Origin of the sequence: Cyclobacterium sp. SYSU L10401, assembly GCF_010993705.1 — a bacterium.
Taxonomy (GTDB): domain Bacteria; phylum Bacteroidota; class Bacteroidia; order Cytophagales; family Cyclobacteriaceae; genus Cyclobacterium.
The window spans coordinates 1-57,671 of the sequence record NZ_WOFO01000015.1; the positions used below are offsets into that span (position 1 = coordinate 1).

46 protein-coding genes, 1 tRNA gene, 1 rRNA gene and 1 pseudogene (1 of these 49 running past the window's edge) are annotated in these 57,671 nt (G+C 44.6%); 31 read left to right on the forward strand and 18 right to left on the reverse strand.

All coding sequences use genetic code 11. From position 1 onward, the window contains the following. A 16S ribosomal RNA gene (locus GL182_RS22700) occupies positions 1–85 on the reverse strand; the annotation flags it as partial. 409 nt (positions 86–494) lie between these two features. Beyond that, a tRNA-Arg gene (locus tag GL182_RS22705) sits at positions 495–571 on the reverse strand. Positions 572–858: 287 nt separating this feature from the next. On the opposite strand from GL182_RS22705, the gene GL182_RS22710 reads away from it, so the two are divergent. Continuing rightward, positions 859–1,593 carry a porin family protein gene (locus GL182_RS22710; protein WP_163382107.1) on the forward strand — a complete coding sequence of 245 codons (735 nt, stop codon included), beginning with the start codon at positions 859–861 and terminating at the stop codon, positions 1,591–1,593. Between the two features lie 65 nt (positions 1,594–1,658). Here the strand turns inward: GL182_RS22710 and GL182_RS22715 are convergent, their stop codons facing one another. Continuing rightward, positions 1,659–2,219: a PA-phosphatase gene (locus GL182_RS22715; protein ID WP_163382109.1), complete on the reverse strand. Its 561-nt coding sequence runs from the start codon at positions 2,217–2,219 to the stop codon at positions 1,659–1,661. 62 nt (positions 2,220–2,281) lie between these two features. After that, complete coding sequence (gene rpoN, locus GL182_RS22720; RefSeq protein WP_163382111.1) at positions 2,282–3,736, reverse strand: RNA polymerase factor sigma-54; 1,455 nt, start codon at positions 3,734–3,736, stop codon at positions 2,282–2,284. A gap of 178 nt (positions 3,737–3,914) precedes the next feature. Between rpoN and asnS the strand changes: the two genes are divergently transcribed. The 3 genes from asnS (at position 3,915) to GL182_RS22735 (ending at position 6,498) form a co-directional block, all read left to right on the forward strand. Beyond that, entirely contained in the window at positions 3,915–5,366 is a 1,452-nt protein-coding gene (gene asnS / locus GL182_RS22725; RefSeq protein ID WP_163382112.1) for an asparagine--tRNA ligase, read from the forward strand. A gap of 137 nt (positions 5,367–5,503) precedes the next feature. Beyond that, positions 5,504–5,896, forward strand: coding sequence for an Ig-like domain-containing protein (locus tag GL182_RS22730; protein WP_163382114.1), 393 nt, complete (start codon positions 5,504–5,506; stop codon positions 5,894–5,896). Between the two features lie 149 nt (positions 5,897–6,045). Next, positions 6,046–6,498: a hypothetical protein gene (locus GL182_RS22735; RefSeq protein WP_163382116.1), complete on the forward strand. Its 453-nt coding sequence runs from the start codon at positions 6,046–6,048 to the stop codon at positions 6,496–6,498. Positions 6,499–6,504: 6 nt separating this feature from the next. On the opposite strand, the gene GL182_RS22740 is transcribed toward GL182_RS22735, so the two are convergent. Genes GL182_RS22740 through GL182_RS22750 form a run of 3 tightly spaced genes read right to left on the reverse strand, consistent with a single transcriptional unit; the run spans position 6,505 to position 10,684 of the window. After that, on the reverse strand, positions 6,505–7,995 hold the full coding sequence (locus GL182_RS22740; RefSeq protein ID WP_163382118.1) for a TolC family protein: 1,491 nt from the start codon (positions 7,993–7,995) through the stop codon (positions 6,505–6,507). After that, positions 7,988–9,301 (reverse strand): ABC transporter permease, encoded by a 1,314-nt coding sequence (locus GL182_RS22745; RefSeq protein WP_163382253.1) that lies wholly within the window; start codon positions 9,299–9,301, stop codon positions 7,988–7,990. The genes GL182_RS22740 and GL182_RS22745 overlap by 8 nt, the downstream gene beginning before the upstream one ends. 42 nt (positions 9,302–9,343) lie before the next feature. Continuing rightward, complete coding sequence (locus GL182_RS22750) at positions 9,344–10,684, reverse strand: efflux RND transporter periplasmic adaptor subunit (protein ID WP_163382119.1); 1,341 nt, start codon at positions 10,682–10,684, stop codon at positions 9,344–9,346. Positions 10,685–10,881: 197 nt separating this feature from the next. On the opposite strand from GL182_RS22750, the gene GL182_RS22755 reads away from it, so the two are divergent. Then, a complete protein-coding gene (locus GL182_RS22755; RefSeq protein WP_163382121.1) occupies positions 10,882–11,649 on the forward strand; it encodes a class I SAM-dependent methyltransferase in 768 nt (255 codons plus the stop codon). Between the two features lie 23 nt (positions 11,650–11,672). On the opposite strand, the gene wecB is transcribed toward GL182_RS22755, so the two are convergent. The 3 genes from wecB to GL182_RS22770 form a co-directional block, all read right to left on the reverse strand. Next, the gene (gene wecB, locus GL182_RS22760; RefSeq protein WP_163382123.1) at positions 11,673–12,767 is read right to left on the reverse strand and encodes a non-hydrolyzing UDP-N-acetylglucosamine 2-epimerase; all 1,095 of its coding nucleotides are present in this window, start codon (positions 12,765–12,767) and stop codon (positions 11,673–11,675) included. Positions 12,768–12,855: 88 nt separating this feature from the next. Continuing rightward, complete coding sequence (locus GL182_RS22765) at positions 12,856–14,454, reverse strand: amidase (RefSeq protein WP_163382125.1); 1,599 nt, start codon at positions 14,452–14,454, stop codon at positions 12,856–12,858. A 12-nt stretch (positions 14,455–14,466) separates the two neighbouring features. Next, positions 14,467–15,087, reverse strand: a complete 621-nt coding sequence (locus GL182_RS22770) for a class I SAM-dependent methyltransferase (RefSeq protein WP_163382127.1) — start codon at positions 15,085–15,087, stop codon at positions 14,467–14,469. Positions 15,088–15,192: 105 nt separating this feature from the next. On the opposite strand from GL182_RS22770, the gene GL182_RS22775 reads away from it, so the two are divergent. Next, positions 15,193–15,726 carry a DinB family protein gene (locus GL182_RS22775; RefSeq protein WP_163382129.1) on the forward strand — a complete coding sequence of 178 codons (534 nt, stop codon included), beginning with the start codon at positions 15,193–15,195 and terminating at the stop codon, positions 15,724–15,726. On the opposite strand, the gene GL182_RS22780 is transcribed toward GL182_RS22775, so the two are convergent. From GL182_RS22780 to GL182_RS22790, 3 genes are all read right to left on the reverse strand, one after another. After that, a complete protein-coding gene (locus GL182_RS22780) occupies positions 15,713–18,388 on the reverse strand; it encodes a hypothetical protein (protein ID WP_163382131.1) in 2,676 nt (891 codons plus the stop codon). The two genes, GL182_RS22775 and GL182_RS22780, sit on opposite strands and share 14 nt — an antisense overlap. Positions 18,389–18,510: 122 nt before the next feature. Continuing rightward, complete coding sequence (yaaA, locus tag GL182_RS22785) at positions 18,511–19,263, reverse strand: peroxide stress protein YaaA (RefSeq protein ID WP_163382133.1); 753 nt, start codon at positions 19,261–19,263, stop codon at positions 18,511–18,513. A 2-nt stretch (positions 19,264–19,265) separates the two neighbouring features. Then, positions 19,266–24,314, reverse strand: coding sequence for a gliding motility-associated C-terminal domain-containing protein (locus tag GL182_RS22790; protein WP_240469937.1), 5,049 nt, complete (start codon positions 24,312–24,314; stop codon positions 19,266–19,268). 161 nt (positions 24,315–24,475) lie between these two features. Between GL182_RS22790 and GL182_RS22795 the strand changes: the two genes are divergently transcribed. From GL182_RS22795 to GL182_RS22805, 3 genes are all read left to right on the forward strand, one after another. After that, positions 24,476–25,525: a type IX secretion system membrane protein PorP/SprF gene (locus GL182_RS22795; protein WP_163382136.1), complete on the forward strand. Its 1,050-nt coding sequence runs from the start codon at positions 24,476–24,478 to the stop codon at positions 25,523–25,525. A 12-nt stretch (positions 25,526–25,537) separates the two neighbouring features. Continuing rightward, positions 25,538–26,767: a M48 family metallopeptidase gene (locus GL182_RS22800; RefSeq protein WP_163382138.1), complete on the forward strand. Its 1,230-nt coding sequence runs from the start codon at positions 25,538–25,540 to the stop codon at positions 26,765–26,767. Positions 26,768–26,996: 229 nt separating this feature from the next. After that, positions 26,997–27,797 carry a phytanoyl-CoA dioxygenase family protein gene (locus GL182_RS22805; RefSeq protein ID WP_163382140.1) on the forward strand — a complete coding sequence of 267 codons (801 nt, stop codon included), beginning with the start codon at positions 26,997–26,999 and terminating at the stop codon, positions 27,795–27,797. Here the strand turns inward: GL182_RS22805 and GL182_RS22810 are convergent. Both GL182_RS22810 and GL182_RS22815 read right to left on the reverse strand, forming a co-directional pair. Further along, the gene (locus GL182_RS22810; RefSeq protein WP_163382142.1) at positions 27,773–28,831 is read right to left on the reverse strand and encodes an NAD(P)H-dependent glycerol-3-phosphate dehydrogenase; all 1,059 of its coding nucleotides are present in this window, start codon (positions 28,829–28,831) and stop codon (positions 27,773–27,775) included. The genes GL182_RS22805 and GL182_RS22810 overlap by 25 nt on opposite strands. Then, positions 28,809–30,503: a 1-acyl-sn-glycerol-3-phosphate acyltransferase gene (locus GL182_RS22815; RefSeq protein WP_163382144.1), complete on the reverse strand. Its 1,695-nt coding sequence runs from the start codon at positions 30,501–30,503 to the stop codon at positions 28,809–28,811. The genes GL182_RS22810 and GL182_RS22815 overlap by 23 nt, the downstream gene beginning before the upstream one ends. Before the next feature lie 119 nt (positions 30,504–30,622). Between GL182_RS22815 and GL182_RS22820 the strand changes: the two genes are divergently transcribed. The 14 genes from GL182_RS22820 (at position 30,623) to ftsZ (ending at position 47,205) form a co-directional block, all read left to right on the forward strand. Next, positions 30,623–31,597, forward strand: coding sequence for a polyprenyl synthetase family protein (locus GL182_RS22820; protein ID WP_163382145.1), 975 nt, complete (start codon positions 30,623–30,625; stop codon positions 31,595–31,597). 323 nt (positions 31,598–31,920) lie between these two features. After that, positions 31,921–32,370: a division/cell wall cluster transcriptional repressor MraZ gene (mraZ, locus tag GL182_RS22825; RefSeq protein ID WP_163382147.1), complete on the forward strand. Its 450-nt coding sequence runs from the start codon at positions 31,921–31,923 to the stop codon at positions 32,368–32,370. Further along, entirely contained in the window at positions 32,363–33,268 is a 906-nt protein-coding gene (rsmH, locus tag GL182_RS22830; protein WP_240469938.1) for a 16S rRNA (cytosine(1402)-N(4))-methyltransferase RsmH, read from the forward strand. The genes mraZ and rsmH overlap by 8 nt, the downstream gene beginning before the upstream one ends. Positions 33,269–33,270: 2 nt before the next feature. Further along, the gene (locus GL182_RS22835; RefSeq protein ID WP_163382149.1) at positions 33,271–33,651 is read left to right on the forward strand and encodes an FtsL-like putative cell division protein; all 381 of its coding nucleotides are present in this window, start codon (positions 33,271–33,273) and stop codon (positions 33,649–33,651) included. After that, positions 33,648–35,756: a penicillin-binding protein gene (locus GL182_RS22840; protein WP_163382150.1), complete on the forward strand. Its 2,109-nt coding sequence runs from the start codon at positions 33,648–33,650 to the stop codon at positions 35,754–35,756. Before GL182_RS22835 ends, GL182_RS22840 begins: the two co-directional genes overlap by 4 nt. After that, complete coding sequence (locus tag GL182_RS22845; RefSeq protein ID WP_163382152.1) at positions 35,753–37,219, forward strand: UDP-N-acetylmuramoyl-L-alanyl-D-glutamate--2,6-diaminopimelate ligase; 1,467 nt, start codon at positions 35,753–35,755, stop codon at positions 37,217–37,219. The genes GL182_RS22840 and GL182_RS22845 overlap by 4 nt, the downstream gene beginning before the upstream one ends. Position 37,220: 1 nt before the next feature. Continuing rightward, on the forward strand, positions 37,221–38,432 hold the full coding sequence (gene mraY, locus GL182_RS22850; RefSeq protein ID WP_163382154.1) for a phospho-N-acetylmuramoyl-pentapeptide-transferase: 1,212 nt from the start codon (positions 37,221–37,223) through the stop codon (positions 38,430–38,432). Next, positions 38,433–39,779 (forward strand): UDP-N-acetylmuramoyl-L-alanine--D-glutamate ligase, encoded by a 1,347-nt coding sequence (gene murD, locus GL182_RS22855; RefSeq protein WP_163382156.1) that lies wholly within the window; start codon positions 38,433–38,435, stop codon positions 39,777–39,779. Then, a complete protein-coding gene (locus GL182_RS22860) occupies positions 39,779–40,948 on the forward strand; it encodes an FtsW/RodA/SpoVE family cell cycle protein (protein WP_163382158.1) in 1,170 nt (389 codons plus the stop codon). The genes murD and GL182_RS22860 overlap by 1 nt, the downstream gene beginning before the upstream one ends. Positions 40,949–40,952: 4 nt before the next feature. Continuing rightward, the gene (gene murG, locus GL182_RS22865) at positions 40,953–42,065 is read left to right on the forward strand and encodes an undecaprenyldiphospho-muramoylpentapeptide beta-N-acetylglucosaminyltransferase (RefSeq protein ID WP_163382160.1); all 1,113 of its coding nucleotides are present in this window, start codon (positions 40,953–40,955) and stop codon (positions 42,063–42,065) included. Next, positions 42,062–43,462, forward strand: a complete 1,401-nt coding sequence (gene murC / locus GL182_RS22870) for a UDP-N-acetylmuramate--L-alanine ligase (RefSeq protein ID WP_163382162.1) — start codon at positions 42,062–42,064, stop codon at positions 43,460–43,462. The genes murG and murC overlap by 4 nt, the downstream gene beginning before the upstream one ends. Next, positions 43,449–44,216, forward strand: coding sequence for a cell division protein FtsQ/DivIB (locus tag GL182_RS22875; RefSeq protein WP_163382164.1), 768 nt, complete (start codon positions 43,449–43,451; stop codon positions 44,214–44,216). The genes murC and GL182_RS22875 overlap by 14 nt, the downstream gene beginning before the upstream one ends. Before the next feature lie 11 nt (positions 44,217–44,227). Next, on the forward strand, positions 44,228–45,544 hold the full coding sequence (gene ftsA / locus GL182_RS22880) for a cell division protein FtsA (RefSeq protein WP_163382165.1): 1,317 nt from the start codon (positions 44,228–44,230) through the stop codon (positions 45,542–45,544). A gap of 53 nt (positions 45,545–45,597) precedes the next feature. Continuing rightward, positions 45,598–47,205 (forward strand): cell division protein FtsZ, encoded by a 1,608-nt coding sequence (gene ftsZ / locus GL182_RS22885; RefSeq protein ID WP_163382167.1) that lies wholly within the window; start codon positions 45,598–45,600, stop codon positions 47,203–47,205. A 2-nt stretch (positions 47,206–47,207) separates the two neighbouring features. Here ftsZ and GL182_RS22890 read toward each other — a convergent pair whose 3' ends face one another. Beyond that, positions 47,208–47,732, reverse strand: a complete 525-nt coding sequence (locus GL182_RS22890) for an NADPH-dependent FMN reductase (protein WP_163382169.1) — start codon at positions 47,730–47,732, stop codon at positions 47,208–47,210. Between the two features lie 117 nt (positions 47,733–47,849). On the opposite strand from GL182_RS22890, the gene GL182_RS22895 reads away from it, so the two are divergent. The 4 genes from GL182_RS22895 (at position 47,850) to GL182_RS22910 (ending at position 51,798) form a co-directional block, all read left to right on the forward strand. Next, positions 47,850–48,686: a purine-nucleoside phosphorylase gene (locus GL182_RS22895; protein ID WP_163382171.1), complete on the forward strand. Its 837-nt coding sequence runs from the start codon at positions 47,850–47,852 to the stop codon at positions 48,684–48,686. Between the two features lie 110 nt (positions 48,687–48,796). Further along, positions 48,797–49,462, forward strand: a complete 666-nt coding sequence (locus tag GL182_RS22900) for an SDR family oxidoreductase (RefSeq protein ID WP_163382172.1) — start codon at positions 48,797–48,799, stop codon at positions 49,460–49,462. 78 nt (positions 49,463–49,540) lie between these two features. Beyond that, positions 49,541–50,710 carry an FG-GAP and VCBS repeat-containing protein gene (locus GL182_RS22905; RefSeq protein ID WP_163382174.1) on the forward strand — a complete coding sequence of 390 codons (1,170 nt, stop codon included), beginning with the start codon at positions 49,541–49,543 and terminating at the stop codon, positions 50,708–50,710. 47 nt (positions 50,711–50,757) lie between these two features. Beyond that, positions 50,758–51,798: a DUF3500 domain-containing protein gene (locus GL182_RS22910; protein WP_240469939.1), complete on the forward strand. Its 1,041-nt coding sequence runs from the start codon at positions 50,758–50,760 to the stop codon at positions 51,796–51,798. A 72-nt stretch (positions 51,799–51,870) separates the two neighbouring features. Here GL182_RS22910 and GL182_RS24360 read toward each other — a convergent pair. Together GL182_RS24360 and GL182_RS22915 are read right to left on the reverse strand one after the other, a co-directional pair. Then, positions 51,871–52,008 (reverse strand): annotated as a pseudogene (locus GL182_RS24360) (glycoside hydrolase family 16 protein); the annotation flags it as partial. A gap of 1 nt (position 52,009) precedes the next feature. Then, entirely contained in the window at positions 52,010–52,882 is an 873-nt protein-coding gene (locus tag GL182_RS22915; protein WP_163382176.1) for a sterol desaturase family protein, read from the reverse strand. 362 nt (positions 52,883–53,244) lie between these two features. On the opposite strand from GL182_RS22915, the gene GL182_RS22920 reads away from it, so the two are divergent. The 4 genes from GL182_RS22920 to GL182_RS22935 form a co-directional block, all read left to right on the forward strand. Next, positions 53,245–55,179 (forward strand): fumarate reductase/succinate dehydrogenase flavoprotein subunit, encoded by a 1,935-nt coding sequence (locus GL182_RS22920; protein ID WP_163382178.1) that lies wholly within the window; start codon positions 53,245–53,247, stop codon positions 55,177–55,179. Further along, positions 55,179–55,907 carry a succinate dehydrogenase/fumarate reductase iron-sulfur subunit gene (locus GL182_RS22925; protein ID WP_163382180.1) on the forward strand — a complete coding sequence of 243 codons (729 nt, stop codon included), beginning with the start codon at positions 55,179–55,181 and terminating at the stop codon, positions 55,905–55,907. Before GL182_RS22920 ends, GL182_RS22925 begins: the two co-directional genes overlap by 1 nt. A gap of 10 nt (positions 55,908–55,917) precedes the next feature. Beyond that, positions 55,918–57,450: a Ppx/GppA phosphatase family protein gene (locus GL182_RS22930; protein WP_163382182.1), complete on the forward strand. Its 1,533-nt coding sequence runs from the start codon at positions 55,918–55,920 to the stop codon at positions 57,448–57,450. Positions 57,451–57,579: 129 nt separating this feature from the next. Continuing rightward, positions 57,580–57,671, forward strand: the 5' portion of a protein-coding gene (locus GL182_RS22935; RefSeq protein WP_163382184.1) for a SulP family inorganic anion transporter. 1,648 nt of this gene lie beyond the right edge of the window; only the first 92 of its 1,740 coding nucleotides appear in the window; it begins with the start codon at positions 57,580–57,582; its stop codon lies off the right edge, out of view.

The following is a 57,671-nucleotide window of genomic DNA, read 5'->3' on the forward strand; positions in this document are numbered from 1 at the left end:
CCCGAAAGATCGAATCCCGTACGACTTGCATGTATTAGGCCTGCCGCTAGCGTTCATCCTGAGCCAGGATCAAACTCTCCATTGTAAAGTTTGTGTGTGTTCTCTAATCTCCTTCTCAGAAAATTATTCCCACTTTGTGTCTCTGCACTCAAAGAAATTATTCTCGCTTATTTAATGTCTGACAAAACTTCAAAGAACTTATTCCGACTCTTTGGAAACCTTACGTCTCCTGCCGGGTTGACCTTACTCCTAACAGCCTTTTTTTAACTGCTTTTCTGTAAGGGAGTGCAAAGGTAATCAGTTTTTCTACCCCCGCAAAATATTCAGTGTGAAATTTAAAACTTTTTCAACCCTAAACTTTATCCCTTCACTTTTCCCCCTTTTGGGATCACAAAGATGATATCTTTTTTCCAGTTCCCAATGAGAAAAATGTATTTTCTTTAAAGAATTTTAATTTCAGGTTTTATGCTGAAATCAAGGAACAGCCTATCAAATGGTGACCTCGCCAGGATTCAAACCTGGAACCTCTTGAGCCGTAATCAAGTGCTCTATTCAATTGAGCTACGAGGCCATTTCTTGTAAATGGAATGCAAAGGTAAAGAATAATGGTAATATTACAAAGAACAGATTTAGGTAAAATCAATGGATCAATTGTGGCCAACCTTATTTATTTAAGAATAATTAAGATGATTAACATACCAAATCAATCAATATTTCATAATTTAGCCGATCAATTGATCAAATAATCATTGTTTTCATGAAATCGACACGATTAAAATCATCATTAAATATGCAGGGCAATGATCATTTTAATCGTCAAAGATTCCATGTGGCCTATTAAAAAAAAATTATAAACACATGAAAAGACTTACCATAATATCCTTTATTTTCCTCTTCACTTTTCACCTGCAAGCCCAGGAAAAAGAAAGAACTCCTATCGGCGGGAGACCCAACATAAAGGGTGACTTGTTTTTGGATTTTGGATTTAATATGCTGAACAACCGACCCGATGAACTCAATACCAGATTCATCGCTTCAAGGGTGGTGAACATTTACTACCAGACACAATTGCCACTTGGTGAAAATTCAGGATTTACATTTAATCCCGGATTAGGTTTTGGATTGGAAAAACTGGCTTTTCAGGACAACCTGACACTCATAGCCGATCCGACTAAGGGCCCCAATTCCAGTCAACTGGTCCCCATATCAGACGTGTATGGAGAAAATATCCGGGTAGAAACCAATACCATGGCCATCAATTATTTCGATATTCCCATTGAATTCAGGTACCATGCCAACAAAAATGACTACAACAGCGGCTTCAGGGTAGCTGTCGGTGGTAAGTTTGGTTTTTTATATAATGCCCATTCCAAAATCGGGGTGACTGATAGTGAGGGATTGACCCAAAAAGTAAAAAACAAACAGGAATATGGATTGAGTCCGATTCGTTACGGGGCTTATACCAGACTGGGGTTTCCCGGTTTTAACCTTTGGGCCTATTATGGCTTGAATGGGCTTTTTGAAGAAGATCAGGGACCATTCGGTACAGAAGCATCCCAGTTCAATTTTGGAGTATCTGTGGCTTTGTTTTAGCACCATCACAAAATCCAAACGTTTTTCCTATCCAGAAGCGGGTTTTTATAAAAAACCCGCTTTTTTTATGTCAGTAAAATATAATAATAGGCCAAAAAACTCAAGCCAAAACCCAAACCGAAACCGGCGTAAATTTCACCAGGTTTGTGCGCATTGAGGTACAACCGGGAGGTGCCGACCAGCCCGCTAATAGAAATGATCAGCAATAAATAGTAAAACATGGGTGCAGAATAAAACTTCATGGATAAGGCAGCTACCAATGCCACCCAGCCCCCCATGGCCGTCTGATGGGCACTGATTTTCCAGAAAAAAGTAACCAAAGTCAATGCGATCAGGCAAAAAGTAGCCATACTCAAGGTCAAAATCAAAAGCTCGTCAATATTCAGCTTCCAGTAAAAAAAACCTGAAGTCATACAATAAAATACAGCCACCAGGGCAAAAGGGAATAGTCGCTCTCTCTGATCAGCAAGATGGAAACTCTGTATGGTATCAGAAAATTTCATTCCCAATAAACCCAGCAGCGGTACCAGAAAAGTAGCAAAACAAATCAGCAGTAAAATAGACCATTTGGCTGCATGAGGCACCACTGTTGCTTCAGGTACAATGTAAAATAAAGTAACTACCATTAATGAAGGGACTAACAGTGGCTGAAAAACCACTGAAACCCCCATAGCCAATTTTCTATACACTATAACTCCTTTCTAAGCCTGGCCACAGGGATCTGCAATTGTTCCCTGTACTTGGCTACTGTCCTACGGGCAATATTATAGCCCTTTTGATTCAATAATTTAACCAACTTATCATCGGATAGCGGTTTTCTCTTGTCCTCTTCTTCCACCATTTTATTGAGGACGCTTTTCACCTCCCGGTTACTCACATCCTCTCCTCCATCTGTCGCAATACCCTCCGAAAAGAAATATTTTAGTGGGAAAACACCGAATTCAGTTTGGATAGCCTTGCTATTTGCCACCCTGGATACCGTCGATATATCCATATCGATTCTCTCAGCAATATCCTTTAGGATCATGGGACGCAATTTGGTCTCATCCCCATCTACAAAAAATTCCTGCTGGTAATCCAGTATGGCTTGCATGGTTTTCATCAGGGTTTGTTGCCGCTGCTTGATAGCATCAATAAACCATTTGGCCGAATCCAGTTTTTGCTTCACAAAGCTTACGGTTTCCTTTAGCTTTTTATCTTTTTTATTACTTTTATCGTAAGCATTAAACATTTCAGAATAGGATCGGCTTACCTTCAATTCAGGTGCATTTTTAGAATTTAGGGTAATCTCCAGCTTCCCGTTGATATTGTTTAGAATAAAATCGGGAATGACGTAATGATTCCGGACCATTCCATCAGAAATCCCTCCTGGCTTGGGATTCAACCTGGTGATCAAATGAATCACCTCCTTGAGCTCCTCCTCATCTATTCCGGCTTTCTTCAATATCTTATCGTAATGTTTTTTGGTAAACTCCTCAAAACAATGTTGTACAATAAAGATTGCCTTTTGGACCAGGGGTTCATGGGGATCATCTCTTCGCTCCAATTGGATGATCAGGCATTCCTGCAGGTTTCTGGCGGCAATTCCTGGAGGATCAAAGCCCTGTATCTTTATAAGGATTTCTTCGATTTCATCCAGGTCTGTCTCTACATTCTGGCTGAAAGCCAGGTCGTTGATAATGGCCTCAAGGCTCCTTCGGATATACCCGTCATTTTCTATGCTTCCTATCAGCTGTTTTCCAATGATGCGTTGCTCCTCATCCAGTTTTAAAAAGTTTAGCTGGGAAAGCAATTGTTCATGAAGGGATGAATAACTTGATAGAGGCATTTCCCGCTCCTCTTCATCATTGGAATAGTTGCCGTCTCCCTGCATTTTATACCCACCATATTCCTCATTCAGGTACTCTTCAATGTTAATGTCTTTATCCTCCTTACCCTCTGTATTTTCAGCCGCTTCCTGGAATTCATCCGCCTGCCCCTCAGCGTCCACATCTTTTCCTTCTTCCAGGGCTGGATTGATCTCTAGTTCTTCCTCAATCCGGGTTTCCAGCTCGGCGGTGGGTACCTGAAGAAGTTTAATGAACTGTATCTGCTGTGGAGACAGTTTCTGGGATAGGATCTGACTTAAATTCAGTTTCTGCATATATATGTTAACCTATTGTTGGTTTATATTTGATCAATTTGTAAGGCCTGATTTTTCTTTGACTTTTCAAATTTAGGAAATAAGATCAAAATTTTGATAAAAAGCTTATTATATCGTTTTTTTGCATTCACTTTATAGGTAACCTTTGGGGTAATTTGTTTCAAAAGAAAAATCAGACATGGCATTTAACAAGCGAATAAAAATAAAACACTTGCTGGAAAGCAGTTCAGCAGGCGAAAAAGCGACTTTAATGGGCTGGGTAAGAACCAGAAGAAGCAATAAGCATGTAACTTTCATTGCCTTGAACGATGGTTCCTGTATTCAAAATTACCAGGTAGTCGCAGACCCTGAAAAAATAAACGAAACTATACTAAAGAAGGCAAACACAGGCGCCTGTATAAAAGTAAGCGGGACCATAGTATCTTCTCAGGGCTCTGGCCAGCAAACCGAAATACAGGCGGACCTGGTAGAGATCCTTGGCGAAGCCGACCCCGAAAAATTCCCCATTCAACCCAAAAAACATTCCCTGGAATTTCTGAGAGAAAATGCCCACCTCAGGATACGAACAAATACTTTTGGGGCCATATTCAGAATCAGGCACCACCTATCCTTTGCCGTGCACCAATACTTTCACGATAAAGGCTTCTTTTACATCCACTCCCCTATCATTACGGCATCCGATGCCGAAGGTGCCGGAGAAACTTTTCAGGTAACCACACTGGACCTGAAAAACCCTCCCAGAGATGCACAGAATAATATCAATTTCGAAGAAGACTTCTTCGAAAGGGCTACCAACCTGACGGTCTCCGGCCAGCTTGAAGGGGAACTGGCAGCTCTTGCCCTTTCCGAAATCTACACCTTCGGCCCTACCTTTCGAGCTGAAAATTCCAATACTACCCGGCACCTGGCTGAATTCTGGATGATAGAACCGGAAATGGCCTTTTACGATGCTGAGGATAATCAGGACCTGGCTGAGGATTTCCTTCAATATATCATCCAATTTGCACTTGAAAATTGTAAAGATGACCTGGCTTTTCTTGACAACAGAGCTGCAGAAGAGGAAAAAGAGAAAAAAGCTGAATTGAGGAGCGAAATGGGTCTGTTGCAAAGACTGGAATTCGTGACCCAAAATGAATTTGTCAGGATCAGCTATACGGAAGCCTTTGAAATCCTTAAAAATTCCAAACCCAATAAAAAGAAGAAATTCTCCTTTCCCATAGTCGACTGGGGAACCGATCTTCAGTCCGAACACGAAAGGTATCTCGTGGAAAAACACTTTAAAAAGCCAGTCATTATTTCAGATTATCCCAAAGCCATAAAATCCTTCTACATGAAACAGAATGAAGATGGGAAAACCGTTGCCGCTATGGACATCCTCTTTCCAGGCATTGGTGAAATTGTAGGCGGCTCTCAAAGGGAAGAAAGGATGGACAAACTCACCGAAAGAATGGAAGAGCTTGGGATCAGTCAGGAAGAATTGTGGTGGTACCTGGATACCAGGAGATTTGGAACGACGCCGCATTCAGGCTTTGGGTTGGGATTCGAACGGCTGGTCCAGTTTGTTACCGGAATGGGAAATATACGGGATGTAATTCCTTTCCCCAGAACCCCGGGCAACGCTGAATTTTGACGGTAATGTTAATCCGGACAAATAGCCTGCCCAAATGATCGAAACAACCCTTCGGCTTGATTCGAACTAATAACCTTCCATTCGCTACATGACCCCATATTGGACGGATAAAGACTGGGTAAAACCTGCCAGGTTTTATGGAAAGCAGCGTAAACCAACACATGCCTTTTGAATTTAGCGGGAAAATGGACGATCCGGAAGTTTATGCTATGTTTAAAAGCATGACCACGCCGGGTTTTCAATTGGATAAGGAGTTATTAGAGCAACCTTCCATTACCATTATTTATCCCAATGATGGCAGTGTTTTTATAGAAGGAAATGCCGTAACGGTACAATTTTCCCACTTATTTCAGGATACTTCTGTTGCGTCCAGACTGGTGCTTCAGGTAAACGATAAGGAAATACCCGCAGATAATAACCCAAAAAAGGTGGTATGGGAACCAAGAGCGGCAGGTCCATATATTTTAAGGATGCTGGTTTATGACAAAGAAGGGAAACTCTTAAAACCAATCTGCTCCTGTGGATATTGAGATTAGTCCTTTGGCAAAATAAAATGATCGCAGGAAAGAACTGAAACTACGGGAAGCTTTTATTTCTTAAGAGGCTAAATCCGTTTTATTAAAAAATCTTTATATAATAGTTGGGTTTTCTTCTTGTCGTTTATTTCTTATATTAGAAAGTGGAAAAGTTTTTAAAATACCTGAAAATAGAGGGAATTGGTGGCCATGTCATCCGAATTTCTCTGGCTTGTTTGCTTTTATTTGGTGGATTTACCAAACTGAAATTGATTGGAGCCCTGGAATACAGCCTCTTTTGGGCCATATTACTGGCTGGAATCGAAACCTTTGCAGCTTTTGGCCTGCTCATTCATTATAAAAAGCCCTTGATAGGTTTAGTTGGAGGAGTACTTGCGCTGTTATCCATTTTTATCCGGGTAGTATTCTCCATAGGATGGGTGAGGGACCATATTTTACAAACGGATTCATTCCTCTCAGCGGTTAATTCCATTTTTGGCGTGTATAACAATGGACTTTTCCACATTGCCCTCCTTTTCGGAACGGCCATATACTGCCTGGGCAATTCCTACAAGGCCTACATTAAGGAGCGCATTACCCGCCCCTGGCCACATTGAAACCATTTATTCCTCCTGAAAGCGCATTTCCGGCGTATACAACAATTGCTGATTCTCAAAATCATAAAGTGTCAATTTCCTAAGCTCATAATAAGCTGTCCAATAATCCCTCAAAGATTCTACATATTGCCTTCTGTTAACATCTTTTTCCTCCTGGGCAATGCCCAGGTCTGTAATGGTCACATTCCCACTCTGATACCTGCGGAAAGAAATTTCATACCGCTTTTCAGCTACTTCATCCGAGGTTTTGGAGATTTCCAGCCTGTCTTTTAACATGATAAAATTCCGAACGCGTGTAAAGATTTCCTGTTCAAAATTGATGATTTCCTGATCAATTTCATATTCGATCAATTTCTGGTTAGACCTGGCAATACTCATTCTGGCCTTATTTCTTCCCCAGTCCAGGATGGGCACCTCAATACTTAGATTGACCAAAGCCTGGGTATTGGGATTGGAATAAATATCTCCCCACATCAAAGCTGCTTTGTTATACCCATAGCTTGCATTAAGATTCATTTGAAACCTTTCTCCCCTTCTTTGGGCCACCTCTGCCTGTGCTTCCATTCGCTGCCTTTCAAACCCTATGGCATCTGACCTGTTTTGGAAAGCATATTCAATGGCCTCTTCCACATTGACTTCAAATTCAGGGATGTTATCAGGTAGGGAAAGATTTAAGTCTACAGCTTCATTCAAACCTATATAGGATTTGAGTCTCAATGAAGTGGCCTCCATATCCAATCTGGCCTGGGCCACACCTTGTTTGGCTTTCAAAACCTGCAATTCTACCTGCAATAATTTATCCTCATAAGTGGTCCCTATATTGTATCTCCCCCTCTCAATTTTAAGAATGGCCTCCGAGTTCTCCAGGTTTTTGGTGGCGATGTCCAGGTTGACCTGAGCCACTAAAAAATCAAAAAACATTTCGGCAACGAACTGGCTGATGTCCTCCATTTCCTCCACAAACTCCCTTTTGCTTTCTTCAAACCTGATCGGTTCTATTTTCCGGTCCCATTTATAGGGATTATAAGCAAATATAGGTTGGTTCAATCGCACGTTTACAGGTACTCCGCTCCAACGGGTTTGGTTGGTACCATCTGCAGACAGGAAATTATCAAACCTATTGGTAGAACTATTCACAGAAATGATCCCACCCGTGGGGCTTATTACCTGCCTTAGGCCCAACTCCAGATCCACCAGATTTTGCCTTACCTCCCTGAATTCAATTGAACCATCTGGTTGGGTAACATTATTAAATGCCTGCGAATACTGAGGAAGGGTACCCTCCAAACGAAGCTGTGGATTGAAATTGGATTGATAAAGCCGATAAAACCAATACCGGTTCTCCCTTCGGGTATCAGCCCTCAGAGCCGCAGGGGATTGGGCCTTGGCGCGGGCAATAATATCTTCCAGCGTATAGCTTACGGTCTCCTGACCTTGCACAGAAAAAATGGCCATAAAAAATATCATGGCCAGAAATAGAGTAGACGTTTTATTCATAGCGTAAAGATGTTATCGGGTCTTGACTGGCGGCGCGCTTAGCGGGGGTGATTCCAAAAACCAATCCCACTGTAGCAGCCACGCCAAATGACAACAGGATGGAACTCAAGGTAATAATGGTGGGGAATTCGGCAAAGGTAGATACCAGATGCGCCAGAATAATCCCCAAAACCACACCAATCAAACCTCCTGAAACACTTATCATAATGGATTCAAATAGAAACTGATTGACAATATCGTTCTTTTTTGCTCCCAACGAAAGCCTTAGGCCAATTTCTTTTATTCTTTCCATCACCGAAGCCAACATGATGTTCATGATACCTATGCCTCCTACCAGCAAAGAAATACCCGCAATGGCTCCCAAAACGATGTTAAATATATTTTGGGTTCGCTGTTGTTGCTTCAGCAATAGCTCAGGAATGGTGATTTCAAAATCTACCACATTAAAATGTCTCCGCTCCAGCATCTTTGCCAATACTTCTGCTGTGGGATTGAGCAATTCACTTTCAGAAACCTGAATGACCATTTTATCGATCTGGTGGTAATTACTGCCCCCCCCACCATTATCATCATTGAGTCGAGACTCCGTTACCAGGTCCCTGTTTTTGTATCGGATCAGCATGGTTTGAATAGGAACATACACGTCCATGTTAAAATCCCTGATTCCCAGTTTAGAAATACTGGATTCAGAAACAATTCTTTCTTCCAGAATACCGACCACTTCCAGCCATTGGTTGCCACTTTTTAACATCTTTCCAATGGGGTTCTCATTGGGGAAAAACCTGGCGGCAACATTTCTTCCAATGATACAAACCGGATCTCCTTTGATGAGATTTTTTTCGCTGAACATTTTTCCCTCCCTCAATTGGAAATCAAGGACTTCAAAATAGGCAGGATTCACGCCCACCAATTTGGCTGATCTTCTGATGCCACTCTTTACGATATAGGTATCCAGGACTATTTCAGGGCTGATTTTATTGATCCCGGGAATAATTTTCCGAATGGCTTCCGCATCATCCAATTTCAATCCGGGAGAAAATTTATTTTTTTCCCTTTCCAGGCTGCTGTTTTCGTCTAATTCTTCCTCAGATTGCTCCACCACCGGTTCGATCACGATGTTGTTTACCCCGACAAGTTTGATTTGTTCCATGATCTCCTGCTGGGCTCCGGTACCAATAGCCAGCATGGCAATAACAGCTGCAACACCAAAAATAATACCCAATGCGGTGAGCAATGAGCGCACTTTATTGGCCAGGACTGCTTCAAAAGCAATATAGAAGTTGGCCAAAAGCCTTTCATTAAACATATTTTTAAATTTTATCATTTCCAGTTTTTACCCAACTGAAAATCAAGGCGAGGAACGGTTTGGAATTCGACTGGAAGTAGGGGCTGATGCCTCCGCTATTGGTTCTTCTTCTTCCTGCTTTTCCAGATTTCTTTTTCCATTTAACTCTTCCAATAAATTTACAGCGAGATTCTCTCCCCAATCTGGCGTATTCAAATAAACATAATCGCCCTCATTTAATCCTTTTTCAATGACCACATCATTGGCATTGGTCAAACCCAACAATACCTCCTGCTTTACCCCATTCCTGAGGTACACATAATTGATACTGTCATTTTCAACATTAACGGCCTCCAAAGGAACATATAATACTTCATTCAGCTGATCTGCAATGATGGCATTACTGGAAGTCATGGAAGGCCTTAACATGGGATCGCTTTCATTTACCTCAATGATCACTTCAAAAACCTTGGCATCTGAATTGGGTCGTTGCTGACCCACATTGGCAACCTTAGTGACTTCTCCCGTATATTTTTTATCCGGAAAGGCATCCATTCCCAATTCTACTTTCTGGCCCACTTTTACCCTTCGGATATCCACTTCATTCACATAGGTAATGCTTTGCATGGTGGTCAGATCCGGAAGGGTAGCCACTACAGGATTCCATGTACTGATCTGGGATCCTTCCTTTACTTTGCTACCCCTGTAATCTACATAAATGACCATTCCCTCCTGAGGTGCGGTCACTACAAATTTATCCAACACCTCAACCATCTGATCCACTTCCAGCTGATCCTCCCGAAGTTTGGCAGCGATCTCCATCATCCTGGCCCTTTCCTGAAGGGTTTTGATCCTGTACCGTTCTCTGGCCTGATCAAGTTCCCGCTTGGCTTTTTCTACATTGTACTCATTCTGCTTGATAATAGCTGGTGGTTCAAACTGGGATTGCTCAAGGATCAATTCCTGCTCCTGAACGATATATTCCTGATTGAGTATATTGTCACGCTCCACCCGTAGATTTAAGGAGGTATCCAGTTGGATTTGCTCAAATTGAGCTTTGGTTTGCTCCAGGTCAAGCCTCCTGTCTTCCAATCGACCAAAAAGTTCGGTCTTGTCGATGGAACAGATAAAATCCCCCTTCTTGACAACTGTTCCTTCATCTACCATCTTATCTATGGTAAAATTCCCTATCCGAAACCTTCTGGCTTCAGCCGGACCAAACACCTGAACAGAACGGAGGGCTTCAAGCTCACCCGAAGTAGTGATCTCCACACGAAACTCCCCTTTATTTACATTTGCCATAATATTATTCTCTACGCCAGCACTCCCTGAGGCAAAGAAAAAATATAAAGCACCGATAACGATCACACTACCAGCCGCAACATATATTAGATTCTTTTTCATTTTACTATCGTTTATTCTTTCAAAGATAAGGTTTTCGTAGTCAAAGACCCTTCCAATGAGCATTTTATATGGCCATTGAAATAAAAATATAATTAACAACCTATAGTATTCGTTATAATTTCCCTTTTTGCCCCTGAAACCAAAAGGAATACTGCAGGCAATGGGTGCATTTTAATGCTTCCACTTATATTTGTCCTATGAAAACATTGATCAGTTGGACCATCCGAAACATCCCAAGAAAATACCTGCAGCTTTTCAGCCATGTATTTTTAAGATTTGCTGCTATTTTTTTAAGGGGAAATAACGTTCAATGCAACATCTGCGGCCTGGGTTTTCGTAAGTTTCTCCCCTATGGCAGGCAGGCCAGGGAAAATGCCCTTTGCCCCAATTGCCTGGGCCTGGAAAGGCACCGGCTCATGTGGCTCTTCCTCGCCGAAAAAACAGATTTTTTCAGGAACAAGCTAAAAGTCCTTCATGTAGCTCCCGAGTTGTGTTTTTTATATAGGTTTAAAAAACTACCTAACCTGGAATACATTACCGGAGACCTGGAGTCCCCTTTGGCGGAGGTCAAAATGGATATCCACCAGATTCCATTTCCCGACAATAGCTTTGATGTGGTTTTCTGCAACCATGTGCTGGAGCATGTAACCGACGATTTACAGGCCTGCCGCGAAATCAACCGGGTATTGAAGCCCAAAGGATGGGGCATCCTACAATCTCCGGTATATGACCTGCAGCAAACCCTGGAAGATCCTACCATTACAGACCCATCCGAACGGGAAAAGATATTTGGCCAAAGCGACCACGTAAGAAAATATGGAAAGGATTATGCCAGCAGACTCAGTACTTCCGGTCTGCAGGTTTCCGAAAACCCCTTTGTAAAAACCCTGGAACACGCTTTAATAAAAAAACATGCCCTCCCTGAAAATGAAATGATATTCTATTGTCAGAAAGGGCAACTATAATCCATGGATACTTTAAGCCTCTGTTACAACTTTTCAAGCAAAATCTCCACAATTCTACTGGCCGTTTTGCCATCCCAGAGTTGGGGTATTTTCCCGGTCTTCCAGTTACCCGAAAATAATTTTTCCATGGCAGGAGGAATGGCTTTGGGATCGGTTCCCAGCAATTCATTGGTGCCCTGAGTAATGGTCTCGGGTCTCTCGGTATTGTCCCTCAGGGTCATACAGGGAATACCCATAACAGTGGTTTCTTCGGTAATCCCCCCAGAATCGGTAACAACAGCTTTGGACCTTTCTACCAAATAATTGAATTCCAGGTACCCCAATGGTTCGATCATGTGCAACCTTTCATGACTGATCCCAATTTGCTCCAACATTTTTTTCGTCCGGGGGTGCACAGGGAATATCAGAGGTAAATCCAGGGTATGGTCCACAATTTTCTGGATCAAATCCTTCAACTTCTCCTCCTGGTCCACATTGGCGGGCCTATGCAAGGTCATGACCAGGTATTTTCCATCTTCCAGACCCAGTTCACGCCAAACTTCTGGTTGCTGAAACCTGGGCCGGTGTTTGAGCAGGGTATCGATCATAGTATTCCCCACAAAAAAAATCCTGTCCTCTCCGACGCCTGAATCCTTAAGGTTTCTGTTGGCCACTTCAGAAGTAGTGAAAAAATAATTGGTGATGCTATCCGTTACCATGCGGTTTATTTCTTCCGGCATGGACCAATCACCGGAACGGATGCCCGCTTCCACATGGGCTACTTTTACATGTAGCTTTTGAGCGGTAATGGCGCAAGCCATGGTAGAGGTAACATCTCCCACTACAAGGCAAAGATCTGGCTTGCCTTTCTCTATCAGCAACTTTTCATAGCCAATCATTATTGCGGCGGTTTGTTCGGCCTGTGTACCTCCTCCGGCTCCCAGATTTTCGTCTGGTTCCGGTATGCCCAGTTGCTCGAAAAAACTACCCGACATGTTTTTATCATAATGCTGCCCTGTATGGATCAGCCTAAAAGTTATTGCTTTCCCCGCTTTCGAAGCTGCATTAATGGCATCGATGATGGGCGATATTTTCATAAAATTGGGCCTTGCCCCTGCAATTAAATCTACATGTACCATATGTCAAAAGTTATTATTCCCCAAGTTTACCAAATAAACCCGAAAAATGGAGGGATCTACTTATTAAATATTTGGATTAATTTACCCTTTAATCTGTCTCCTGAATAAATAGTGGCGGACTGCGGTATTGGGTGTTTTGCTCATAAGCATAGGCTATTTCCAATAATACCGGCTCCGACCAGGCTGTGCCAAAAATGGAAATCCCCACGGGTAATCCACCTATAAACCCCATAGGAAGGGTAATATTGGGGTACCCGGCATGGGCTGCAGGTGATGAACTTCCCAATTGAAAACCATCTCCATTTATCCAATCGGTTTTCCATGCCGGGCTTCCGGTAGGGGCGATAATGGCATCCAGGTCATTTGATTCAAGGACCTTGTCTATGCCCTCCTCCCTACTCATCCGGTTTAAAGCAGCCAATGCATCCTGATAGGCCTCATCTGACAAATCACCCTTTTCCTGCGCCTGTTCCAGGTAGACTTGATTGTGATATTTTAAAGAGATACTATCTTTTTTATTGAAACTGATCAAATCTTCAAGACTTTTTATCGGCGCTTCGGGTCCCAAACCGGCAAAATACCGGTTCAACCCATCCTTGTACTCATACAACATCACTTCAAAAGAATGTGACCCAGTACCAGAAGGTTCAATTTCTTCAATTGGAATGATGGTAGCACCCAGGCTTTCCATTTGGGATACAGCTTTTTCCATTAATTGGTCCACCTTGTAATTTCTACCGGAAGGTCCTTTAAACCAGGCGATTCTTTTGCCCTTTAAGCCATCTTCTTTCAGGTATGGTAAGTAATCAGATTGGTAATTGCCGGCACTTGTCAGTGTTTTTTCATCTTCAGGATCTACCCCTACCAAACATCCCAGTGCAATGGCCGCATCCCTGACTGTTCTGGCCATTGGACCCGGTGTATCCTGTGTGTAGGAAATAGGAATCACCCCGGAACGGCTCACCAATCCAACGGTGGGTTTGATCCCTACGATACCATTGGCATGGGAAGGGCAGACAATGGATCCATTTGTCTCTGTCCCTATGGCAAGTACAGATAAGTTGGCCGAAACCCCCACGGCAGAGCCCGAACTAGATCCGCAGGGATTCCTGTCCAGGTAGTAGGGGTTTTTGGTTTGCCCTCCGATGCCACTCCATCCACTACTGGAAAGTTCCCCCCTGAAATTCGCCCATTCGCTCAGATTGGCCTTCCCCAGAATCACCGCTCCGGATTCCCTTAGCTTTTTGGCTACAAAACTATCCTTCAATGGCATAGAACCCGCCAAAGCCCTGGACCCTGCCGTAGTAGCCATTTTGTCTTGGGTATCCAGGTTATCTTTAAGCAATACGGGTATTCCAAATAAATTTCCTGCGACCTTCCCTTCGGACCGTAATCGATCCAGTGAATCAGCTATTGCCAATGCATCCGGATTGACCTGAAGGACCGACTTTAATTCCGGCCCGGCCTGATCGATCTCCTCTATCCGGCTGAGGTAAACTTCCACCACTTCCCGGACAGAAAGGGAACCGTCTTCATAGCCCTGATGAAAGTCCTGAATAGTCCATTCTTCGAAAGGAAAATCCGTAGCACCACTCTCATAATCATGCTGAGGACGACAAGAATAAAAAAACAATGATAGGAAAGAACTAACGTAAAGCAAACTAATTTTCCCGGATCGAAAATTCATATTGTTGTTGATTTAATTGGTGTTTTTCTTTCTTCCAAAGCCCCGTATCAGGGCTGCCTCTCCGACATGGTAATTTCCTTCTTCCAAACTTTCATTTACTTCTTCCAGCAATTCCCATTCAATTTCAGGAAAATCGCTTCGGATATCTTCTAATGAAAAAAGCATTCCTTCATTTTTGGGCCCGCCAGCTTTCGGGTTTACAGCATTGAACTGTAAATGCGCCTTGCTGAACCCCTCTATTATTAAATATCCACCCGGTTTCAGGAAGCTGCTGATTTTCCGGTGATAAGCAGCCCGCAAATCCTCCGGAAAATGAGCGAAGACAAGGGCCAGGGCATCAAATGAGCCTGCCTTATAATGGATTTCTTCCATCGAACCCAAATCATATGAAATGTGTACTTTCTCCTTCTCTGCTAATATTGTAGCCTTTTTCAAACCTTCCTCACTCCAGTCAAAAGCCACTACCTCCCAGCCTGACCTGGCCGCAAAGACCGCATTTCTACCTTCACCTTCTGCAGGAAATAATATTTTCCCAGGTTTAAGCTTTACCAATGTAGCCGCCAGAAATGCATTTGGAGCTTCTCCATATACATATTCATTGGATTTGTACCTTTCATTCCAGAATGTTTTCATGATCTCCAATTATTAAATGTAAGCTTTAAATATTATTTTCAGATAATCTTTCACTGTTTATAACTTATCCCTAACCTAAAATGGATACAAAAATCAACGAAAATCATGAAAATTAAAGTGACTTTTATCCTGTTTCTGGTACATGCTTCCATATTTACGTCCCTGGGCCAGGAAGATCCGTTTTTAAGGGACTTTCTGGAAAGATGGGATAATTCTAAAAATTACTTCCTTGCGGTAGCTGAAGCCATGCCGGAAGAAAAATACCATGAAAAAATCTACGAAGAAGGAATGAGTTTTGCTGAACAATTACTTCATGCGGCCATGATTATCGATTGGCATGCCTTCAGCAAATTTGATGGTCGTGAATCCGCCATTCGATGGGAGGAATTTAAACCCAAAGGAAAAACCAAGCAGGAAATGATCCGGATGGCTGAAAGCCAATTTGATCGTGCCAAAAAATTGATCGCCACTTTTGACCCTGAAAGACTAGAAGAAAAAGGGAGCTATGCAGACTTTACGCGTACCAGAAGGCAGTTTCTGCTTTTACTGGCTGACCATGTGAGCCACCACCGGGCGCAGATGATTGTCTACCTCAGACTCCAGAAGATAAAGCCCCCAAACTATATCAATTACCAATAACCGTTATGGATTTTTTCTCCGTTTTTTCCAGGCCCAAAACTTCGCTGCTGTATTTTACAATGACCGGATAGCTGCCTGAAATGGCCTTTTTCCCATCTATCATTCCATCCCAATGACAAACGGAAAGTGAACCTCCGTCATTTTGGCTTTCACAATGGTAAACCAGTGCCCCGTTTCTATTGTAAATAAATATCTCTACCCATTCAATATCCTGATCGACAAATACTTTAAATTCCCTTTGTGGATCTCCGGGGATCAGGGCATTGGGATACCTTACCAATACCTCACAGCCCTCTTCCACCTCAAAAGAGCCTGCCTGCTCGCATCCATTTTCATCCACAACAGTAAGCTCATAGGTCCCGGGAGCAGTAGGTCTGTAATTGGGGGCATCACTGACCTGAATACCATCCAGGGACCAGGAATAGGAGACAAAATCCCCCGGAGAAATGCTAGGGCTGATATTTTCGGCACTGCATAAAACATAATTATCTTTCAGGTCCAAAAGCTCTGCTTCATGTTGGGTCACTTCATATACCGCACTTTCCAGCCTGCAGTTGATTTCATTTCTCAGGACAACCTCATACACCCCTGGCTCCTCCACTTCAATTTCTGATTGACCATCCCATTCAAAAAGCCAGGTATTCCCCGATTCCGGATCGATCCTATACCACTCCAACTTATTTGCTGCATCCCCTGACACCATGGCCTGTAGCACCGTAAACGAATCACTGTTACACAAAGGTGCCCCTTCAATATATACAGCGCCTTCATTATCCTGAATGCTGACTTCGAATGAAATGGGATCTACGGGGCAAATGCTACTGGCGCGGGGTTGTACCTCCAAAAGGAAGGTACCCGTAGTAGGTGGAAAAAACTCCAGTTCTCGTCCCAGAATGGTCCTGTCTTCGGACATCCACCGAATGCTCACATCATTGGAATTATTATCGAAAAGCTCGGCAGTAAAAATCTGGTTGCCGAAACAATCAATAACCCGCTGGCTAAAGTCGTACTCCAGGGGTTCATTGACAATAACATCTATTGTTCTCGCCCGGGGACACAAAGGTGAATCCGTGTCCAATGGGTTACCTTCAAGCCGGTAGGTTCCGGTTTGATTGATGGTGAAACTTCCGTCACCTTCCCGGGCAACATCATTTCCATCCGGATCGGTTAGGACAAAACCAAGGTCCTGCGTTGTTTGGGGAGTAAGCGCATACCGCTCGCATACCGTAAGGGAAGATGGAACAGAAAAACTCACCTGATTGCCTCCCCCGACTTCATAAAACTGTGATTTGGTATTGCTACAGGCGTCGTTATCACTTACTTCTACCCGGTAATTACCCTTAGGCACCTCTACTTCAATTTGTGTTTGATTTTGAAATTCATCCTGAAAGAGGTCTCCGTCGGCTGAGGAAATCCGGTAGGATCCAGAAACAGAAAGGCCTTTAAAATCCAGTAGAAGCATGCCTCTTCCTGCACCGGATGTGGTACACTGGGAAGGGTATGAACTGACTTCAAAGTCAATCCCTTCGTCAGGGTTTTCATTCTCTATGCTGATGGATTTGCTCAGGGTACAGGTACCTACCGTAGCAGTGACCGTATACACTTTGGGAGCAAGTCCTGTGATGGTCCTTTTTTCATTTGCAGGGATTTGATTGATGGATTCACCCTGTCCCCCGGAAATCGTAACCGACGAAATTGCAGTGTTGGCGGTGATTTCAAAAACACCATTACCTATAGCACAACTTTCAGCATCGCTAATTTTGGTTAGTGTGAAATCCGGCGCAGCCCTTACTTCCAGTGGGAAAGATTTTTCCACACTACAACCGGGGCGATTAGGATCTTCTATGTTAAAATAAATGGTATAATTCCCCAATCCCTCCAGCTCATCGGTATCCAGGTTTAACTCGTAGGCATCTTCGATAAAAGTTCTTTCCTGCTGCCCATCTTTTCTGTAAGACCAGGAGGCCAGGTAGGGTGCATCAGGACGATAACTGACAGCACCGCCCAGACAAGCTACCTGAGCAGATGAAGCCACATCAACAGCGATGGAGGGCCCAACAAAGGTCGTTGCTACTGCTTCACAAGCCACCGAACTGACTTTGGCATAATACCTTCCGGGTTCACTGGCCACATAGGTATTTCCGGTACCCAAAAGGGTGTTCGCCGGGTTCAACCATTCAATGGTATACCTGTCAAAATTCGGTTCATTGGGGTCCAGTGCCTGTAGGGTAACCGGATCACTCCCACAGAAAATTACATCCGGAGGCAACACAAACGAAGGTCCCTTTTCCACGGTAACCGTCTGAGATTCCTGGTAATAATTTTGATTATCCCCCCGAATCACGCGAAGGCTTACGTCAAAAATCCCCGTCGAGGTAAATGGAAAGGAAATTTCCTGGGCCTGAGATCCACCTGATTCATAAAAAATTTCAAATCCGGATGCATCTTTGATGCTCCAGATATAGCGGTCCGTAGCCGGGTCGCCTCCCGCGGAAAATTCTCCGTAAGCAAAGGCACCATTCAGGCAGACCCCTTCGGGACCTTCCAGATCTGGTTCCACCCTTAAGGATACCGGAAAATACATAGAAGTAGCCCCAATGTTTATTACCAGCACCATTGATAGCGCAAATAAAGCAGTTGCAAACCAATTTGGTACCGACATAGCAGGCTAAAGTTTTAAATTTAAGAGGGAACAATCAGACTTGCAGAGGGAATAACATATATGGTACCAAATTTATAGCCTTTCCTAAATTAATTGGCCCGGACCAAAAAAAATCTTTTTATTCACCGGACAAAAACCCACTCATCCTCCTTGCTTTTGTTGGCAGCAAACTCATACCCCCCCTTATCGAAGGTTTTCAATTCCTCCGGGTTGTCAATTTTGTTTTTGATGATAAAATCAGTCATCATTCCTCTGGCCTGCTTGGAAAAAATGCCGATGTTCTTGTAGCTGTCATCCTTAAATTCTTTAAAGAGAATCTCTATAACCCTTGACTTTAAAGCTTTTTTGTTGACCGATTTGAAATATTCTTTGGAAGCGAGGTTAATAACCGGAGCTCCTTTGGATGCCTCATTGATAGCATCAGCAATTTTATTGCCCCAAAATCCATATAAATCCTTCCCTTTTTTATTCTTCAATTTTGTTTTCATTTCCAGGCGGTAAGGCTGGATCAGGTCCATGGGCCTAAGCAATCCGTATAGTCCGGATAAAATCCTGAGATGTTCCTGGGCGAAAGCAAATTCTTCTTCCGAAAATGAATCCACGTCTATGTGGGTATAGACATCCCCTTTAAACGCCAGCAAGGCCTGTTTGGAGTTTTTCGCAGTAAACTCATCATCAAATTGCTGAAACCTCTCCTCATTCAGGCGGGCAATATTATCGCTCACATGCATGAGCGTTTTGATGGCCTTACTTGATTTTTTCTTCAATATACTGACCAGCTCTTTGGTTTCTTTTTGAAATGCGGGTTTGGAAGTCAAACCTATGTCTGTGGTACTGTAATCCAGGGTCTTTGCGGGTGAAATCAATACTATCATAATTAATCTATAACTACTATGGCTTTTCTTAAAGTTCTTTCAATCAATTGTTCTTCGTTGGTAAACTTCACAACCACCGGATATGTTCCCACAGGAACCTTTTTACCATTGACTATTCCATCCCAACTGCAAACGGAAACATTTTCGGCCACATCGGTCTCTTCACAGAAGTAAACCAATTCTCCCCAACGATTATAAATATAAACCACCAATGTATCTACCTGGCCTTGTGTGTAGATCATGAAATTCCTGTTAGGGTCATCAGGGCGTATGGCATTGGGAAACCTCACATCAATTTCACAAATTTCTTCTACCGTAAAATCTAAAACAAAATCACAGCCTGCCTCATCCACTACCCTAAGCTCGTATAATCCTGGTAATTCAGGAATGAATAGGGCTTCCTCACTGATAAGCTCCTCCTCCCTATACCACTCATAAGATGCCCATTCGCCCACGTCCAGGGTAACCAAATCACCAGAGGAGGAACATATTTCATAATTTTCCATCAATACCGGAGGCATGGCGTCAGAAAAAATAATTTCTATGGATTCCGATCCGAGCAGGCATCCAGAGGAGTTTAGCAGGCGAATCTCATAAGTCCCCGGGTTATCCACCACCAATACGGAATCCGTCTCCCCTTCGAGGAGGTTGCTGGCTGTACCAACCAGATAATACCACTCGATCTGTTCTACCTGAGAAAAATCCGCCGCTGCAGTAATTTCGGTACTCAAAACGCCCCCACATAATCCCGGACTACTCAAAGACACTTCGGCTTCATTTCCTGAGCCAATCTCATATACTTCCGGATCAGGGATAGCACAGCCTCCCAGATCGGTAACCTCTACCAGGTATTCGCCCTCCGGTAAGTCCACGCGAATGCTATCCTCACCCGTAAAAGCGGCAGTAATCTCTTCTCCTGTTACCAGGTTTTGAATGCGGTAATTGCCCGAAGCGGAACCACTATTAAAAGTAATGAACACTGCACCATCCTGTACGCCATCTGCAGTACAGGATTCAGGCGCAACCTCCACATCAAAGACCGTATCTGCAGGTGGATTGGCATTTTCGATGACCACAACTTGAGAAGTGGGACAGCCTCCGGAATATGCCGTGAAGGCATAGGTCCCTGGAGCGAGATCGGTGAATTCAATTTCTGCTCCGGCATCCAGGTCCAGAAAAATTTCATCGGTACCCTCTGAAAGCAAACTATCCAGCGGAGTACCTGCTTCCAGAAGGACACTACCGTCTCCTATCTCACAACTTTGTGCCGGGCTGATGCCTGAAAGCGTAAATTCCGGAATGGGATTCACCAGGAGACTTGCAGTTCTCTCTACTGTACAGGTACTGTCCTGAGGGTCCCTGGCCTCAAACAGGAGGTCAAAGGATCCCGGCCCTTCCAGATCTCCCGTGTTGAATTCCAGCTCCTGTGTTTCACCCAATATTTCATATTCGCCTTCACCTGCTGGTCTTATAGACCATAAACCGGAAACGGGTGTATCCGGATTGAAGGTGACATCCTCTCCATAACAAACCTCCTCGGCCGACTGCTCCAATTCAAATTCAAAAGGAGGCCCCACAAAGACAGATTGGGAAACCGGACAAGTTTCAAAAATTTCTTCATCCGCACCTTCAGGCAAGGCGTAGGATACCGTCACTGTGTAGATACTTTCTTCTGTGACCTGCAGTTCATTGGCATCTCCAATAATTTCTCCAGCCGCATTCTCCCAAACAAATTCATATTCTGACAGTCGGGGATCTTCCGGGTCAACCGCAACCAAATTCTTTACATCACCGCAAAGGGATACTTCATCAGGTAAAATGATTTCAGGAGAAGCCAATACTTCCACCTCCATGGAAAAAACCTCTTCCCAGGGGGTTCCGCATCGATCTACTTCCAATTGTACGGTAAAAACACCTACCGTATCAAAAGCATATTCCAGGTCCTGAAAATCCTCTCCTCCATTGAGAAATTCATCCACCACATCCCCCTCTTCATTGAAAATGGTCCAGTTGTAGGTGTCTATATCTGGTTCTCCCCCTCCTTCAAACAAGCCTACCGCCCCTTCTTCATCACTCAGACATAACCGGTCCGGTCCATTCAGACTGGGATCTGGTATATTGCTACCTGAATTTTGCACAAATGCCGGCAATCCCAGATTGGTGGTTCCCGGCATGGCATCCACGGCATTTTGGTTGAATGTGGAAGGGTTGCACCCAGATCCAATCTGTATCTGACCAATCTGGTTGGAACCTACCACCGCTACATAAATCTGCCCGTCAGGGCCTATCTGAACCGCTCCCAAATCCAAACCAGATGTACCGGAAACAGTCGCCCTGCTGTCCAGGATACAGCTTTCAATAGCATCCTGGTCGGAAGCATTCTCAAAGCATTCCGAACAAGAGGAGGTGTCCGGGCTATCCGGGTCATCTTCATCCGGATTCTCGGTTTCCTGGATGTAAAATTCTTCCACACCGGGACCACCATTTCTGTAAGAAACAAAAATCCTGCTTGCATCCGAGGAAAACTCCAGCCCATAGATGTCTCCATCAGTCCCCAAATCAAGTGTAGCATACATATCTAACTCCCCGGTACTTTGATCAAAATCAAATATATCCACCTTATTCGTTCCTCCATCGGAATAGGCCACGGCCAGCTTGGAGCCATCACCGGAGATTTTCATGGTTCCGATACCATCTCCAAAATCATGGTTACCACCAGTCGAATTAAAAACAGGCTGACCAATCCCTTCACTGGAAACGGGATACATCCTGAAGGTATCATTGCCCTTTTCGTGAAACACCACCCAGGTGGTATCTCCGGAGTTAAATGCTGTGGCATGCTCCGTACTCGGACTGAATAGAAAATTATCTTTGGTAACTACATTACCTATACCATCCGGGTTATCTCCCTTAATATCTACCAGTGAATACTTCACCTCATTTTCTCCGCCAGCGCCCTGCTGCGTGGTAAAAAGATAATACAGGGTTTCGTCAGAAGCTACTGGAATAGCCAGTACACTTCCGGTAGAAAGGTTATCTCCTCCTATATCCTCTCCATTCTGCATGGGGTTGCCATTCAAGTCCCAAACGGTCTGACCATCGGTATAAAAAAGCACTTCGCCAGCCTGGTCGGACACAGTAGTAACTCCTGCCGGTATATTTTGAGGATGGGGATTTTCAATGGGACGGGGAGTTGGGGCATCGGGATCATCCGGATCAGGGTTGAAATCCAGACCTGCGCCATCCCCAAAATACCAGATGTTGTTGGACTGGTCTTCCACATCCCACATTTTCACCCTTATGCTGGCATAGGCATAACAGGTGGATCCCTGCTCCCTTACCAGCACCCAATAAAATCCCGGTCTGCAAACTTCGTTAGGGGCCTCTGGTCCCCAGCCTTCTTCCCGCTTATTGGACCAAAAATATTCATAGTTTTGCTGTTCCTGGCCCTGGCCTCCTCCGGGTTGCTGTCCCACACCCGGAATTCCACCGATTCCGCCTCCACCACCTGGCTGCCCGCCTTGCTGTCCTCCTCCCTGACCTCCTTCTTCACCACTCTGTGCCTCTACCAAAGGCATCAGGTCCAGACAGGACGGATCACAAAGTGTGGTATCGGCGGGATTAAACTGTACGGTAAGTTCATTTTCGGTGAAAGTAATGTTTTTGGTCACATTACTGGTTTCTCCATTGGCGTAGGTAACGGTTAGGTTTACGGTGACTTGTTGTTCTGTGGTAGCATCACTGGGTAATAGCAGGTGTTCTGCATTCAGATCCATCTCAATCTCTTCACCCTCCTCATCTGTAAGGGGAGGTAAGATTTCCCATTCGAAACTTACCGGCTGGTAGTTCAAAGGGGTAACAGCACTGGTTAGTTGTAAGGGGTTATTCATACAGGGCATCTCTGGTGCCCAGGTAAAATCTGCCGAAGGGTCTACATCTATAGTAGGCGCAAATTGGGGAAATCTCGTTCCACAAAAATCAGTCCCATTAAAGGGTAATTCTTCTATCTCCACATCGGTCAAAATCCATTCATCCGGGTTGCTTACTCTTCCTACGTACTGTGGTCCACCTTCTACTTCCTCATAGATATAATACAATTGGTCATCCGGACCATATTTGATATCGTATATTTTGTGAATCTCATTGGCTAAGGGAAGACGGGTCGGTCCGTCTTCAGGAATTTCAGATGGTTCCAACTCCGGGTCAATTTCTTCATCACTGATGAATACCCGGAACAATTCATCACCCTGTGAATAATATAAAAAATCTCCATCCGGAGAAACGGAAATGCCTTCTATAGTTTCTGCCCCTCCTGTGCCTTCAATGGGCTCGGGGGATCCAAATATCCCTGTATCCGGATCAAAAGATAACTCCAAAATATCCTCTCCCGTCTCATCAGGAATCAGGTAAAGGGTCTCCGATGTTTCATCGAAGACAATAGTGGACGGAGCCATATCCAAGGGTAGTGAAGCTGTCTCGGTAAAATCACCGGACACCGCTTCCAATCGTCGGGAAATCAAGCTCCCGTTTTCAAAGCTCAACAAGTAATTTGGGGAACTACCTGATTTGACCACCAAAATGGCTCCTGCTGCATTACCTATGCTTCCTCCAGCTGAAACTGTTCCTGCGGGAGGTTGGTTCACAGGGGCTCCACCCTGCTCGTTCATATCTACCAAACTGTACTCCAGCTGCCCTGCCGGACTGATATAAAAAATATAAAATTCCTTGGCTCCTCCGGGGTTTGGATCAAAATCCAAGGAGGCTATGGCTACTGACTGCCGCTCAGTTTCCATTCCCCCTAACTCTCCTACTACGCCCTGCATGGCATCATTGAGGTAATTGTATACAAGTGCTCCGTCTGTGTAGAAAAGGATTTCTCCAGTGATCGGGTCTATGGCCATGGCAGCATTATCCTTGCCCAGGGTAATATTTCCGGGAAGGGTGGCAACCTGAGCCCTCCCATCTTTTCCAAAAGAAATGTAATTATTCACTCCCCCCTCACAGTACCCGAAGATCCACTCGTTGTCATTAAAACCCTGAGCATGACCCATCAAAGGAACGTTTAGACCAATAAATAAAAATATTGCTTTAAAAATAAAATCAAATATGGTGTTAAAATAGTTAGATTTCATAATTTACACGCTGCTTTACATACCCAGAGAAGCAGCAAAACGTTTATAAACTGTTTGGTATTCAATAAACGAATAAATCTTTGTTTCAGTCACAATTAAATACAGTTTTTTTAACCCTGCTAGGATTGTTCTCTGCATTGAGCTCCTTTGCGCAGGATCCCCAATACAGCCAATACTATGCGGCACCACTTTACCTCAATCCGGCATTTGCCGGCTCAGAAATAGCCACGAGGGTGGGGGTCAATTACCGCAATCAATGGCCTGGCCTGGAGGCTAGCTTTACGACCTTTTCCGCTTATGGGGATACATTTGTAGAAGAATACAACACAGGAGTAGGCTTTATGGTGACCAACGACGTGGAAGGTGCAGCGGGTTTGAGGTCTACCCATGTATCAGGTTTGTTTTCTTACGAGTTAAGATTAGCTGACAACCTTTACCTGAGGCCCGGGTTTCAGGCCAGCTATATGCGGCGGGATATCGGTTTTTATGAAAACCTGGTCTTTGCCAACCAAATCAATCCTGCGGATCCTTTTGGCCCCATACTCCCTGGCAATGATCTACAAGGTTTTGGTGAGCCGGTAAACCTGCTTTCCCTCTCTTTCGGAGGGCTGGTCTTTACCGAGAATTTTTGGTTTGGGCTTTCTACGCACCATGTAAACCAACCCAATCAAAGTTTTATTGAGGAGGGAATCAGCAGGTTGCCCATCAAATATTCCATTCATACGGGTTACCGCATTTCTCTGGGAAGAGGAGCACCAAGGCGGGATTTTACCCATACCTACAAGCAGCGGTATTTTACCCCAACCATCAATTACAAGCGGCAGGGACCATTTGAGCAACTGGATCTGGGGGCATACATTTATATGGAACCCATTGTTTTTGGCCTTTGGTACAGGGGACTGCCTTATAAGCCCATAGAAAATCAAAGTAACCGGGACGCACTGGTGATGATGGTTGGCTTTAACCTGCCTTCAGGATTAAATGTGGGCTATAGTTTTGACTACACGGTATCCCAATTAGGCATTCAGTCTGGAGGTGCTCATGAAATCAGCATTTCCTACATTTTCCCTCCAAGTAATCCCGGAGCGCCCAGAAAAAGAGATACCATTCTTCCTTGTCCCAAATTTTAATAAGTTTGCAACATGGACCAGGAAATTTTAAAATACCTTTTGATGGGGATCATTACCCTTACCTTTATTTTTGATAAAACCATCAACTACCTTAACATCAACCGAAGTATCGGTGAAGTTCCAAAGACATTGGAGCAGTACCTGAGCCAGGAAAAATTAAAAGAGAGCAGAAAATACCAGCAAACCAACTACACTTTCGGCTTGTTTACGGGTGGATTTAGTTTTGTACTCACCCTGATTTTTATAGGTTTTGGCTTTTTTGGCTGGTTAGATGAATCTTTACGAGCCTTGGGCCTCTCTCAGATCCCCCTGTCCATCGTATACTTCGGTATTCTTTTTATTGGTTCAGACATTTTGTCTATTCCTTTTGATTATTACCATACTTTCAAAATAGAAGAGGACTTTGGCTTCAACAAAACCACCGTGAAAACTTTTTTTGCCGATAAAATCAAAGGGTATATTTTATCTATCATCATTGGAGGCACCTTACTATTTGTGTTGGTATGGCTGATCATGGAGATCGGTAGGGATTTTTGGTGGATATTTTGGGCGATTGCCGCTCTTTTTATGGTATTTGTCAACATGTTTTACTCCGGCCTGATCCTCCCTTTATTCAATAAACTCACACCACTAGAGGATGGTGAACTTAAAAACACGATCTTGAATTATGCCCGGTCTGTCGGGTTCCCCTTGGAAAATGTCTTCATCATGGATGGCAGTAAAAGGTCTTCCAAGGCAAACGCCTTTTTCTCTGGTTTCGGAAAAAGAAAAAAGGTGGTTTTATTTGACACCTTGATCGAACAACATACCCCAGATGAGCTGGTGGCCGTTTTGGCCCATGAAATAGGTCATTTCAAAAAAGGACACATCAGAACCGGAATGATTTCAGGGATTTTACAGACTGGAATCTTGTTGTATATCCTATCTCTATTTATTTTTAGTGAACAGATTAGTTATGCCCTGGGAGGAAATCAAATGGCCATTCACCTGAACATCATCGGTTTTACCATGCTTTTCTCTCCCATTTCCACGATTCTTGGGATTTTCATGAATTACCTGAGTCGTAAAAATGAATTTGAGGCAGATGCCTTTGCCAAATCTACCTATGCCGGAGAGCCGCTGGCCGAGGCGCTCAAGACCTTATCGGTAAAAACCCTGTCTAATATTGACCCACACCCCCTCTACGTATTTGTGAATTACTCCCACCCTCCCTTGCTAAGCAGATTGAAAAGACTCGAATAAGGCCATGGGATTTATCTCATTAAACCTTATATTTAATCCCAATTGAAACCCTACGGATAATGGAGCAGTTCCTTCCGTTTGTTTCCCGGGAGATGCCAATTTTGGCAACGTAAAAATTGATCGTGCCAGTAAAAACCCGGAATAACTTTATGCCACAATCACCTGTTTGCATAGGCTGATTCCCTGGCAATTTTATGTGTTTATAACGGATCAATAAAACCGAAAAACCATGCAACAAGTGTTACAGAAAATGGGTGTTGAACAAGACATTCTTTCAAAGGAGGAGAAAAAAATATTAAATGAGCAGGGATACCTCAACTTAGGGAAACTGCTTTCAGATGAAAATTTGAACCGCATTCGGAACAGGGTCCAAAAACTTCTGGACCTGGAGGGCGAACTAGCGGGTATAGAGCTGGAACAATCTCCCAATATCAGACATTCCAAAGACCCGGGAGCCAAAAGGCTGGGAGATCTGGTCAACAAAGGGGAGGAATTTGATGTTTTTTATACCCATCCCAAAGTGCTGGCAGCCATTTCCTTGGTTTTGGGAGATAACTTTAAGCTGTCATCGCTAAATTACCGGGCGGCATTGCCTGGGGCAGGTTTGCAAAAATTGCATGCAGACTGGCCGGAAGCGGTGGCTAAAGATGATTATATGGTTTGCAATTCCATCTGGCTGCTGGATGATTTCAGTAAGGAAAACGGGGCTACCAGGATAGTGCCGGGAACACATTTAAAATCAGCACTGCCCCAACAGGTCATGAAAGACCCCATGGACTCTCACCCGGAAGAAATCGTCATAGAAGCTCCTGCCGGATCTGTATTTATTTTTAATTCTCACACCTGGCATGGTGGCACCAAAAACGTGAGTATTGCCCCCAGAAGGGCCATTCACAGTTACTTTTGTCGCAGAGACCAGGTCCAGCAAATCGACCAGAAAAAATATATCCAAAAGGAAACCCTGGATAGAATCAGCCAGGAAGCGGCCCATGTACTGGATGTAGATCAAAGAAAATCTATATCGGTATAAATCGGATATTTCATCAGGTACTGTAGTGCTGTCTCCACTTTAAAGTCTTCAAAAAGCACCTTGTATAAATTTTCGGTGATGGGCGCTCTGGTATCTGTGGATTCCAGATAAAGCTTGATGAGTTTTACCGTATTGATCCCTTCCGCCACTTCCTCCATATTGGATACGATATCATCCAGGCTTTCCCCCCGGGCCAGCCGGAAACCCAGGGTATAGTTCCTGGATAGGGTAGAATTGCAGGTGGTGACCAGGTCGCCAATCCCCGCCAGACCCAGAAATGATTTGGTCTCACCACCCATGGCATTTCCCAGGTGAATCATCTCTACCATTCCCCTGGACACCAACAGGCCCTTGGCATTGTCACCCAGGCCCATTCCCGAAAGGGCCCCGGCAGCTATGGCAATAATGTTTTTCAAGACCCCGGAAAGCTCCACCCCTATGATATCCGAATTGCCATATACCTGGAAATTGTCGGACCTCAACAATCGTTGCCCTTCACTGATCACTTCATTATACCGACTGGCAATGACCGTAGCTCCTGGCTGGTCTTCCTGTAATTCCTTTGCCAGGTTGGGACCTGCCAGGCATCCAATCCGTTCCACTACCGTTTCCTGCAGGATCACCTCGCTCATGGTACAGATATTTTCCCGCTTGATCTCTTCAATATTTTCGAGGTTTTTTCCTGCCGGCAAGTTTAATGAAAGTCCTTTGGTACCATGAATTAAAAAATGATAGGGATGCAGAAAGGGTGCAAACTGAACCATTACTTCCCGAAATGCTGCCGAAGGAATCATGGGAAACATGATGTCACACACATCACACAACATCTCGGGATCATTTGTAGCCTGAATCTTTTCTTCCAGCTTCCGGTCCCTCACCGTATGATTTTCATTTATCGCATCCACCACTCCCTGATCCCTGGCATACACCAGAACCTGATTCTTTTCAGCCAGTAGGTTGGCAATGGCTGCTCCAAAACTACCGATACCGATAACACCAATGGGTTTGGCTTCAGATGATTTTTTCCAATTCATATCCATTCAGTCTGTTATGGTAATAATACAATAAACTGATATCTTCAGTCACCACATATCCTTGCTCATTTCGAATCAGGGGTCTTTTGGCATGATACATTCCTACATTCTCCAGGCCATGCTGAATGATCTCTTCCAAAGGCATTTCCAAATGCGGAGCCATATGAAGTTTACCATCCTCCCTCAGTTTTTTAATGCAGTCCAATACTTCTGCAGTAGCCTCTTTGAAAGTCTCATAGGAGAGGTAAATATCTTCTTCCGGTAGCCGCAGCAGGCTAAACAAATCCAGTTTTTTATTGGCCCGTTTGATCAGCCGAAAAGCAGTAAAAGCGACCAGGTGACTGCTAAAAACCCGATTGATTTTGTGAAATTCCTCTACTATGCGCACCCCTAACTTCTTGGTATATTCTTCCTCTCTTTGCAGATCTACCGTCACTTTTCCGTTGGACATAAAATAATCCCTGCAATCTATCAATCTGCCCTGCCTGTCCCTGCTGTTTCCTTCCGCATCCACGTGGTTGCCCAAAATATCCATGGCCCTTCCTATGGACACAGAAATATCGGAGCCCTTAGTGAAAAACTTGACTAGAAATTTAGAGATTTTATAAGAAGTGGAAAACTCGTCGGATTCATGGTAGTACCGCTCCTGCCCCGTGTAGTTGAGGTGATCATGGATAAGGCTTGGGGCTTCCAGCACGAAATGGTAATTAATGGTGACGGGGACGATAAAAACTTTCCCAAATTCCTTGTCCCCATTCTGATAGTTGGCCCGCTGTGCTTCTATGGCCGTGCTCAGCAAACCCAATTTCAACTTTGATTCTATGGTACCATTTCTGGAACGGGTACCTCCGGGAAAAAACAGGCTGTGACAGCCAAATTGAATGGCTTCCCGGGAGTAGGTTTTAAGTGTTTCGAGGTAAACCTGATTCTTTTTCCTCCTGTCTACCTTATAAGCCCCCAGGGCATTCATGAAATACGCAAAAATCTGGATGTTAAATAAATTTAACCCTGCGCCATAAATGAAGGGTGGCAGTCCAAGTGTATTTATGGTCCAGCCAATCAATATGCTGTCCAGGTTACTGAAATGGGTAGGCACCATCACAATAGTACCCTTAGAGGCCAGATCCCGCAATTGATCCGTTTCTCCGATGATCTGAATTTTATCCTGAAGGCTGTATTGATTGCTGAAAACAGACTTAAATCCTTTCACCCTGGAGGTATTCAATAACCGGGAAAACCCAAAGGTGACAATGCTTCGGGTCATTTTATAATGACTGTGCTTGAAATTACTGGCAATTTCCTCCGCATACCTTAATATAATGGCACTTAGAATGTCATAATATTTGTCTTTTTTCTCAGCCTCGGTAGCTTGCTGATCGGCCCCTATGGTCAAAAGTGTCGATTTTACCCTGGACCAAAATTCCGACTCATCCTCTGGGTCCACCAGCCAGGGATTTTGCTTGATCCTCATCCTTTCCCTGTAGAGTGTCAATTCCAATTCCTCTTTCAATGGCTGCAGTTGGTTGCCTGTCAGGCTTTTGATCCTTGCCATACTTGACACTACTACTTGCTGTATAAATTCTTTTCTACTTTTGCTCAGCTTCACCACAGGCCATTCATCCTTTTTTGGTAAAATGGGGGCGTACTGGTGTTTAATATAGTCGTCGGTCAAGAGAATGTCATTTGTTTGGTCAAAGATAACCAAAAATAAAATTCATTAAACAGAATAATCAAGAAGGTGGTTTTGTCAATGATGGAATAGATTGTAATATTGCAGCATCCAAAACACCAATGAAGCAGGATTTACAGCAGATACAAAGCCCTATTGCCACGGAGATGGCTGATTTTGAGAAAAAATTCCGCTCCTTTATGCAGAGTAAGGTCAAGCTGCTGGACCACATTACCAGTTATATTGTCCGGAGAAAAGGGAAGCAAATGCGACCCATGTTTGTTTTCCTGACCTCTGGTTTAAGCGGAAGCATTACCGAAGCAACATACAGAGGTGCTGCCCTTATCGAACTACTCCATACAGCTACCCTGGTTCATGATGATGTGGTAGATGATGCCAACTACCGCAGAGGATTTTTCTCTATTAATGCCCTGTGGAAAAATAAAATTGCCGTCCTGGTGGGAGACTACCTGTTGTCCAGAGGCTTGCTTTTGAGTGTAGAGAACAATGATTTTGAATTACTGAAAATTGTATCCGATGCGGTAAGGGAAATGAGCGAAGGCGAACTTTTGCAGATTTCCAAAGCCCGTAAACTAGACATCACTGAAGAAGTATATTATACCATCATCCGCCAAAAAACTGCCAGTCTGATTGCTTCCTGTTGTGCGGTAGGTGCCGCCACTGCCGGTGCCGATAAGGAAAACATTGAAAAAATGCGGCTTTTTGGTGAAAAAGTCGGTATGGCATTTCAAATCAAAGATGATCTTTTTGATTATGGGGAAGATGTGGTAGGAAAACCTGTCGGTATTGATATCAAAGAGAAAAAAATGACCCTCCCGCTGATTTATGCCCTCAACAAAGCCAGCTGGGTAGAAAAGAAAAAAATTATTTACCTCATCCGGAATAAAAGCGAAAACAAAAAAACCGTCAATGAAATCATTGAATTCGTCAAAAATTCCGGCGGACTGGAATATTCTCAGAATATCATGAACGATTTTTACCAGGAAGCCTTGGCCATTCTGGCAGATTTTCCGGATTCTAACTATAAATCATCACTTTCCTCCCTGGTCACCTACACCATAGAAAGAAAAAAATAACCCTCATCAGGCATTTTTGCTTCCCGTAGAAATTATTACGGGAAAACTCCCCACTTTTCTCCCTTGCTGCTTTAAACCGCTTTTAATTGTATGTCTTCTTCAAAATATCCGCCAAATAGCTACTCAAACATTATTTTATCTGTATTTAAAGGCTGATTCCTAGCAGCTTGCATCACAAAAAGCATTTTAACTTTATGCTAAAAAAATTGTGTTTGTAGTTTGTTTTGGATACTTTTATAGGAATGTGGTAAAAAGTGGGGCAAAGTGGTAAAAAGTGTTTGGCTATTTACTACTTTTGTAATCAAAAATAAGGTAGTAGCGGTATGGCATCTTTCACCGGCGAGTTTGAATGTAAACTAGATGCTAAGGGCAGGTTGGTATTGCCTTCGAAAATGAAGGCATTGCTACCAGACTCCTTAGGTCAGGAAATGATGCTGCGCAAAGGTCTGGAACCCTGTTTGGAGTTGATCCCAATGTTGGAAGTACGAAAGGACCATAGCAAACTGGCCAGCCTGGACGATACGGACGATGAGGTCAGGGCCTTTAAAAGGTCTTTCTTCAGGAGAGAGTCTCCGGTCGAATTGGATGCAACCGGAAGGTTTGTCATTCCCAAAAACATGCTCCGCCATGCCCAATTGGAAAAAGATGCCACGGTAATCGGTATAGGAACCAAGATAGAAATCTGGAACCCGGATCTTCATGAAGAATTTTCAGCAAAAGAAGAGGCTACCTATAAAAGTTTGAACAAAAAGTTTTTAGGAAAAAGTGGATAATCCAGCATATCATATCCCGGTAATGCTTGACGCCTGTATTTCAGGGTTGGCCATCGATCCCAATGGGATATACGTGGACCTTACCTTCGGTGGGGGCGGGCATTCACGCGAAATCCTCAAGAAACTGGATCAGGGACATTTGTATGCTTTTGATCAGGATCCAGATGCGGCCCGAAATGCACCGGAGGCGGAGAACTTTACCTTCATTATGGCCAATTTTCGGGATTTGAGACGATATCTGAAAATATATGGTGTAACTAAAGTTGATGGAATATTGGCAGACCTTGGAATATCTTCTCACCAGATAGACCGGGCAGAGCGCGGATTTTCCACGCGATTTGAAGGAAACCTGGACATGCGCATGAGCCAATCCGGAGAGCTCACGGCGGCAAATGTGCTGAACACTTATTCCGAGGAAGCCTTGCACAGGGTTTTTGGCCTCTATGGAGAAGTCAGAAATGCAAAAACTCTGGCAAAAGCAGTTGTAAGTAGCCGGACTGGATCGCCTTTTGAAAGCATTCCGGACTTTAAACAGCTCCTGGACAAATATGCACCAAGAGGCAAATATGCCAAATACGCCGCACAGGTATTCCAGGCCATTCGGATAGAAGTCAATGAAGAAATGGCTGCCCTGGAAGAAATGCTGGAGCAAAGCATTGCCTTACTGAATCCCGGTGGAAGACTGGTAGTCATGAGCTATCACTCTCTGGAGGACAGGATGGTGAAAAACATGATTGCCAAGGGAAAGCTGCAGGGAGAATTGGAAAAAGATTTCTATGGCAATCCTCTCAGACCATTGGAACCAGTAAACCGGAAGGCCATTACCGCTGATGCAGCCGAAGTAGCGATCAATAAACGTGCACGGAGTGCCAAACTAAGAATCGCAAGAAAAAATTGAGTATGGGAAGAAATACTTTTAAAAAACCAATCAAACCTACAGGAAAAACAAAAAAATCCTGGTTTAACCCGTTCACCTTTATGGAGCAGCGGCTGGATGTGAGTGGCCTATTGGGAGAGCAAGTACCCGTCAAATTGGTGCCTCCCTTTTTGTATGCCGCCTTTCTGGCCATGGTCTATATCTGGAGCAACCATCAGGCAGAAAACACCATCAGAAAAATTGACCGGATGCAGCAGGAAGTAGAAGATTTAAGGGCAGATGTCACTACCCTGGAGGCGGAATACATGTATGCCAGCAAACAATCTGAAGTAGCCAGGAAAATACAACCCTTGGGAATTGTAGAAATTGAAGAACCTCCACAAAAAATAGTTTTGGAAAAGTGAATATAAAAAAATCCATATTGCTCCGCGTCAGGCTCTCCTTTTTGGTGGTGAGCCTGATTGCGGCTACTATTTTTTACAGAATTGGCACCATACAATTGGTGGAGGGAGAAAAGTGGCGGCAGATGTCGGAGGACATCAACCTGCAATACCGACCCGTAAAAGCGACCCGTGGCAACATATACAGTGCCGATGGAAGCCTCTTAGCCACCAGCTTGCCTTTTTACAGGGTAGCCATGGATCCCTCTATCGGCTCAGGTACTACCCTGAAATCAGGAGTGGATAGCCTTTCCATCAAACTTTCCCGGTTTTATGGAGACCGCTCTGCGGCCTCCTACAAGAGAATGATTCTGGATGCGAGGAATCAGGGAAAAAAATACCTCATTTTGAACAGAAAGCAAATCGGTTATCAGGAAAAACTGGAAATGATGACCTGGCCGATTTTCAGGGAAGGCAGAATGGGTGGCGGTGTGATTTTTGAAAAAATAGATAAAAGGTACCGCCCTTTTAAAAACCTGGCTGGAAGAACCGTCGGCTTTTTAAATGAAGACCAGTATGGTGTAGGGCTGGAATACAGTTTCAATGAATACCTGGAAGGAAGAAATGGGGAAGCCTTATTTCAGAAAATCGCAGGTGGCAGCTGGAAACCCCTGCATGACGCAGAGGACATCAAACCCACCGACGGTTACGACATCGTCACCACCCTGGATGTCAACATACAGGATGTGGCTGAATCGGCGCTACTCAGGCAGTTGATGAATAAGGATGCAGCTTATGGGGCGGTCATTGTAATGGAAGTAAACACTGGTCATATCAAAGCCATTGCCAACCTTCAAAAAAACAAAAATGGCTATGGTTATGGAGAATATTACAATTTTGCCGTAGCTGAGCAGGGGCTTACTGAACCTGGTTCCACCTTCAAACTGCTTTCCATGCTGGCCCTTTTGGAGGAAGGCAAAATCAACCTGCAGGACAGCATAGACACCGGCAACGGAACCTATAAATTTTACGACCGATTTATGAGGGATGCCAGGAATGGAGGTTATGGAAAGCTTACCGTTCGGGAGGTTTTTGAAAAATCCTCCAATGTAGGGATTTCCAAAATGATTCATGAGCATTTTGGTCATCAGCCCCACCGCTTTATGGAATACATTAAAAATGTAAAACTGGATCAACCTTTAGGTTTTCAGTTGAAAGGGGAAGGCGTTCCTTATTTTAAGAAGCCCGAAGAAAATGACTGGTACGGAACCACCCTTCCCTGGATGTCGATCGGATATGAGCTGAAGGTCACCCCCCTGCAAACCCTGGCGTTTTACAATGCCATCGCCAATGGTGGGAAATTGGTCAAACCCATCATTGTCAAAGAAATTTCCAGGGGAAATGTGGTAGAAAAAAGATTCCAGCCGGAAACCATCAAAAGAAAAATCGCCTCCGAAAAAACCATCAACCAATTGCAGCGCCTTTTAAAAGGAGTAGTGGACAGGGGAACAGCCAGAAACATCAAAAATGAAACCTACAGCATTGCCGGAAAAACAGGCACGGCACAAAAATTGGAGAACGGTAGGTACACCCAAAAGTACTTTACTTCTTTTGCAGGTTATTTTCCAGCCGACCAACCTAAATACAGTGCCATCATCGTAATAGATAGTCCCAAAGGCTTCAATGCCTATGGGGGGGATATATCTGCCCCTGTATTTCGGGAAATTGCTGATAAAATTTACGCCCAGGACATGGCTGTACAGGAAAACCAACGCACAGATAATAAACAGCCTGAAGTGGACCTTGAAACATTCCCTTATATCCGCGCTGGAAATGTAGAAGAGTTGCGAATGATCTGTAACAGCATGGGCATTTCCAATCATTATTCCGGAAATGAAACCTGGGTTCAATCTACGGTTTCCAACAAGGCCATTCACTGGGTAAGCAATGCGGTAGAAGCCCCAACTGTGCCGGATGTAACAGGCATGACCCTGCGGGACGCCATATACATACTGGAGAATAAAGGTTTGCGGGTTCAGTATTCGGGCAGGGGAAGGGTAGCTTCCCAATCCCTGAGTAAAGGCAGTGCATTCAGAAAAGATCAAGTCATTAAATTAACACTAAGTTGAGCCAAAAGCTAAAAGACATATTGTACAAAGTTTCTTTGGTTTCTACCAAGGGTGATATGGAAACGGACATCAGCCATTTGGCCTTTGACAGCAGGAAAATAAAGGAAGGCTCGGTTTTCGTAGCCACTGCAGGCACCCAGGTAGATGGACACGACTATATTGAAAAAGCGCTGGAGATGGGAGCAGTAGCCGTGGTCTGTGAAACCATGCCTGAAACCCTGCGGGAAGGAATTACCTACGTGCAGGTGCTCAATAGTCCTAAATCTCTGGGACTTATGGCGGCAAACTTTTATGGCCATCCATCCGGGAAAATCAAACTGATAGCGGTGACTGGTACCAACGGTAAAACCACCACCGTTACCCTTTTGCACCAGCTTTTCTCTGAATTGGGATACACCTGCGGCCTGATTTCTACAGTAGAAAATAAAATAGACCACAAAATCATTCCTGCCAGCCATACCACTCCTGATGTAATTGCCATCAATGAACTTCTGGTCCAAATGCTGGAGGAGGGCTGCACCCATTGCTTTATGGAGGCCAGTTCGCATGCCATTGTTCAGGAAAGAACGGCAGGACTACAATTTACCGGTGCATTATTCAGCAATATCAGCCATGACCACCTGGATTATCACGGGAGCTTTGAAGCCTATATCGATGCCAAGAAAAAGCTGTTTGACGAATTGCCCAAAGATGCCTTTGCGCTGGTAAATGCAGATGACAAGCGGGGGCTGGTCATGTTACAAAACTGTAAAGCCCGCCATTTCACCTTCGGTTTGAAATACCCGGCAGATTTCAAGGCGAAAATTCTTGGTAATTCCCTGCATGGACTGGAGATGGACCTGGAAGGAAAACAGGTTTGGTTCAGGTTAATAGGGGAATTCAATGCCTACAACCTGTTAGGTGTTATTGGTATTGCCCTGCTTTTGGGAGAAGAAGAAGTAGAAGTGCTTCGTCAACTGTCCAGACTAAAAGGTGCTGTGGGAAGGTTTGATCAGGTGGTCCATGCCGGTATCACCGCCATTATAGATTATGCCCATACCCCTGATGCCTTGGAAAATGTCCTGAAAACCATTCAAAAGCTCAGGACCGGAGGGGAAACATTGATCACGGTGGTAGGCTGTGGCGGAAATAGGGACAAGACAAAAAGACCCGTCATGGCCAAAACGGCCTGCCGGCTCAGCGACCGGGTCATATTTACCTCGGACAACCCAAGGGATGAGGATCCCATGGCTATCATTCAGGAAATGGAAGAAGGGATAAGCCCTATTGACCAGAGAAAAACCCTCACGATTGAGGACAGAAGGGCTGCCATAAAAACAGCTTGCAGCATGGCGGAAAAAGGAGATATCATATTGATAGCCGGCAAAGGTCATGAGACCTATCAGGAAATCAAAGGAGTAAAACATCCCTTTGATGATAAAGAAATTGTAAAGGAGTTTTTGAATTTATTACACCAGGAATAAAATGCTTTACCATCTTTTTGATTATATCGACCAATCATTTGATTTCCCCGGGGCGGGGGTGTTTCGGTACATTTCGTTCCGTGCAGGAATGGCCGCCTTTTTTTCCCTTCTGATTACCATCACCTTGGGTAAAACCATCATTGACTGGATCAGGAAAAAATCCATCGGAGAATCCGTCAGGGAGCTGGGCTTACAGGGCCAAATGGAGAAAAAAGGAACCCCCACCATGGGCGGGTTGATGATCATGGCGGCCATTGTTATTCCTACCTTGCTGTTTGCCAATATTTACAATATTTACATCATTTTATTATTGGTAACTACCTTATGGCTGGGCGGCATCGGCTTTTTAGATGATTACATCAAGGTATTTAAAAAAAATAAGGAGGGCCTGGCTGGCTGGTTCAAGATTGCAGGACAAGTCAGCATAGGCATCATCGTTGGGGTTACGTTGTATTTCCACGAAGATGTAGTGGTAAGGGAATTTCAGGACACAGTTTCCATAGCAGAAGGCATAGTGGATACTCCTGCTTTTCAGGATGTCAAATCCATGAAAACCACCATTCCTTTTCTGAAAAACAATGAACTTAATTACGATGTTGTTCTTGGTTTTCTGGGAGAAAATTTAACCCCGTTTTTTTACATTATCCTGGTCATTTTTGTGGTTACAGCTGTCTCTAACGGTGCCAATATCACCGATGGGATTGATGGGCTGGCCGCAGGTACTTCTGCCATTATTGGGCTTACCATTGCCATATATGCTTATATCAGCGGCAATGCCATATTTTCCCAATACCTGAACGTCATGTTTATCCCCAATTCAGGTGAGCTGGTGATATTCTGCTCGGCTTTCGTCGGTGCCTGCGTGGGTTTTCTTTGGTACAACTCCTATCCCGCCCAGGTATTTATGGGCGACACCGGCAGCCTGATGATTGGAGGGGTGATTGCTGTCCTTTCCCTCACCTTGAGAAAAGAACTTTTATTACCGGTTTTATGTGGCATTTTCCTGATCGAATTATTGTCGGTCATCATTCAGGTGAGCTATTTTAAATATACCAAAAAGAAATATGGGGAGGGCCGTAGGATTTTCCTGATGTCTCCCCTGCACCACCATTACCAGAAAAAAAATATACCTGAAGCCAAAATAACGGTAAGGTTTTGGATTTTGGGAATCTTATTTGCCATCATGGCATTGGCCACACTTAAATTGAGGTAAATGAAAAAAACGGCCATCATAGGATCTGGAGAAAGCGGTTTTGGCGCAGCATTACTGGCCCATAAAAATGGGCACGAGGTTTTTGTGTCCGATGCCGGAAAAATAAGCGCCGAAAAGAAAAATACTTATCTGGAAAAGGGGATTGCATTTGAAGAAGAGCAACATTCTCTGGAAAAATTAATGGATGCGGATACCCTGATAAAAAGCCCGGGGATCCCATTTTCAACCCCCCTGATAGAAAAACTACTTTCATCGGGGAAACGTGTAATAGATGAATTGGAATTTGCCTATGGGTTTTCGAAGGGTAAGGTCATCGCCATCACCGGCACCAATGGAAAAACCACCACAACTTTACTGACCCACCATTTGATGCAAACCGCCGGAATGGATGTGGGCATGGGAGGAAATGTGGGACAAAGCTGGGCACTCCAACTGGCGCAGGAGGACCACGACTGGTGGGTGCTTGAGGTCAGTAGTTTTCAGATCGAAGGAATGGATACATTCAGACCTAACATTGCGGTATTGCTAAATATCACCCCAGACCACCTGGACCGGTACAATTACGACCTGTCGCTTTATGCGGCGACCAAGGTGAAACTCACCGCCAGGATGGAGCCAGAGGACCATTTCATCTACCATCAGGCGGACAAAAATATTTTGACAGCCATGCAAAACATGCAAGGCAGGCCTGAACCAATTCCTTTTGGGCTAGAACCAACTTCAGGGAGCAAATCATACCTAGAGGAAAAAGAATTGGTGGTAAAAACCCATGAAGACAGCTGGTCCTGGCCTTTGGAGAAAATGGCACTCAAAGGGAGCCACAATCATCTCAATACCATGGCTGCCCTACTGGCGGCTAAACTGGCAGGAGCCCCTGCAGAAAGCCTGGGCACTGGCTTGAAAACTTTTGTGAATGCCGCCCACCGGATGGAATCGGTAGCTACCATCAAAGGCATTCATTTTGTCAATGATAGCAAAGGCACCAATGTAGATGCTACTGCTTTTGCATTGGAGGCATTTGACGAGCCCCTTATCTGGATAGCCGGAGGGGTGGATAAAGGCAATGATTATGGCCTTTTGGAGGACAAGGTTGCCAGGCATGTCCGGGTATTGATCTGCCTGGGCAAGGATAACGAAAAGCTAAAAAAAGCCTTTTCCGGAAAAATACCTGAAATCCTTGAAACCCGGGAAATCACTCAGGCCGTCAACTGGGCCCTGGAAAAAGGAGTAGCAGGTGATGTCGCTTTATTGTCTCCTGCATGTGCCAGTTTTGATCTTTTTAAAAATTATGAAGATCGAGGAAATCAATTCAAGGCGGCAGTTTTACAATTGAAACAAACGCAATAATGGTGAAAGTAAAAGTTTGGCTGGAAGAAAACCTGAAAGGTGACCCGATTATTTGGGCCATAGTTCTGCTATTGTCCCTGATCAGCATATTAGTCGTCTATTCCGCTACCGGTTCCCTGGCCTACCGGAAAATGGGAGGCAACACGGAAATTTACTTGTTCAAGCACAGTGCCCTGATCATCACGAGCCTGGTAGTCATGTGGGCAGTGCATAACATCCCATACAAATATTTTTCCAAATTGAGCCTGTTTGCTTTATGGGTAAGTGTGCCCTTGCTTTTATTCACCTATATTTTCGGATCCAAAATCAACGAGGCAAGTCGCTGGCTCACCATCCCCATTATCGATCAGGCTTTTCAGCCATCAGATTTGGCAAAACTGGCACTCATAGCAGCTGTGGCAGGAATGCTGGCCAAAAGACAACGCCAGATCACTGATATCAAAATCACCTTTATTCCACTGATCATCTGGATCGGCATCATTTGTCTGCTCATCGCTATGGCCAACATGTCCACGGCCGTCATGTTGCTGGCAACCTGCCTCCTGCTCATGTTTATCGGCAGGGTGCCTGTAAAGTACCTGCTGGTAGTAGGTATGGTAGGTGCGATTGTGCTCAGTACTGCCATCCTCATGGGGCAAAGAGGGGGAGTCTTCTTTTCCAGAATAGAAAAATTTATCGACGAGGAACCCAGTGAAATCCCCTTTCAGGCCAAGCACTCGTACATCGCCATTGCTACCGGAGGCCTCACTGGGAAGGGCCCTGGGAAAAGTGAACAGAGAAACATACTCCCACATCCCTATTCGGATTTTATTTATGCCATTATCATAGAAGAATACGGTATGGTCGGAGGAGGTTTGGTGCTCTTCCTGTACCTGGCCCTGCTGTACAGGGGCATGCGGGTAGTAGCCATTTCCACCCGTCCATTTGGGGGGCTGCTATCGGCAGGACTCAGTTTCTCTCTGGTCATACAGGCCATGATCAATATGGGCGTGGCAGTAGGGTTGATACCGATTACAGGTCTACCCTTGCCCATGGTCAGCATGGGTGGAACTTCCCTGATATTCACCGGGATATCATTGGGCATCATATTGAGTGTCAGCAGAGGAGATCATGAAGATGCTTTTTTAGCAGAAGAAAAAACGGTAAGAAACATGGTAAAAGTAGCTTGATACCTTGAAAGAAAACAAAGAAACATATAGAATTATCATCAGCGGAGGCGGGACCGGGGGACATGTTTACCCGGCCATTGCCATAGCCAGGGCCTGGAATGAAAAATATCCGGAAAGTGAGGTGCTGTTTGTCGGTGCCGAGGGAAAAATGGAGATGCAAAAAGTACCGGAAGCAGGGTACAAGATAGAGGGGCTCAGGATAGCCGGCCTTCAGAGAAGGCTCACCCTGGAAAACCTGTGGTTCCCTTTCAAGGTTCTGGATAGTCTTCAGAAAGCCAAAAAACTAATCAAAAATTTTAACCCCCACCTGGTAGTAGGGGTAGGCGGATACGCCAGCGGACCGGTACTCTTTGCTGCACAAAGGAAAAAGGTGCCAACGCTGATTCAGGAACAAAACAGCTACGCAGGCCTGACCAATAAGGTCCTGGCCAAAAGTGCGGATACCATTTGCGTGGCCTATCCGGACATGGACCGTTACTTTCCGGCCGATAAGATCCGCTATACAGGCAATCCTGTACGGAAAGACATCCTGGATATTACAGATAAAAAGGAAAGGGCCCTGAAACACTTTGGGCTGCAAGCGTCAAAACCTGTAATCCTTTCCATAGGTGGTAGTCTGGGTGCCAGAACCCTTAACCAGGCTTTGCTACAACATATGAAGGAATTTGATAAGAAAGGTTACCAGGTGCTCTGGCAGACCGGTAAGTTTTACCATCAGGAAGTGAGCCGGAAAGTAACTGAATCCGGCCTGAAAAACATACACCCCATGGAATTTATCCGGGAAATGGATCTGGCTTATGCTGCCGCAACCCTGGTTATTTCCAGATCCGGAGCCCTGTCGGTATCCGAATTGAGTCTGGTGGGCAAACCGGTCATCTTCATTCCGTCTCCGAATGTGGCGGAAGACCACCAAACCAAAAATGCCATGGCTTTCGTGTCTCAAAATGCCGCCCTATTGCTTAAGGACAGCGAAGCCATTACAAACCTTGCCCCCATGGTACACGACTTGCTTCAGGATCCTGAAAAGCAGCAAAGCCTATCCGATGCCATCAAAACACTGGCTAAACCAGAAGCAGCAAAGGAAATCGTACATGCCATGGAAAACCTGTTAACATGAACTTGAAAAACCTACATAGCGTCTACTTTCTCGGCATCGGTGGCATTGGTATGAGTGCGATCGCCCGCTGGTTTAATCACATAGGCACCCCTGTCTGTGGATATGACAAAACCCCTTCCCCCCTGACTGCCGAATTGGAAAAGGAAGGGATGCAAATCAGTTATACGGATGATAGCAATGAAATTCCTGAATCTTTTAAAGTTCAGGGAGGAGATAAATTGGTGGTCTGGACGCCGGCCGTGCCTGAGAGCAGTCAGCTCTATTCCTATTTCAGGGACAATGGATACTTGATCAAAAAGAGATCTGCGGTATTGGGGATGATAACCCAAGACATGGAATCAGTGGCGGTTGCTGGAACACATGGCAAAACCACCACCTCATCCATGATCGCTCACTTGCTGAAGCATGCAGGGCACAATACGGCAGCATTCCTGGGTGGGCTTACCCAAAACTACCAGAACAACCTGATCCTTCATGATGAAGGCAGCACGGAAGCCCCGGTAGTGGTGGTAGAAGCGGATGAGTTTGACCGTTCTTTCCTGCAACTGCACCCCAATCTAAGTATAGTTACCAGCATAGATCCAGATCATTTGGACATTTATGGGGATGCCAAACAATTGTTGGAGGGTTTCATTGCATTCATCCGGCTGACCCATCCGGATGGGCAATTGTTTATTCACCATAAAGCCTATGACAAAATAAAAGAGCAGGACCTGGGCAGTGCCACCATCCACCAATACGGATTGACATCAGGGTCAGTACATGCAGAAAACATCCAGGCAGGGACTGTATCCTTTGCTTTTGATTTCGTTTCTGAAAATAGCCGAATCGACGGATTGGAATTAAAAGTACCTGGTTTTCACAACATTGAAAATGCATTGGCGGCCATTGCCGTAGGATTGTACTATGGCTTATCCGAAACCGCCATAAGAGCAGGAGTGGCAAGCTACAAGGGAGTAAAGAGAAGATTTGAATGCATCCATACCGGTGAGAACATCACCTATATCGATGACTATGCCCACCATCCTGAGGAAATCAGGGCATTTCTGGAATCAGTAAAAGCCATGTACCCCGGTAAAAGGCTTACTGCCATCTTTCAACCCCACCTGTTTACCAGGACAAGGGACTTTGCTGCCGGTTTTTCTGAAAGCCTTTCCCTGGCAGATGAAGTTTTATTGCTGGACATCTATCCGGCAAGAGAGCAGCCCCTTCCGGGCGTAACATCAGCCATGCTGCTGCCGGAAATTACCAGCCCTAAAAAACTGGTTTTATCTAAGGAAGGCTTGTTACCCTACCTGAAAGAACATCCTCCGGAGGTTTTGGTCACCATCGGGGCAGGGGATATTGATCGTTTGGTTGTTCCAATTGCTAAATGGATAGAAGATGAAAGATCGTAAACAGTGGAAATATAGAAAACCCTTGCTCATGCTGGTGGCAGGTATGATATTGTCTGCTTTTATCGCCTTCACAGAGCAAAAAACAGCCTCCCGTGAATTCGCAGGATTGGAGGTATATGTAGAAGGGGTTAGTGATGTGTACTTTGTAGAAGAAAAGGAAGTAGTCAGCCTGTTGAAAAATGCTTTTCCTGAATTGGAAAACCCAGCCAATATGAATGAGATTTCCATCGACAAAATGGAAAAGAAAGTTGAAGCCCATCCGCTTGTCAAAAATGCGGAAGTCTACAAAGACCTGAAAGGGACCATAATGGTAAAAGTGAGCCAGCATATCCCTATGGCCAGGATTGTCCGGCCCATGGCGGCAGACGGATACATCAGCACTACGGGAAAAATCCTCCCAACCTCTCCCAATTATACTTCCAGGGTACTAATCCTGGAAGGTAGTCGGGCACAGGCCTTGTTGCAGGAAACTGATTTGACAAATCATGAAAACCAGTTGCTGGCATTGATACAGTACATCCATCAGGATCCCTTTTGGAGTGCGCAAATCAGTTCCCTGGAATTATTAAAGAACGGAGAAGTAAACCTGTACCAACAGGTGGGCAGGCAGGTGATCGAATTTGGTAAACCCGACAACATCGACCTGAAATTTAGGAAAATCAAAACCTTTTATAAGAAAATCCTACCTGAAAAAGGCTGGAATACTTATGGAAGGGTAAATGTAAAATATAAGGATCAAATCATTTGTGAATAATTGTTAGCGCTATGGAAAACGAAAAACTCATTGTAGGACTGGATATAGGTACAACAAAAATCTGTGCGATTATCGGCCGTAAAAATGAATACGGTAAACTGGAAGTATTGGGAATGGGCAAAGCAGTGTCTGACGGAGTGATCAGAGGTATCGTTACCAATATTGACAAAACCGTCAATGCCATCACCAAAGCGGTAAACGAGGCCTCAGAAATGTCTAATGTAGACATAGGAGAGGTTATCGTAGGCATTGCCGGTCAGCACATCAGAAGCGCCATTCACCATGGAGTCATTATCCGAAATCCAAAAGATGATGAAATCACCGTAGAAGACGTAAGAAGGCTGGCCAATGACATGGAAAATATCGTGGTCCCTCCCGGCAATAGCATCATTCATGTGATGCCTCAGGATTACACCGTTGATTATGAAGAAGGTGTTCGGGATCCTGTAGGGATGTCGGGTGCCAGACTTGAAGCCGACTTTCACATCATCACTGCCCAATCTGCTGCTATCAATAACATCGATCGTTGCGTCAAGCGAGCCAATCTTCAATCCAAGGCGCTGATTCTCGAACCATTGGCCAGTTCCCTTTCCGTATTAAGTGATATGGATAAGGAGGCAGGTGTCTGCCTGGTGGATATAGGAGGAGGCACCACTGATGTGGCCATTTTCTATGAAAATATCATCCGCCATACGGCGGTGATTCCCTTTGGAGGAAACATCATTACCGCAGATATCAAAGAAGGTTGCATGGTCATGCAGCACCAGGCTGAGCTCTTGAAAACGAAATTTGGAAAAGCCATTTCCGAAGAAGCTAACCCCAATGAGATCGTTTCCATTCCCGGCTTACGAAACAGGCCTCCCAAGGAGATCTCTGTCAAGAACCTGGCTTCGATCATAGAAGCGAGAATGGAAGAAATCATTGAAATGGTGCAATCAGAAATTGCTACCAGCGGCGTATACAAAAAGCTCGCCGGAGGTATTGTACTGACCGGAGGAGGATCCCTCTTGCATGGTGTCGGTCCCCTTTTCGAATACATGACTGGCCTGGACACCCGGATTGGCTATCCCAATGAGCATTTAGGAAAATCCAAAATTGAAGAGGTCAAAAGCCCCATGTTTGCTACCACCGTTGGCCTGGTTCTGGCCGGGTTTAAGGCCCTTGATGACCGGGAAGACAACTACAGGCTGAAAGAAAATACAGGGAACCCTGGATTGAAAAAAGGATATAAATCGGAACAAATGGGCCGTGATATATTTGGCTCCATTACCAAAAAGCTTAAAAATTTCATTACCGATGATATCGGCGATGACCAGCAACAGTATTGAAAACCCAAAAGCTAACCATAATAATAACTGATTGAGGAAAAATGTCAAGCGTCATGAAAGATTATAAATTTGATATTCAAAAAAACCACCGATCGATCATCAAGGTCATTGGTGTAGGAGGTGGAGGCTCAAATGCTGTAAACCACATGTTTAACCAGGGAATCAAGGATGTGGAATTTGTTGTAGTCAACACAGATTCACAAGCCCTGAAAAGCAGCCCGGTACCTTTAAAACTACAAATTGGTGCCCACCTGACCGAAGGGCTGGGTGCGGGTGCCAATCCGGAGAAGGGCAAAAATGCCGCGCTGGAAAGTAAAGAGGAAATCAGAAAGCTGTTGGAAGACAATACCAAGATGGTGTTCATCACAGCTGGCATGGGAGGAGGTACCGGCACCGGTGCAGCTCCCGTCATTGCCAAAATAGCCAAGGACATGGACATCCTCACCGTAGGTATTGTGACAGCACCTTTTATTTTTGAAGGTCGGAAAAAAACGTATTCTGCGCAGGCAGGTATAGAATCATTGAGGGAAAACTGTGATACAGTTTTGGTGATTTTAAATGACAAGCTAAGGGAAATGTACGGCAACCTTCCCATCCGGCAGGCATTTGGGAAAGCGGACAACATTCTGAGTACTGCTGCCAAATCCATAGCTGAAATCATCACAGAAACACAGGAGGTCAATGTGGATTTTGAAGATGTCAAAACGGTGATGAAGGATGCCGGCGCTGCGGTAATGGGCTCGGCCATGGAAGAAGGCGAAGGCAGAGCACTCAAAGCTGCCGAAAAAGCCATTTCCTCTCCCCTGCTCAACAATGTGGACATCAAGGGCGCAGAAAAAATCCTTCTGTCCATCATGTCCGGAGAGGAAGAAGAACTGTCCATGGACGAGTTGGTGGAAATCACAGAATATATTCAGAACAGGGCCGGAGATATGGCAGACGTGATTTTTGGTCAGGGGATAGATCCTGACCTGAAAAAGGCCATCCGGGTGACCGTTATTGCCACCGGTTTTGAAACAGATTCCCTGGCAGATAAACCCTTCTCCCAGCAAAAGAAAAAGGATGAGGAACCAACGCGTAAAGTCATCCACCTCGAGTCTGGTAAAACTTCGAAAGTAGAAGAAGATGTTACCCAATCCGGACAGACTGTAACCTTTACTGTACAACAACCACCCCAGGTTCCCAATGAACCCGAAACCCCGAAGGCAGCTGAAGACCCTTCCTCAGAAAAACCCAGCAGGGAGGCGAATGGTGAAGAAGGCAAAGAAGGTGATGATGATTTCGAATACGTGGCCCCAAAACCGAGTCAGGAGCCTAAAAAAGTGCTGACCTTATTTGATAAACCAGAGCAGCCTTCCTATGAGCATCCGGAGCCAAAGAAGGAGGAAACCAACATTTATCAAAATGATTATTTCGAGCAAATCAAGGAAAAAGCCATGAAAAGGGCACATGACCGATTTGAAAAACTCCGGCAAATGCGTTCGATCAATCAGACTCCTGAAGAATTTAAAGAAAAACTGGAGGTGCCTGCCTACCAAAGAAAAAACATCAAACTTCATCAGGTGCAGCACAGTTCCGAAAGAAGCCTGTCAAAATTCAACCTCAACGATGACAATGAAATCATCAGCAACAACAGGTTCCTCCATGACAATGTGGATTAACCTTAAAAGTCAATCAGCATTTTGGCCTGTTCATGCAATAAACTCAGGTATAGTTTATTGGTGAGCAGGCCATCTAACATGTTTTCCTCAATTTTGGCCAATTTGATCTTATTAGCCAAAACATGCATACCCAGGTAATTAAAAATATCGGTCAGGTGGCTCAATGCGATGCCACCTCCACCGATGCCTGAAGATATCCCTACCAAAGCGCATTTTTTTGACCTAAAGCTATTGGGATAAGTCATGCCATCGATAAATGATTTTAATATACCTGGAAATGACCCATTGTATTCAGGTACAATGAATACAAATTTCACCCCTTCCTTAACCCGATTATGAATGGCATTGTAAGCTTTATTCTTGCCATTATTTTCATATAATGCAGTAAAAACAAAATCATCTGGAAGGTCAGCCAAATTGATGACCTCACTTTTTGCCCCATTTTGAGCCAATATTTCCCGGTAAAGGTCTGCTAACCTGGCAGAAACAGCCTGCTTCCTGTTTGTGCTCACTATAATTTTTATCATAGATCTCTCATTTGGATGACATAAATACAATCAAGACCCCCATAAAGTTTCTTATTTATTATATTTGAAACCAATCCTTTCCTGCTCAAATAATCCAACCCCTAAACCAGGACAATCATGCGAAAAGAAGCTGAGATAGCCTATACTGACAAAATTGACCATGCAGTAACCCACCTGCAGGGACTAATGAAGTCAAAACCTGAAACCGGAATCATTCTTGGCACCGGGCTTGGGAGTTTGATCAATGACATTGAGGTAGAGCTGGAAATCCCCTACGAGGATATCCCTTACTTCCCCTTATCTACCGTAGAATCTCACCATGGAAAATTGATGTTGGGAAGCCTGGGAGGTAAAAATATTCTGGCCATGAAAGGGCGTTTTCATTTTTATGAAGGCTATTCCATGAAAGAGGTTACCTTTCCTGTTCGCATAATGAGGAAGTTGGGCATCAGACAATTACTCATCTCCAATGCTTCCGGTGGACTGAATTCACAACATAACATAGGGGATGTGATGATCATCAATGATCACATTGACTTGTTTCCTGAAAATCCCCTTCGCGGACCCAATTTGGAAGGATTTGGTGATAGGTTTCCGGATATGAGCCAGGCCTACTATCCGGAATACATCCAATGGGCACTGGAAATTGCAAAAGAAAATGGAATAACCACCCATCAGGGTGTCTATGCCGGCGTACAGGGTCCCAACTTGGAAACACCAGCGGAATACAATTACCTGAGCACCATTGGTGCTGACGCCGTGGGAATGAGTACCGTTCCCGAGGTAATTGTTGCGGTCCATTCAGGCATGAAAGTCTTCGCCATTACAGCCATTACTGATCTGGGAACCCCCGGAAACATTCGGAAAATCAGTCTGAAGGATGTCTTACATGCAGCTGCCCTTGCAGAGCCTGCCATGAAAAAAATCATGTTGGGCATATTAAAAAAACTGTAAAAACGCTATTGGTTCAGAAATAATTATAGTCATTTTAATATTTTTTAATCATTGGATTTTGGGCTTGGAACAATTTTTGGGTTGTTATGAGAAACAAAATTTAAATTATTATGGAAAAAATATTGATTATTGGTGCAAATGGAAAGACGGGACGTTTGCTAGCAGAACAATTATCCGCTCATCCCGACTACCTGCCTGTTGCCATGATCCGGGATCGGTCCCAGCATTCATTTTTTGAGCAAATGGGGGTAAAAACCGTAATCGGCGATTTGGAAAAAGATTTTAGCGACGCCTTTGAAGGAATTGACAAGGTGATTTTTGCGGCAGGTTCAGGGTCAAAAACGGGAAAAGAAAAAACCAAATTGGTTGATGAGCTAGGGGCGATCAAAAGTATAGACCTTGCGCTAAAACACCAGGTGAAAAAATATGTGATGCTGAGTTCAAGGGGTGCAGAAAATGCTGAAAAAGCCGATGAATCCATGCAACATTACCTATTGGCAAAAAAAGAAGCCGACGAACATTTGAAATCCTCCGGTCTGCCCTATGCCATTGTAAGGCCAGGCAAACTGACCAATGGTCCTTATACCGGAAAAATAAAAGCTGCCCCTATTTTTAATGAAAAAGGAGAAATCTCCCGGGCAGACGTAGCTGCTGTTCTGGTGCACATGTTGGATCCATCCCTGGAGGGATTGCAGGTTTTTGAGATTCTGGGAGGAAAAGTGGATATTCCGGAAGCCATTCATCTATTTCTTAAATCTGGCCAGCCTGTCGTATAAGGCTTTTAACGAGGAAGATGAGGCAGGTATCAATTTTTTGGTTAAATTTATACGTAACAAAAACCCAATCAATGACCCATGATACACTTGCCTTTCTTTTTAGCTATAATGATGCTGCTCAATGAAGCTCCTAAGCCTTCGTTTGAAGCACAGGTACTGGATGATCAAATTGAAATCGGTTATGGACTGGCCATCGGCGATGTAGATGGAGACGGTAAACCGGACATTTTACTGGCAGACAAGAAAGCGTTTGTCTGGTATAGAAACGGCGATTGGAAAAGGTTTGTCATGGTGGAAAACCTCACCCCAAATGATAATGTGTGCATTGCCGCCAGGGATATCAATGGAGACGGAAAGGTAGAGGTGGCCGTGGGAGCCCAATGGAATCCAGGCGAAACCTCAGATGATAGCCAGTCCGGATCCGTACATTACCTTATCCGACCTGATGACCCTACCCAGAAATGGGAACCCGTAAAACTTCACCATGAACCAACCGTACATCGCATGCGCTGGGTAAAAGCTAATAAAGACCTGTTCCACCTGGTCATGCTCCCCCTGCACGGACGTGGAAATTCGAATGGAGAAGGAGATGGAGTCAAGGTAATCGGTTACGAAATGCAGGATAAAAAAGGGTTGGACTGGAAACATTGGGTCATTGATCAGTCCATGCACATCACCCATAACCTGGATATCGTTCCCAATAAAAAGGATGCGGAATCCCTTTATATCGGTGGCAAAGAAGGTGTAAAAGCCTTTCATTATGCCAACAATCGATGGAGTCCCCATCCGAATGGTGCCTGGTTGGTTGATGATTATGGCTTTGGAGAAATTCGTGTAGGTAAAAATGCCTCAGGCCATCAGTTCCTTACCGGAGTGGAGCCCTTTCATGGTCCTACCCTATCGGTATATCTTCCCGATGGGGAAAGTTTTTCCAAAGAAAACCTAAACCGAAAAGTGCTTACTTCTGGCATGAATCAAGGGCATGGGCTTGCTACAGGAGACCTGCTTCAGCTAGGAGAGGATCAAATCATCATTGGATGGAGAGAACCCAACGAATCAGGAGAAATAGGCATTAAGCTCTTTTACCCATCGCAGGATCATTCCTGGAAGGAATATTGGGTGGATAAGAATGACATGGCCTGCGAAGATTTGAAAGTAGCGGACCTGGACGGTGATGGCAGACCTGACATCATCGCTTCAGGAAGATCCACCAAAAACCTTAAAATCTACTGGAACAAAAGCAACTGAAAGGAGATAACGCTTTTCCTTGACCCTTGCTGAAAAACTTCTTGCCCATGACTAGCCTTATCAAAATTTCGCTTTTGCTTTTCTTAACCATGTCCGCAATGCCTCACAGTTTCGGGCAGCATTTGGCCCCTCTGGCCATGGATTTCATTGAAAGTCTGGACCCTGAGCTTAAAAAACAAGCTTGTTTTCCTTTTGATCATACGGAAAGATTCAACTGGCATTTTGTACCCCGGGAAAGAAAAGGCCCCACCTTTCACGATTTCAATGCGCAACAGAAAGCTGCTGCCCTGGCCCTGATGCGGGCATCGCTGGGGAAAGCAGGAACAGCCAGGGCCGAGGCCATATTTGAACTTGAAAATGTCCTGCGGGAAGTGGAAAACCGTCCTCCGGATGATAGCTACCGTGACCCCCTAAACTACCATTTTAGCATTTTTGGCCTACCTGACAAATCCGGAGAATGGGGCTGGCGCCTGGAAGGACACCACCTGTCGCTTAACTTCTCTTCCTCCAAAGGCACCCTGACTTCCGCAACTCCCTCCTTTATGGGTGCTAATCCAGGCATCGTACTTTCCGGGCCTCAGATGGACCTGCAGGTATTGGCAGAGGAGACCAATCTGGGTTTTGACCTGCTTGCATCCCTTTCCGAATCCCAAAAGCAAATGGCTAAATTCAGTGATGAGGCACCATTGGATATCATCACTTCCAATGACCGTTCCGCCCAGGTTTTGGATCCGAAGGGACTTTCCTACCGTTCTATGAACTCCGAGCAGCAATCGCTGTTGAAGAAGCTGGTGCATGTATACCTTTCCAGAAACACTGCGGAATACCAGAAAAAACTCCTGGACAGGATCATGCAGGCAGGTTGGGATTCATTTTCCTTTGCCTGGGCAGGTAGTGAAATCAACCAAGTGGGAGAACCCCATTATTACAGACTACAAGGTGCTGATTTGCTCATTGAATACGACAATGTACAAAACAACGCCAATCATGTACATACGGTGATTCGGGATTTACAAGCCGATTTTGGTGGAGATCTTTTGCAGTCCCATTATCAGCAGGACCACATGAGCCAAGGCTTTTCAGAATAGAAAACCTCAGGTCTGATACTTGCCTTAAAGCGTAAATTAAAATCGGTAAGTTAATGCCATGCTCCATATAACCTATTTCTTTTGATATACCCTGACATAATCGACTACATATTGATTGGGAAATTTTGAAGCGGACGGATCTCCACCATTTCCTCCAATGGCGAGATTGAGCAGGATGTAATGTGGCTGATGAAATGGGTTAAACCCATTTTTACTTTTTCTTTTTATAAGGGTAGGTGATCTGTTGCCAAAAAGTTTTGGGGAATTCCTCCATACCATCAAAACCCAATGGGATATCCCTTCCTTCGTGAGGTATGTATGCGGTACCAAACAAATAATCCCAAATACTTAAAGTCAATCCATAATTCACCCCGTAGGAACCTTCCGGTAATTTTTTGGCATGGTGCCAGATGTGCATGATGGGGTTGTTAAGGACATATTTCAGAGGACCATAAGTAATTCTCAGATTGGCATGATTCAGGTGCCCTATGGCTGTGGCGAAAATATGCACCAGGAAAAAGTCCACCAAACCAAATCCAATCATGGCTAATGGAATGTACTGCGCACTTTTATAAAGAATGGTCTCCATCCAGTGAAATCTCAGATGGGCCGCAAATCCCATTTGCTCCACGCTATGGTGCACCTTATGAAATTCCCAAAGTGCGGGCACCCGGTGAAGCATGCGGTGAACATTCCATTGAATAAAATCTGCCAATACGAAAAGCAGGAGGTACTGCGCCCATTTGGGCCAGGAACCTACTTCAATGGCCACCAGGTTATTGACTCCAAAAAGCCCCAGAAAGTCATTGAAGGCTTCAACAGCTACATTGGATATGGCATTATAGGCAATCAGGGAAAATAGAAAAAAGTTAAAAAACATGTAAAAACCATCCAGCCAAAAATCTTTTCTCAGGGCGGGTTGGGATTTCCTCCAGGGAAAAACCAATTCCAGAAGCCAAACGAACAAAGAAAGCCCCACCAACCACCAGAAGTAATTGGTCCAGGAGGGATACATGATTTCGTTCAACAGGTAGTTGAAATACCCATAATAGGCATCGGAAATAATGCGTATGTATTTTTCCATTATTTAATTTTGTGATTTACTGTCCATCTTCATTGTTTTGCCGGCGATCTTGACAGGAGGTTTCCAAGGGACCATCCGATCTGAGAAAGGGCCGATGAAACCCCGTTTTTTTGAAAAAAGGAGACTCACCCAAGTCCCCTCTTATGCACTACTAAACCCAGTAATAAACAAATGTTGGTATAAAATAGATCAATCTGACGCTATTTTTATCTCAACAGTCAAATATAAGCCTATCCTTTTAGGTCCTTGGTGACATGGGTTACATTAAATGATCGGATTGATCAATTCCCTCTTTCAAGCATTGGGAACAATGGAGATTATTTGTTATTATTAGGGTAATCTAAATAGCTAAAACATTTTTAATGTATTTCACAACCGATACAGCCACTGCTCCCAACTCAAAAATACCGGATGGGGATCTGAAAGAAAAATGGTCTAATTTCAAAGACAAGGCACGCCTAATCAGTCCAAACAACAGAAAACTTTACCAAATCATAGTGGTAGGGACAGGTCTTTCGGGCGCATCAGCTGCAGCCACGCTTGCAGAATTGGGATATCAGGTCTCCACTTTTTGCTTTCAGGATTCTCCGAGAAGAGCTCATTCAGTGGCCGCCCAGGGTGGCGTCAATGCCATGAAGAATTATAAAGGTGACGGAGACAGTGTTTTCAGGATGTTCTACGACACCCTAAAAGGGGGAGATTTTCGGGCCAGAGAGGCCAATGTGTACCGGCTGGCGGAGTGCTCTTCCCACCTGATAGACCAGGCAGTCGCACAGGGGGTGCCATTTGCCCGGGAATACAGCGGCTACCTGGCTAATCGCTCCTTTGGTGGTGTTCAGGTAAGCAGGACATTCTATGCCCGGGGTCAAACAGGTCAGCAGCTACTTTTGGGAGCTTATCAGTCCATGATGCGGCAGGTGAATCTGGGCAATATCAAAAGTTATACCCGCCATGAAATGCTGGATCTGGTCACCGAGAATGGGGTAGCCAAGGGAATCATCGTACGTAATTTGGATACTGGAGAAATCAGCAGGCACCCTGCACATGCGGTGGTATTGGCTACAGGTGGATTTGGCAAGATCTATTATTTATCTACCCTTGCCATGGGATGCAATGGTTCTGCCATTTGGCGTGCGCATAAAAAGGGCGCATGGACTTCCTGTCCCAGCTGGACGCAAATCCACCCTACCTGTCTGCCACAGGCAGGAAACTACCAGTCCAAACTTACCCTTATGTCCGAATCCCTACGAAACGATGGAAGAATATGGGTTCCCAAAGTCAAAAACGAAGACAGAAAAGCTGCGGCGATACCGGAAGAAGACAGGGATTATTACCTGGAAAGAAAGTATCCATCGTTTGGAAACCTGGCACCCAGAGACATCGCCTCCAGGGCTGCCAAGGAGAGAATTGATGCCGGGCATGGGGTAGGCCCCTTGAAGAATGCCGTTTACCTGGATTTCCGCGATGCCATCGCTACCCATGGAAAAGAGGGCATCACCAAAAAATATGGCAACTTGTTCAACATGTATGAAAAAATCACCGGTATCAATGCCTATGAGCAACCCATGATGATTTCGCCCGCAGCCCATTTTTCCATGGGTGGGCTTTGGGTAGACTATGAGCTCAGCACCAATATACCTGGATTATACGCCATAGGAGAAGCCAATTTCTCGGATCACGGAGCCAACCGGCTTGGTGCCAACTCCCTTTTGCAGGCCTGTATTGATGGGTATTATGTTTTACCCCAGACCCTGCCCCAATATCTAGCCCTACTGGGCAAAGTCACAGCCCCGGAGGGTGGTTCTGAAGCATTTATCAATGCTGAAAACCAGGTTCGCTCCCAACTGGAGGAATTATCCGGAATAAATGGTAGCAAAACAGTGGACCATTTCCACCGGGAGTTGGGCAAAATCCTCTATGACAAATGCGGGCTATCCAGAACAGCTAAAGGCCTGACAGAAGCCATAGAGTCGATTCGTGTGTTAAGGCTATCCTTTTATCAGGATTTGAAAATACCGCAAGTCACTCAGGGCATTAATGAGGAATTGGAAAAAGCTGGAAGAGTGGCAGATTACCTTGAAATTGGTGAATTGATGTGCATCGATGCCCTGAGCAGGGAAGAGTCCTGCGGGGCGCATTTCAGAGAGGAGTACCAAACCCCGGATGGAGAAGCCAAGAGAAACGATAGTGATTTTAGTTATATTTCCTGCTGGAAAAGAGGAACAGATGCACCTGTGCTGATCAAGGAACCTTTGCAGTTTGAATTTACAAAACCTACAGAAAGGAGTTACAAATAATGGATTTTAAGCTTAAAATATGGCGTCAGGATAATCCGCAATCCAAGGGAAAAATGGTGGATTATGAAATTCAAAAGATCTCACCAGACACTTCATTTCTTGAAATGCTGGATCAGTTGAACGAGGCCCTGATCCTACGAGGTGAAAGCCCCATTTCCTTCGATTACGATTGCCGGGAAGGAATCTGCGGACAGTGTTGCCTGTTTATCAATGGCAGGGCACATGGACCACTTGACCAAACCAGTACCTGCCAATTGCACATGCGGTCTTTTAAGGAGGGAGAAACCATATACGTAGAACCTTTCCGCGCTGGTCCCTTCCCCATCAAAAAAGACTTGAAAATAGACAGGAAAGCATTGGATGAAATCATTGCTTCAGGGGGGTATATTTCTGTAAATACCGGCCAGGCACCCGAAGCCAATCAGACCCTGATAGATAGTGACACCGTAGAGCGGGCATTTGATGCTGCTTCCTGTATTGGTTGTGGGGCATGTGTGGCTTCCTGTAAAAACGGTAGTGCTGCCTTATTTACTGCTGCTAAAATCAGCCATTTGTTTCAATTGCCCCAAGGGAAAATTGAGCATAGGAAAAGGATCGAAAATATGGTAGCAACCATGGATGAACTGGGTTTCGGGGCATGTTCCAATACCGGTGCCTGCGAGGTGGAATGTCCCCAGGGCATTTCTATCAGTCATATTGCCCTGATGAATAGGGAGTTTTGGAAATAATATCCCTGAGATGAACCTGGCAGCAATAGATATTGGCACGAACAGTATCCACATGATCATCGTTAAGGTAGGGTCAGGGGATCACTTTGATATTTTAATGCAGGAAAAAAACATGGTCAAACTTGGGGTTGGCGTTTTTTCCCATAATGAACTCAGCCCAAGGGCCATGGAGGATGGAGTGGATACCATCAAAAGGTATGTACAACTGGCCGATCAATACGGCGTGGATGATATCATTGTATCGGCCACCAGTGCGACGCGGGAGGCGAAAAATGGAAGGGAATTTCTAGACAGGCTCATACATGAAGCCGGTGTATCTCCCAAACTTATTTCAGGAAAAGAGGAAGCCAAACTTATCTTCCTTGCCGTCAAAGGAGCCATTTCCATTCGAAAGGAAAAGGTATTGGTGCTGGATATAGGTGGGGGTAGCACGGAAGCGGTAGTAGGTGATGAAAATCAGGTGCTTTTTGGTCATTCCATGAAATTGGGCGTTTTGCGCCTGTTGGACAACATCGGTCATCAGAACCCCCTGAATGAAAAGGAGCAAAAAGCTTTGAAATCCCAGATCCGGAAAGCCGCCTCTAAAACCATAGAAAAAGCCCTGGAAATCGGTTTTGACAAGGTAGTAGGAACTTCGGGTACCATCAGATCACTGGCAGAAGCCTGTTTGGAAAAAAAGGACAATCCTTCCCCGGAAAGTGTCAATGCAGAAGAAGTACACCTGGATGACCTGATCAAACTCCGTGACAAACTATTGGAATTACCCCCTGAAAAGCGTGGAGAGATTCCGGGAATAAGTGCCAACCGTACCGATGCGATCCATCTCGGGGCCTTGCTTTTGGTAGCATTGCTACAGATGGCCAGGGTAAAGACATTAACCATCTCAGATGCCTCTCTACGGGAAGGGATGATCATCCATCACATAGGAAAGCAAAAACTGCCCATTGGGGAGGAAAATCAGGGACGGACCCTGCAAGAGAAAAGCTGCTATTGGCTGGCCAATCGGTATGAAACGGAGTTGGAAGCCAAAAAACATGTTTCCGGACTGGCCCTACAGCTATTTGATCAGCTCAAGCATCTCCATCAGGCAGGAGAACAGGAGCGAAGTATGCTGTACCATGCAGCTTTGGTTTATGATGTTGGCTTGTATGTTAAATTCCAGGATTTTCATAAACATTCCAGGTATATCATCAATAATAGCCAGCTCAGAGGCTTCACCAATGAAGAAGTTCTGCTCCTGGGACACCTGGCCAGGTATCACAGAAAAAAAGGCCCAAAAAAAAGGCACAAGCGTTTTAAAAAGCTGTCCGCTGTGCAGAAAAAGCAAGTAAGGTTATTGTCCGGACTTTTGAGGATTGCTATCGGACTGGACAAGACGAAAAACCAATGGGTGCAAAACGTTTATTGTCTCCCGGAAAAAAATAAACTTCAAATTCATGTATTCTCGGTAGAAGATGTGACACTTGAAATTTGGGAAGCACAAAGGTTTGCTGATACCTTATCCAAGTTTTTGAAAAAGGAAATTGAAATTGTAGCTGGTTAAGCCATTGCCTTCAAGTGATAAAAATCACTTATTTAAACCGTAAATTAGGTCAAATTTGTAATTCCTTTATTGGTGTAACTCCATTTTACTAAAGGAATAGCTGAATGAACAAAAAAAATTAAGACACAGATGGACCTTAAAAAATATTTGCCTTTTTTGCAATGGCTTCCCGATTACAATCAAAAATACCTGAAGGGTGATTTGTCTGCTGGTATTACAGT

Excerpts from the sequence above, each read along its gene's own strand:
- GL182_RS22930 (WP_163382182.1), top strand. The coding sequence starts at position 55,918 with ATGAACCTGGCAGCAATAGATATTGGCACGAACAGTATCCACATGATC.
- mraY (WP_163382154.1), top strand. The coding sequence starts at position 37,221 with ATGCTTTACCATCTTTTTGATTATATCGACCAATCATTTGATTTCCCC.
- ftsZ (WP_163382167.1), top strand. The coding sequence starts at position 45,598 with ATGAAAGATTATAAATTTGATATTCAAAAAAACCACCGATCGATCATC.
- GL182_RS22745 (WP_163382253.1), bottom strand. The coding sequence starts at position 9,301 with ATGTTTAATGAAAGGCTTTTGGCCAACTTCTATATTGCTTTTGAAGCA.
- GL182_RS22765 (WP_163382125.1), bottom strand. The coding sequence starts at position 14,454 with ATGAATTTTCGATCCGGGAAAATTAGTTTGCTTTACGTTAGTTCTTTC.
- GL182_RS22790 (WP_240469937.1), bottom strand. The coding sequence starts at position 24,314 with ATGGGTCATGCTCAGGGTTTTAATGACAACGAGTGGATCTTCGGGTAC.
- GL182_RS22890 (WP_163382169.1), bottom strand. The coding sequence starts at position 47,732 with ATGATAAAAATTATAGTGAGCACAAACAGGAAGCAGGCTGTTTCTGCC.
- rpoN (WP_163382111.1), bottom strand. The coding sequence starts at position 3,736 with ATGCAGAAACTGAATTTAAGTCAGATCCTATCCCAGAAACTGTCTCCA.
- GL182_RS22925 (WP_163382180.1), top strand. The coding sequence starts at position 55,179 with ATGGATTTTAAGCTTAAAATATGGCGTCAGGATAATCCGCAATCCAAG.
- GL182_RS22875 (WP_163382164.1), top strand. The coding sequence starts at position 43,449 with ATGAAAGATCGTAAACAGTGGAAATATAGAAAACCCTTGCTCATGCTG.
- GL182_RS22775 (WP_163382129.1), top strand. The coding sequence starts at position 15,193 with ATGAAAATTAAAGTGACTTTTATCCTGTTTCTGGTACATGCTTCCATA.
- GL182_RS22730 (WP_163382114.1), top strand. The coding sequence starts at position 5,504 with ATGGAAAGCAGCGTAAACCAACACATGCCTTTTGAATTTAGCGGGAAA.
- wecB (WP_163382123.1), bottom strand. The coding sequence starts at position 12,767 with ATGGTACATGTAGATTTAATTGCAGGGGCAAGGCCCAATTTTATGAAA.
- GL182_RS22780 (WP_163382131.1), bottom strand. The coding sequence starts at position 18,388 with ATGTCGGTACCAAATTGGTTTGCAACTGCTTTATTTGCGCTATCAATG.
- GL182_RS22770 (WP_163382127.1), bottom strand. The coding sequence starts at position 15,087 with ATGAAAACATTCTGGAATGAAAGGTACAAATCCAATGAATATGTATAT.
- GL182_RS22715 (WP_163382109.1), bottom strand. The coding sequence starts at position 2,219 with ATGGTAGTTACTTTATTTTACATTGTACCTGAAGCAACAGTGGTGCCT.
- yaaA (WP_163382133.1), bottom strand. The coding sequence starts at position 19,263 with ATGATAGTATTGATTTCACCCGCAAAGACCCTGGATTACAGTACCACA.
- murC (WP_163382162.1), top strand. The coding sequence starts at position 42,062 with ATGAACTTGAAAAACCTACATAGCGTCTACTTTCTCGGCATCGGTGGC.
- GL182_RS22750 (WP_163382119.1), bottom strand. The coding sequence starts at position 10,684 with ATGAAAAAGAATCTAATATATGTTGCGGCTGGTAGTGTGATCGTTATC.
- mraZ (WP_163382147.1), top strand. The coding sequence starts at position 31,921 with ATGGCATCTTTCACCGGCGAGTTTGAATGTAAACTAGATGCTAAGGGC.
- murD (WP_163382156.1), top strand. The coding sequence starts at position 38,433 with ATGAAAAAAACGGCCATCATAGGATCTGGAGAAAGCGGTTTTGGCGCA.
- GL182_RS22740 (WP_163382118.1), bottom strand. The coding sequence starts at position 7,995 with ATGAATAAAACGTCTACTCTATTTCTGGCCATGATATTTTTTATGGCC.
- GL182_RS22710 (WP_163382107.1), top strand. The coding sequence starts at position 859 with ATGAAAAGACTTACCATAATATCCTTTATTTTCCTCTTCACTTTTCAC.
- GL182_RS22915 (WP_163382176.1), bottom strand. The coding sequence starts at position 52,882 with ATGGAAAAATACATACGCATTATTTCCGATGCCTATTATGGGTATTTC.
- GL182_RS22800 (WP_163382138.1), top strand. The coding sequence starts at position 25,538 with ATGGACCAGGAAATTTTAAAATACCTTTTGATGGGGATCATTACCCTT.
- GL182_RS22835 (WP_163382149.1), top strand. The coding sequence starts at position 33,271 with ATGGGAAGAAATACTTTTAAAAAACCAATCAAACCTACAGGAAAAACA.
- GL182_RS22895 (WP_163382171.1), top strand. The coding sequence starts at position 47,850 with ATGCGAAAAGAAGCTGAGATAGCCTATACTGACAAAATTGACCATGCA.
- GL182_RS22820 (WP_163382145.1), top strand. The coding sequence starts at position 30,623 with ATGAAGCAGGATTTACAGCAGATACAAAGCCCTATTGCCACGGAGATG.
- GL182_RS22810 (WP_163382142.1), bottom strand. The coding sequence starts at position 28,831 with ATGAATTGGAAAAAATCATCTGAAGCCAAACCCATTGGTGTTATCGGT.
- GL182_RS22905 (WP_163382174.1), top strand. The coding sequence starts at position 49,541 with ATGATACACTTGCCTTTCTTTTTAGCTATAATGATGCTGCTCAATGAA.
- asnS (WP_163382112.1), top strand. The coding sequence starts at position 3,915 with ATGGCATTTAACAAGCGAATAAAAATAAAACACTTGCTGGAAAGCAGT.
- GL182_RS22920 (WP_163382178.1), top strand. The coding sequence starts at position 53,245 with ATGTATTTCACAACCGATACAGCCACTGCTCCCAACTCAAAAATACCG.
- GL182_RS22755 (WP_163382121.1), top strand. The coding sequence starts at position 10,882 with ATGAAAACATTGATCAGTTGGACCATCCGAAACATCCCAAGAAAATAC.
- ftsA (WP_163382165.1), top strand. The coding sequence starts at position 44,228 with ATGGAAAACGAAAAACTCATTGTAGGACTGGATATAGGTACAACAAAA.
- GL182_RS22805 (WP_163382140.1), top strand. The coding sequence starts at position 26,997 with ATGCAACAAGTGTTACAGAAAATGGGTGTTGAACAAGACATTCTTTCA.
- GL182_RS22860 (WP_163382158.1), top strand. The coding sequence starts at position 39,779 with ATGGTGAAAGTAAAAGTTTGGCTGGAAGAAAACCTGAAAGGTGACCCG.
- GL182_RS22900 (WP_163382172.1), top strand. The coding sequence starts at position 48,797 with ATGGAAAAAATATTGATTATTGGTGCAAATGGAAAGACGGGACGTTTG.
- GL182_RS22910 (WP_240469939.1), top strand. The coding sequence starts at position 50,758 with ATGACTAGCCTTATCAAAATTTCGCTTTTGCTTTTCTTAACCATGTCC.